This is a genomic window from Pseudomonas sp. R1-43-08, from assembly GCF_003852255.1.
In the GTDB taxonomy this organism is placed as follows: Bacteria; Pseudomonadota; Gammaproteobacteria; order Pseudomonadales; family Pseudomonadaceae; genus Aquipseudomonas.
Genome location: NZ_CP027734.1, coordinates 3720310 through 3777980, shown reverse-complemented (window position 1 = coordinate 3777980; position 57671 = coordinate 3720310). Strand labels below are relative to the sequence as shown.

General features: G+C 58.1%; 41 protein-coding genes, 1 tRNA gene and 3 pseudogenes (2 of these 45 only partly in view). 32 read left to right on the top strand and 13 right to left on the bottom strand.

Annotated features, from left to right (window positions below; translation table 11 throughout):
- Positions 1–176, top strand: the final stretch of a protein-coding gene (locus C4J87_RS17255) for a fimbrial protein (protein ID WP_124367770.1). 781 nt of this gene lie to the left of the window's left edge; the window shows 176 of its 957 coding nt (coding positions 782–957); its start codon lies off the left edge, out of view; it ends in the stop codon at positions 174–176.
- Between the two features lie 75 nt (positions 177–251).
- Positions 252–1208 carry a DMT family transporter gene (locus C4J87_RS17250; RefSeq protein WP_124367769.1) on the top strand — a complete coding sequence of 319 codons (957 nt, stop codon included), beginning with the start codon at positions 252–254 and terminating at the stop codon, positions 1206–1208.
- A gap of 722 nt (positions 1209–1930) precedes the next feature.
- Here C4J87_RS17250 and C4J87_RS17240 read toward each other — a convergent pair.
- On the bottom strand, positions 1931–3319 hold the full coding sequence (locus tag C4J87_RS17240; RefSeq protein WP_124367767.1) for a class II fumarate hydratase: 1389 nt from the start codon (positions 3317–3319) through the stop codon (positions 1931–1933).
- A gap of 192 nt (positions 3320–3511) precedes the next feature.
- Between C4J87_RS17240 and C4J87_RS17235 the strand changes: the two genes are divergently transcribed.
- The 3 genes from C4J87_RS17235 to C4J87_RS17225 all read left to right on the top strand — a co-directional run bounded on the left by C4J87_RS17235 (position 3512) and on the right by C4J87_RS17225 (position 7456).
- Positions 3512–4030 carry a DUF2059 domain-containing protein gene (locus C4J87_RS17235; protein WP_003236690.1) on the top strand — a complete coding sequence of 173 codons (519 nt, stop codon included), beginning with the start codon at positions 3512–3514 and terminating at the stop codon, positions 4028–4030.
- Positions 4031–4036: 6 nt separating this feature from the next.
- A complete protein-coding gene (locus C4J87_RS17230; protein WP_124367766.1) occupies positions 4037–4330 on the top strand; it encodes a BolA family transcriptional regulator in 294 nt (97 codons plus the stop codon).
- 138 nt (positions 4331–4468) lie between these two features.
- Entirely contained in the window at positions 4469–7456 is a 2988-nt protein-coding gene (locus C4J87_RS17225; RefSeq protein ID WP_124367765.1) for an RHS repeat-associated core domain-containing protein, read from the top strand.
- Between the two features lie 73 nt (positions 7457–7529).
- Here C4J87_RS17225 and C4J87_RS17220 read toward each other — a convergent pair whose 3' ends face one another.
- From C4J87_RS17220 to C4J87_RS17210, 4 genes are read right to left on the bottom strand one after another with little or no spacing between them, the layout of a single operon-like run.
- Complete coding sequence (locus C4J87_RS17220; RefSeq protein WP_124367764.1) at positions 7530–12113, bottom strand: SpvB/TcaC N-terminal domain-containing protein; 4584 nt, start codon at positions 12111–12113, stop codon at positions 7530–7532.
- The gene (locus C4J87_RS26465; protein ID WP_256680100.1) at positions 12110–12505 is read right to left on the bottom strand and encodes a hypothetical protein; all 396 of its coding nucleotides are present in this window, start codon (positions 12503–12505) and stop codon (positions 12110–12112) included. Before C4J87_RS26465 ends, C4J87_RS17220 begins: the two co-directional genes overlap by 4 nt.
- Entirely contained in the window at positions 12400–16923 is a 4524-nt protein-coding gene (locus C4J87_RS17215) for a neuraminidase-like domain-containing protein (RefSeq protein ID WP_256679897.1), read from the bottom strand. Before C4J87_RS17215 ends, C4J87_RS26465 begins: the two co-directional genes overlap by 106 nt.
- A gap of 2 nt (positions 16924–16925) precedes the next feature.
- Complete coding sequence (locus C4J87_RS17210; RefSeq protein WP_124367763.1) at positions 16926–19748, bottom strand: Tc toxin subunit A; 2823 nt, start codon at positions 19746–19748, stop codon at positions 16926–16928.
- 193 nt (positions 19749–19941) lie between these two features.
- Here C4J87_RS17210 and C4J87_RS17205 point away from each other — a divergent pair, with 193 nt between their 5' ends.
- From C4J87_RS17205 to C4J87_RS17180, 6 genes are all read left to right on the top strand, one after another.
- Positions 19942–22848: an RHS repeat-associated core domain-containing protein gene (locus tag C4J87_RS17205; RefSeq protein ID WP_124367762.1), complete on the top strand. Its 2907-nt coding sequence runs from the start codon at positions 19942–19944 to the stop codon at positions 22846–22848.
- A 155-nt stretch (positions 22849–23003) separates the two neighbouring features.
- The gene (locus tag C4J87_RS17200; protein ID WP_124367761.1) at positions 23004–23945 is read left to right on the top strand and encodes a rhodanese-related sulfurtransferase; all 942 of its coding nucleotides are present in this window, start codon (positions 23004–23006) and stop codon (positions 23943–23945) included.
- A 36-nt stretch (positions 23946–23981) separates the two neighbouring features.
- The gene (locus C4J87_RS17195; protein ID WP_177412780.1) at positions 23982–24584 is read left to right on the top strand and encodes a DsbA family protein; all 603 of its coding nucleotides are present in this window, start codon (positions 23982–23984) and stop codon (positions 24582–24584) included.
- Positions 24577–26394 carry an ABC transporter ATP-binding protein gene (locus C4J87_RS17190; RefSeq protein ID WP_124367759.1) on the top strand — a complete coding sequence of 606 codons (1818 nt, stop codon included), beginning with the start codon at positions 24577–24579 and terminating at the stop codon, positions 26392–26394. The genes C4J87_RS17195 and C4J87_RS17190 overlap by 8 nt, the downstream gene beginning before the upstream one ends.
- Positions 26395–26465: 71 nt before the next feature.
- Entirely contained in the window at positions 26466–28928 is a 2463-nt protein-coding gene (locus C4J87_RS17185) for an EAL domain-containing protein (RefSeq protein WP_124367758.1), read from the top strand.
- Positions 28929–29004: 76 nt separating this feature from the next.
- Positions 29005–29778 (top strand): TenA family transcriptional regulator, encoded by a 774-nt coding sequence (locus C4J87_RS17180; RefSeq protein WP_372238399.1) that lies wholly within the window; start codon positions 29005–29007, stop codon positions 29776–29778.
- Between the two features lie 207 nt (positions 29779–29985).
- Here the strand turns inward: C4J87_RS17180 and C4J87_RS17175 are convergent, their stop codons facing one another.
- Positions 29986–30912, bottom strand: a complete 927-nt coding sequence (locus C4J87_RS17175; RefSeq protein ID WP_124363669.1) for a GGDEF domain-containing protein — start codon at positions 30910–30912, stop codon at positions 29986–29988.
- 286 nt (positions 30913–31198) lie between these two features.
- Positions 31199–32353 (bottom strand): FMN-dependent L-lactate dehydrogenase LldD, encoded by a 1155-nt coding sequence (gene lldD, locus C4J87_RS17170; protein ID WP_124367756.1) that lies wholly within the window; start codon positions 32351–32353, stop codon positions 31199–31201.
- Positions 32354–32451: 98 nt separating this feature from the next.
- Between lldD and C4J87_RS17165 the strand changes: the two genes are divergently transcribed.
- From C4J87_RS17165 to C4J87_RS17090, 16 genes and pseudogenes are all read left to right on the top strand, one after another.
- A complete protein-coding gene (locus C4J87_RS17165; RefSeq protein WP_124367755.1) occupies positions 32452–33354 on the top strand; it encodes a LysR family transcriptional regulator in 903 nt (300 codons plus the stop codon).
- A gap of 54 nt (positions 33355–33408) precedes the next feature.
- Positions 33409–33484 (top strand) — tRNA-Asn (locus C4J87_RS17160).
- A 161-nt stretch (positions 33485–33645) separates the two neighbouring features.
- A pseudogene (locus tag C4J87_RS17155) lies at positions 33646–34970 on the top strand (tyrosine-type recombinase/integrase).
- A 909-nt stretch (positions 34971–35879) separates the two neighbouring features.
- Positions 35880–36056 (top strand): annotated as a pseudogene (locus tag C4J87_RS26460) (integrase); the annotation flags it as partial.
- 724 nt (positions 36057–36780) lie between these two features.
- A complete protein-coding gene (locus C4J87_RS26455; protein ID WP_256679896.1) occupies positions 36781–36909 on the top strand; it encodes a hypothetical protein in 129 nt (42 codons plus the stop codon).
- A gap of 69 nt (positions 36910–36978) precedes the next feature.
- On the top strand, positions 36979–38103 hold the full coding sequence (locus C4J87_RS17140) for a ThiF family adenylyltransferase (protein WP_124367753.1): 1125 nt from the start codon (positions 36979–36981) through the stop codon (positions 38101–38103).
- Complete coding sequence (locus C4J87_RS17135; protein ID WP_124367752.1) at positions 38096–38719, top strand: DUF6445 family protein; 624 nt, start codon at positions 38096–38098, stop codon at positions 38717–38719. The genes C4J87_RS17140 and C4J87_RS17135 overlap by 8 nt, the downstream gene beginning before the upstream one ends.
- A complete protein-coding gene (locus tag C4J87_RS17130; RefSeq protein ID WP_124367751.1) occupies positions 38719–38988 on the top strand; it encodes a MoaD/ThiS family protein in 270 nt (89 codons plus the stop codon). Before C4J87_RS17135 ends, C4J87_RS17130 begins: the two co-directional genes overlap by 1 nt.
- Position 38989: 1 nt before the next feature.
- Entirely contained in the window at positions 38990–39565 is a 576-nt protein-coding gene (locus tag C4J87_RS17125; RefSeq protein ID WP_124367750.1) for a hypothetical protein, read from the top strand.
- A 9-nt stretch (positions 39566–39574) separates the two neighbouring features.
- Positions 39575–40426 (top strand): DUF692 family multinuclear iron-containing protein, encoded by an 852-nt coding sequence (locus tag C4J87_RS17120; protein ID WP_124367749.1) that lies wholly within the window; start codon positions 39575–39577, stop codon positions 40424–40426.
- Positions 40427–43480 carry a carbamoyltransferase C-terminal domain-containing protein gene (locus C4J87_RS17115; protein WP_124367748.1) on the top strand — a complete coding sequence of 1018 codons (3054 nt, stop codon included), beginning with the start codon at positions 40427–40429 and terminating at the stop codon, positions 43478–43480.
- Entirely contained in the window at positions 43477–44634 is a 1158-nt protein-coding gene (locus C4J87_RS17110; RefSeq protein WP_164487668.1) for a YcaO-like family protein, read from the top strand. The genes C4J87_RS17115 and C4J87_RS17110 overlap by 4 nt, the downstream gene beginning before the upstream one ends.
- Positions 44612–45295, top strand: a complete 684-nt coding sequence (locus tag C4J87_RS17105) for a TfuA-like protein (RefSeq protein ID WP_124367746.1) — start codon at positions 44612–44614, stop codon at positions 45293–45295. Before C4J87_RS17110 ends, C4J87_RS17105 begins: the two co-directional genes overlap by 23 nt.
- A complete protein-coding gene (locus tag C4J87_RS17100; RefSeq protein WP_124367745.1) occupies positions 45295–45837 on the top strand; it encodes an MFS transporter in 543 nt (180 codons plus the stop codon). Before C4J87_RS17105 ends, C4J87_RS17100 begins: the two co-directional genes overlap by 1 nt.
- On the top strand, positions 45816–46628 hold the full coding sequence (locus C4J87_RS17095) for a hypothetical protein (protein WP_124367744.1): 813 nt from the start codon (positions 45816–45818) through the stop codon (positions 46626–46628). Before C4J87_RS17100 ends, C4J87_RS17095 begins: the two co-directional genes overlap by 22 nt.
- Positions 46629–46641: 13 nt before the next feature.
- Positions 46642–47180: pseudogene (locus C4J87_RS17090) on the top strand (GNAT family N-acetyltransferase).
- Positions 47181–47671: 491 nt separating this feature from the next.
- On the opposite strand, the gene dmeF reads toward C4J87_RS17090, so the two are convergent.
- Both dmeF and C4J87_RS17080 read right to left on the bottom strand, forming a co-directional pair.
- On the bottom strand, positions 47672–48598 hold the full coding sequence (gene dmeF / locus C4J87_RS17085) for a CDF family Co(II)/Ni(II) efflux transporter DmeF (protein ID WP_164487667.1): 927 nt from the start codon (positions 48596–48598) through the stop codon (positions 47672–47674).
- Between the two features lie 20 nt (positions 48599–48618).
- A complete protein-coding gene (locus C4J87_RS17080; RefSeq protein WP_124367742.1) occupies positions 48619–48894 on the bottom strand; it encodes a metal/formaldehyde-sensitive transcriptional repressor in 276 nt (91 codons plus the stop codon).
- Positions 48895–49071: 177 nt separating this feature from the next.
- Here C4J87_RS17080 and C4J87_RS17075 point away from each other — a divergent pair, with 177 nt between their 5' ends.
- From C4J87_RS17075 to C4J87_RS17065, 3 genes are all read left to right on the top strand, one after another.
- Positions 49072–50283 carry a YeeE/YedE family protein gene (locus C4J87_RS17075; RefSeq protein WP_124367741.1) on the top strand — a complete coding sequence of 404 codons (1212 nt, stop codon included), beginning with the start codon at positions 49072–49074 and terminating at the stop codon, positions 50281–50283.
- Between the two features lie 129 nt (positions 50284–50412).
- The gene (locus C4J87_RS17070) at positions 50413–50955 is read left to right on the top strand and encodes a cysteine hydrolase family protein (RefSeq protein ID WP_124367740.1); all 543 of its coding nucleotides are present in this window, start codon (positions 50413–50415) and stop codon (positions 50953–50955) included.
- Positions 50956–50959: 4 nt separating this feature from the next.
- Positions 50960–51955, top strand: a complete 996-nt coding sequence (locus C4J87_RS17065; RefSeq protein ID WP_124367739.1) for a GlxA family transcriptional regulator — start codon at positions 50960–50962, stop codon at positions 51953–51955.
- On the opposite strand, the gene C4J87_RS17060 is transcribed toward C4J87_RS17065, so the two are convergent.
- The 4 genes from C4J87_RS17060 to C4J87_RS17045 all read right to left on the bottom strand — a co-directional run bounded on the left by C4J87_RS17060 (position 51927) and on the right by C4J87_RS17045 (position 56233).
- Complete coding sequence (locus C4J87_RS17060) at positions 51927–52097, bottom strand: DUF2986 domain-containing protein (RefSeq protein ID WP_124363663.1); 171 nt, start codon at positions 52095–52097, stop codon at positions 51927–51929. The genes C4J87_RS17065 and C4J87_RS17060 overlap by 29 nt on opposite strands.
- A gap of 125 nt (positions 52098–52222) precedes the next feature.
- Positions 52223–53251 (bottom strand): alpha/beta fold hydrolase, encoded by a 1029-nt coding sequence (locus tag C4J87_RS17055; RefSeq protein WP_124367738.1) that lies wholly within the window; start codon positions 53249–53251, stop codon positions 52223–52225.
- 277 nt (positions 53252–53528) lie between these two features.
- Positions 53529–54854 carry a glucarate dehydratase gene (gudD, locus tag C4J87_RS17050; RefSeq protein ID WP_124367737.1) on the bottom strand — a complete coding sequence of 442 codons (1326 nt, stop codon included), beginning with the start codon at positions 54852–54854 and terminating at the stop codon, positions 53529–53531.
- A complete protein-coding gene (locus C4J87_RS17045; protein ID WP_124367736.1) occupies positions 54851–56233 on the bottom strand; it encodes an MFS transporter in 1383 nt (460 codons plus the stop codon). The genes gudD and C4J87_RS17045 overlap by 4 nt, the downstream gene beginning before the upstream one ends.
- Before the next feature lie 337 nt (positions 56234–56570).
- Here C4J87_RS17045 and C4J87_RS17040 point away from each other — a divergent pair, with 337 nt between their 5' ends.
- Together C4J87_RS17040 and C4J87_RS17035 are read left to right on the top strand one after the other, a co-directional pair.
- A complete protein-coding gene (locus C4J87_RS17040) occupies positions 56571–57281 on the top strand; it encodes a FadR/GntR family transcriptional regulator (RefSeq protein ID WP_124367735.1) in 711 nt (236 codons plus the stop codon).
- A 13-nt stretch (positions 57282–57294) separates the two neighbouring features.
- Positions 57295–57671, top strand: the 5' portion of a protein-coding gene (locus C4J87_RS17035; RefSeq protein ID WP_124367734.1) for a tRNA (adenine(22)-N(1))-methyltransferase TrmK. The gene runs 319 nt beyond the window's last position; only the first 377 of its 696 coding nucleotides appear in the window; its start codon is at positions 57295–57297; its stop codon lies beyond the right edge, outside the window.

Genomic DNA, 57671 nt, shown 5'->3' with positions numbered 1-57671 from the left:
GCACAGCGCTTGTTCGCGGCGGCGCAGCGGTGGCTGTGAACGCTTCGTTCCTGACCCGCATCACTAACAGCACGGGCGCCGACGACGTGACGTTTTCCCTGGTACGTCGAGCGGGTTCATTGCCGGCCGCCGGCCCCATCAGCGGCAGCGGGGTACTGGTGATGGGCGTGCCATGAACACAGCGTGATACCCAAAGCGCACCGCCTGCCCCTAGAATGCCGGTTCCAATTCCTCTGGCATCTGGGGCACTCATGCACATTTCTTCCGGCCGCTGGGTCTACGGTTTCTTCCTGACCCTGTTGACCGCGCTGCTCTGGGGCATTCTGCCGATCAAGCTCAAACAGGTCTTGCAGGTGATGGACCCGATCACCGTCACCTGGTTTCGCCTGATAGTGGCCGGCAGTTGCTTGTTTGTTTACCTCGCGGCGACCAGGCGTTTGCCCAGTCGCAAGGTGCTCGGCCCCAAGGGCGGCTGGCTGGTGGCGATGGCGGTGTGTGGGCTGGTCGGCAACTACGTGTTGTATCTGGTCGGCCTGAAATTGCTCAGCCCCGGCACCGCGCAATTGGTGGTGCAGATGGGGCCGATTTTTTTGATGGTTGCCAGTGTGTTTGTGTTCAAGGAGCGTTTCAGCCTGGGGCAGGGCGCGGGGCTGGTGATATTGATCGTTGGCTTCGGGCTGTTCTTCAACCAGCGCCTGCTGGAACTGCTCACCTCGATGGGCAGCTACACCGCCGGGGTACTGACCGTCCTGCTGGCGACCAGCATCTGGGTGTTTTACGCCCTGGGCCAGAAACAGTTGTTGACCGTGTGGAATTCGCTGCAGGTGATGATGGTGATCTACCTGTCGTGCGCCGTGTTGCTGACACCCTGGGCGCACCCGCTGGAGGCGCTGCAACTGAGCCCGCTGCAGGGTTGGCTGCTGCTGGCGTGCTGCATGAACACCCTGGTGGCGTACGGCGCGTTTGCCGAGGCGCTGGCCCACTGGGAGGCCTCACGGGTGAGTGCGACCCTGGCGCTGACGCCGCTGGTGACCTTTGTGGCGGTGGCGTTGGCGGCGTGGCTGTGGCCGGAGTTTGTGCAGGCCGAAGCGATCAATGCCTTGGGGTATTTTGGCGCGCTGGTGGTGGTGATCGGCTCGGCGATGGTGGCATTGGCGCCGTCATTGATGGCCGGGCTCAGGGCCCGGCGATTGCGCATGGCTTCATGATTTTGCTCCAAGTGTGGGAGGGGGCTTGCCCTAATGCCAGTCAGTTAAGGACGAACACTGTACCTGTGGCGAGGGAGCTTGCTCCCGCTGGGCCGCGAAGCGGCCCCAAAAATGGGACTGCTGCGCAGTCCAGCGGGAGCAAGCTCCCTCGCCACAGGTTACTTTTTACCCTTTCTACTTCTTAACTGACTGGCATTAAGGCGAGCCCCCGATAGCCATAGGTATCTACACAACTTTGTAGCAGCCAACAGTAACCACGATGCGAAGCGAGTCGCTCTTGATCTTGCTCTTGATCTTAAGCGCCCCGTTAAACCACGCTGGCCGTAATCCGATAGTGATTTGGGGGGTAAACCGGCAGGGATGCCAGTTTAGCCGCCCCGCGCCATGGATGGCGCGTGGCGGCGGCCCCCCAAATCACTATCGGATTCCGGGCACACCGAGCCTGGGCGAGGTGCCGAGTGGTGGGGCAAGAGCGTTTTGCTTACTTTTGCGCTTTTCAAAAGTGAGACGCCGTAAGGGCGGAACCCTAAGCCGCCGTTACCGCAGCAAAGGATATGTACTCGCTCTGATCCAACATAATGGCCGGCTGTCAGGCCGCCATCGGGGGCAAGTCGAATCGTCGCACCGCCCCTCCCACATTTTGGTTGCGGGGCGTCAGTTAGAGAGGCTTCGGCTGCCGAACCGCCATGGGAGCAAGCCCCTCCCACATTTGCCTTTGGCGCTTAGTGCCCGGCTTCCAGCATATTCTCCGGGCGTACCCACTGGTCGAACTGCTCATCGGTCAGATAGCCCAGCGCCAGCGCCGCTTCGCGCAGTGTCAGCCCTTCGGCATAGGCCTTCTTGGCGATCTGCGCGGATTTGTCATAGCCGATATGCGGGTTCAGCGCGGTCACCAGCATCAGCCCGCGTTCCAGGTGTTCGGCCATCTTTTCGGCGTCCGGTTCGAGGCCGGCGATGCAGTGTTCCTGGAAGTTGTTGCAGCCATCGGCCAGCAGGCGGATCGATTCCAGCAGGTTGTGGATGATCACCGGTTTGTACACGTTCAACTGCAGGTGCCCTTGGCTTGCGGCGATGCCAATGGTCACGTCGTTTCCCAGCACCTGGCAGGCCAGCATCGACAGCGCTTCGCACTGGGTGGGGTTGACCTTGCCGGGCATGATTGAGCTGCCCGGTTCGTTGGCTGGCAATTTGACTTCGGCCAGCCCGGCGCGAGGGCCGGAGCCCAGCAGGCGCAGGTCGTTGGCCAATTTCATCAGCGCCACGGCGAGGGTTTTCAGCGCGCCGTGCAAGGTCACCAGCGGCTCATGGCCGGAGAGGGCGGCGAATTTGTTCGGTGCTGTGACGAACGGCAAGCCCGACAACGCCGCCAGCTCGGCGGCAATCGCTTCGCCAAAGCCGTGGGGTGAATTGAGCCCGGTGCCGACGGCGGTGCCGCCCTGGGCCAGCTCGCACACGGCGGGCAGGGCGCTGCGGATGGCGCGTTCGGCGTAGTCCAACTGCGCGATAAACGCCGAGACTTCCTGGCCGAAAGTGATCGGCGTTGCGTCCATCATGTGGGTGCGACCGGTCTTGACCAGCTTCATATGCCGCGCCGCCAGTTCCGCCAGGCCGCCGGACAACACCGTGATGGCCGGCAGCAATTGCTCGTGAACCGCCTTGACGGTGGCGATGCTCATGGCCGTTGGGAAGCAGTCATTGGAGCTCTGCGAGCGGTTCACATGGTCGTTGGGGTGCACCGGGCTTTTGCCGCCGCGGTTGTTGCCGGCCAGTTCATTGGCGCGACCGGCGATCACTTCGTTGGCGTTCATGTTGCTCTGGGTGCCGCTGCCGGTCTGCCACACCACCAGTGGGAACTGGTCGTCGTGCTGGCCGTCCAGCACTTCGTCGGCGGCCTGTTCGATCAGGCGGGCGATGTCGGCGGGCAAGTCGCCGTTACGGTCGTTGACCCGTGCAGCCGCCTTCTTGATCAGGGCCAGGGCATGCAGCACCGCGAGCGGCATGCGCTGTTCGCCGATGGCGAAGTTCACCAGCGAACGTTGGGTCTGGGCGCCCCAGTAAGCGTCATCCGGGACGTGGACGTCTCCCAGGCTGTCAGTTTCGATACGGCTCATCGGGCACACTCCTTCAGGTTCGTTTGCGCAGTTTAGGCTGTGATCGGCCCAGGGGGTTCCAAAAAACACGCTTCATCGGATTTGCCCCCCGCAAAACCAGGCCCGACAAGGCCTGGGGTTGAGCCGCGAGGTTTTTTAGGCGCAGAATGGTCGCCCTTGGGGTTTTACCTCGCCTGCTAGAAAGGAAACTCGATGACTCGTCTTCGTGCCATCTGTACCGCGGTTGCTCTGGTTTGCGCCAGCGGCCAGGTTTTTGCCGATACCGCCAGCCACAACGCCAGTGCCGAAGCCTTCCTTACCCTGGCCCACGCTGACAAGCTGGGTACCCCGGTATACATGCAAGTGCAACAAATGTTCGCCCAGCGTTTCGAACAGACCAAGGCGCCTGCCGCCAAGCAGTCGGTCCTCGACAGCTACCAGGCCAAGGCCAATGCCGCCCTGGACCAGGCTATCGGCTGGCCGAAGCTGAAGCCGGACATGGTCAAGCTCTACACCACCAACTTCAGCGAATCCGAGCTCAAGGACCTGGTTGCTTTCTACCAGTCGCCACTGGGCAAGAAAGTCCTGGAAAAAATGCCGCAACTGACCCAGCAGTCGGCCCAGATGACCCAGGCCAAGCTGGAAAGCGCCGTGCCGGTGGTGAACAAGCTGTTGGAAGACATGACCAACGAGCTGACGCCAAAAGCCGCCGCACCGGCCAAGAAGAAGTAAGCAGGAATGACCATGCAACAGCGTATCGAAACGGCACTCGCCGCCCTGAGCCCGCAACACTTGAGTGTGCTGGATGAGAGCCACATGCACAGCCGTGGGTTGCAGACCCACTTCAAGGCCGTGCTGGTCAGCCAGCAATTCGAGGGGCTCAACCGCGTCAAGCGCCACCAGAAGGTCTACGCCAGCCTGGGTGACCTGATGACCGAGTTTCATGCGCTGGCGCTGCATACCTATACGCCTGAAGAATGGGCGAACATCGACGCAGCGCCGGCTTCGCCGACCTGCGCCGGCGGGCATTGAGCGCAGCCTCGACCCGCGCGAGCGGGTCGGGGCGATGCCAGTACCCGGATACACAAAACATCCTCCAGCACCACCTTGCTCCACCCCCGCATCCCTAGGCTTTCAGGACTACTTATTCAGCAATAAGGTCTTGAGGTCATGCCTGATTCCATCCATCGAAACACGCCGTCCCTGGCCGCAGTCGACCCGCGTGGGTTAATTGTTCGTAACATCAACTACCACCGCGCAAGTGCAGAGGTTGAACCGCAGGTGCGCGTTCATCGCCAGGTGTTTGGCAGTACGGGCTTGATGATTGAACAATGGGACCCGCGTTTGTTGCAGTTGGCCCGCTCACAGCCGGACACTGCGCCCAATCAACGCACGGTCTATAGCCTTGGCGGACAAGCGTTGCGCACCGACAGCGTGGATGCCGGCTGGCGGCTGACGCTGCTGGGGGAGGCCGGGCATTTACTGGAAGAATGGGATGGGCGCGGCGCGCACCAGGCTCATCGCTACGATCAGTATCTGCGTCCGGTCGCCGTGTTCGAGCAGGCGGCCATTGATGAGCAAGCGCGGTGTGTCGAGCGTCTTGCCTATGCTTTATCTTCGGCTGAAGAGGCCGCACGCAACCGCTGTGGCCGGGTGATTCGCCACGATGACGGCGGCGGCTCATTGTTCCACGAGGCGTATGGGCTGCACGCGCAGGTTGCGCAGCAAACCCGACGCTTCCGGCTGGCGGGTGCCGCGCTGGATTGGCCGCAGCCCGCTGCACAACGCGAGCGGCGCCTGGAGGCCGAGACGTTCCAGACATCCGTGGGGTTTAACGCCCTGGGTGAGCGGTTGCATCACACGGACGCCAAGGGCAATCGCTTCGACTACGCCTACGGCATTGACGGCCAACCGGCGAGTATCGCTGTGACGCCCAGAGGCGGCATGCGTACGCAGGTGCTGGGCAATCGCCGCTACAACGCCGCCGGCCAGGTGCTCGGCGAGCGCGCCGGCAATGGCGTCGTGCGGGCCATGCACTACCGTGAGTTCGATGGTCGCTTGCGGCAAATGACTGCCCATCTGCCCGCACAACCGGGTGCGGCGCTGCAAGACCTGCGCTACGCCTATGACGGCGTTGGCAACGTCGTACGGATCGACGACCTTGCCCAGCCGACGCAATGGTCCAGCAACACCCAAGTCGGTTCGGCCAGCCTTTATGAGTACGACACGTTGTCGCAACTGACCAAGGCCACCGGCCGCGAGACCGCCGGTAACCCGGGAGGCCCGGCGTTACCGGCCAGGTTAGCGTTTGGCTCGACTGACGACAGCGTATGGCGTCGCTACACCCAGCGGTTCAGCTATGACGCCGCCGGCAACGTGCTCACGTTGCAACATGTGCCCAGCAGCGGCACGGGCTTCACGCGGCAGATGAGCGTGGCCGCAGGCAGCAATCATTTTCTGCCCCAGGCCGATGGCACCACCGCGCCGGGGTTGGGCCAGGGCTTTGACCGCAACGGCAACCTGCAAGCGCTGGCAGGCGACCACCCGATGGGCTGGGATGTGCGCAATCAACTGGTGCGCCTCACGCAGGTACGACGCGCGGGCGGCAACGACGATGAAGAACGCTACGCCTACGATGCCACCGGCCAGCGCATCCTCAAACGCCGGGTCGCCCAGGCCCGGGGCGTGATGCACACCGCCGAGGTGCGCTACTTGCCGGGACTGGAAATTCGCCATGACAGCGCAACGGGGGAGCAACTGAATGTCCTCAACCTCGATGCCGGAACCACCACCGTCCGTGTCCTGCTTTGGGATCGCCACCCTTCGGGAGGGCGCCAGGACGCGCAGATCCGTTACGGCTTGTCGGACCACTTGGGCAGCAGCAGCCTGGAACTGGGCGAGCAGGCGCAACTGCTCAGCCAGGAAAGTTATTACCCCTATGGTGGGACCGCGTGGTGGGCGGCGAAAAACGCCAGCGAGGCGAGTTACCGGTTCATCCGTTATTCAGGCAAGGAGCGCGATGCCAGCGGGCTGTCTTACTACGGCTACAGGTACTACGCGCCGTGGTTATGCCGCTGGATCAGCCCGGACCCGACCGGCGATGCCGATGGCTTGAACCTGTACGCGATGGTTGGCGGTAACCCGGTCACCAGGGACGATGCGCAAGGGCTGGCCGCGACCCCGGCTTTGGAGGCGCCCCGGGACAAACAAATACGCCGGCTTTCCATCAGCCGCAGGCTGGCGAATATAGGGTGGATTATGCGCTCGAGGATACAAGCGGCCTCGTCGGCCGCGATTCGCGATGGTTTATCCACCTATATCGCCAATGCCGTCGCGACGGGTGTCGAGCTGGCGGTATTCAGCACTCTCCAGCCCACGCCGGAACGCAATCAGGCCTTGCGCTATAGCGTCGTCGCGCTGGATGCCCTGGCCACGTTCCATATGAGCACCGGTATCGCCGGTAACTGGACCCGCATGGCGCCACAGATCGGTGCTATATCGGCAAGCCTTGTGGGCGCTGCATATGCCGTCCAGGTTGACACGCTGAGCGTTCAAACCGAGGAACAGTGGGACCCCATAGCGGTGCAACGGTTGAGCGGGCATGTTCGCTCGCTCTCCAGGGAACTGGTGCAGCAGATCATGCGTGGTCACGGCAGCGGGTCATCCTGGGGCAGCACGCCCCTGCGGGCCAGGCTCGGCCGCACCGCCGGCGCGACGGCAGCGTACGCGGTCGCCACCGTCGCCAACGCGGTGTACGGCGGCGAAGTGCCTGCGCTGATGCAACCCAATGTGTCCCCCGCAGTTGAAGCCTACGATGGGGCGATGGGAGCGATGATTCGTAGCGGTCACTCCACGGCCGCCCACGATGCCCATGGCCTGACCGTGCAGACGCCGGACCCTGCGGCGCTGATGCACGGCGGGCTCAGCAGAATGTTCAATCAGGTGTGGACGTACTGGGCCGCGACCGGGATTGAGGCGTTGGCCGTTGCGCTCACGGGCCTGCCCCAGGCTGCGCAAAGCGGGAGCACTCGCACGATAGTGAGGGTGGCCCGCGGCCTGATTGCAGCACTGACCGAATGGCGCGGCTTTTTCGTAGTGTATGCCAGGCGCGGGTACACAACCCTTGCCTCGAACTGGAGCGCAGCCCGGCGATCCTGACAAGCACAAGGATGGGCCGTCGCGGCGGCCCATGTTTGCGTGTTACCAAAAGTTGTTTACATATCGACAGCCCTTAGGGGTTGTCAGTCAGTACCTGGGCGGGGTGCAGCTCGTCGTAGGTGTCGTTTTCGTCCTCATTGACGGTGTACCAGGCCCAATAGGTGGTGCGCCGCATGAATCCTCCTGCGGTGAGTGTCTGTGTCGGGCGCCCGAGAGGGTCATACAATTGCCGGTCGCTGTGGCCCAGCTCGCGCATGGAGTGATCGTTGACGTAGGCGTGGCTGTTGGCGAAGTAGGCGCGATAGAGGCGTATGACCAAGCCCTTGTTGTTGTATTCGACACGCTCGCTGACGCGCCAGCGGGGGTCGGCGTGCACTTGGCGCAGCTGCTGCTTCAAGATGCCGGATGCATCCGCCAGCTTGTCGACCAACAGGTCGCCCTTCTCGTCGACTGCATGGGCCGGGCCTGGTTCGGTCTTCTGCTTGGTCTGCAATGAACGGCCGAAGCCATCCCAGCAGGTCAAGGTCATGCGCACCTGTCGTTCGGCATCGCCGGGGTAGCGGTCGGCTTGCAGCACGAGCCCATGTACCGGCGTCCGGCTGGCCGCATCGATCAGCGCCTTGAGTTGTACTTCGCTGTCGCTGAGCGTTTGACGACCGTCACTCAGGCGCAATCGCGCGCTCATGCGGATATGCCCGCCGGGGAGCAGGTAGCCTTTGGTAATCCACTCGGGCTTGACCTGGGCCGGGTCGATGCTGCCCATCCAACTGAACGGGGCGTAGCAGTGCGCGCTGGCCATGTCTTGCAACACGCTTTGCGCCTGTTCGATGGCAGACCCAGGCGTTACATGCTCGAGCGGACGGTAGCTGTCCAGCGCGGCGAAGCCCACCCTGAGGCTTTGTTCATGGCCGTGAAAGCTGCTGGCAAGCAACTGTCCAAAACCGTCATAAAGCGCCTCTTGAACCGTGCCGTTTGGGTCGACGATTTTTGTCGGCAGCAGCAATCGATAGTCGTATTCGGCTACGGTCACGCAATCGTCGGGGGCTTTCACCCGCAGGGTTTGCAGCGTGTAGGCGTCGTATTGAAGGGTCGTTTCGCCGTGGGCCTTGGTGGCCTGCAGGGCCCTCAACCGACAAAACCGGCTGGGCTTGTCATAACGGGGAAAGTGGCGGCAAATCGACCACAGGCGGTTTTGCGCGGGCGGCGCCTCGCCGTCGAACAGAAAAAACATCGCCATGGTGCGATAGCCACTCTCGGTGAGCGTTTGCACCAGGTCCACCGTGGGTTGGTTGGGCATGGCCGGGATGTCGTTGTAAACCTTCAAGGCCTGGTCATCCAGCTCGGCGGTTTCCAGGTAATCGGTCAGTGCCTGGGCTGTGGCGACGCCGAGGTCCAGGGTTTTACCCAAGCCACCGGCCTGCCGGTAGCGCTGCACCGACAAGCCGCTCAGTGTGCGCAAAGCCCCTGCGGCCAATGGCCCGTCGCGAGTGTCGATGAACCGTTCATAGGTGACGCGCGCGGGGGCCAGCCCGCCAGGCGCCGGCGCTTTGCCGAGCACCAGGGCGTTGTCTCGTTGGCGGTAGGGCAAGGCCAGGCGCCACTGCTGTGCGCCGTCCAGGTGAATCGGCTGTGCCAGCGTTTCGCTCAGGTAATAGAACTGTTGCGCGCTGTCATGGGTATCGCGCCACCAGCGCTGTTGGTGCTCATTCACCAGCACGGCGGGTGGCGGGTCGCTGGCGGTGGTACGGCGGGCATAATGCAGGGTCACGCCATGCACCAGGCAACCATAGGCGTCCCAGCGCAGGTTGATCTGGTGCTGGCAGAGGGGATCGTCTGCCATGCCTTCATATTGATAGCTGATCGACTCCAGGGCTAATGGCAGCAACCGGGCGTAGGGCGTATGGGCACTGGCCGGCGCCAGTTCGCGGACCAGATACCGCTGGTGTTTGACCGAGTAGGGCACGGCGTCGTGCGCCGGGTCCGCCGCCATCACCTCGACCCGCAGCACACTGCCACTCAGTGCACGGGCCGCCTCGCGTGCCAGCGCCGGCGCAGGATCGCTGATCAAGTCGTCGTGATGATCCAGCGGCCCTGCCTGGGCCGTCGCTCTGTAGCGGCTTACCAGCGTGCGCCCGAGGGTCTTGGCTTGCGGGTCGTGAGGGCTTTGGTCGAGGGTGGGCATGTCAAGGGAGCGACCGGTATGAAACCAGGTTTTGCTGCGCAAGGCTGCGCTGGAACCTGGCGGGTTGCGTGCGTCCTTGCGGCGTTCGGTGTCGGTTTGCAGCACCAGCCCGAAGCCACGGAACTCGCGATCCAGGCGGTCGTAATACGCCTGTCGATAGCTCACGCGCTGGGTCAGTTGGTTGCCGGTGATCTCGTCCCGTTGGCTTTGTTGGCTGACCAGCAGCAGCGCAAAGGGTAACCGGCTGATCGCAGGCTGGCCCGTGGCATGCAGTTCGCGTTTTTCGTCCAGCCACTCCTGGGCACTGCTGCGATAGTTGATCAATGCCTGGGCGCCCATGTTGTTATCGGTGCGCCTGAGGAGCCAGGGCTTGTGGCTGAAAAAGTCATAGCGCCAGTGGATGGAGCTCTGGTGGGCAGCGGTCAGGATCAGGCTCGGACAGCCCTGGCCGAGCACGTCGATAACGCTGACCTGGCAGTGGTCGTCATACTGCACGCCCTCTGGCCACGGGACGTTGATCGCTTGGGTCTCGAAGCCGTTGCCGCCTTTGTTGAGGAAAATACTCAGGTGAGCGGCGCTCAAATACAGCAGGTCTGCCGCGCCACCGCCATTGAGGTCGACGAGCAGTACATGCGCCGCGTTGAACGTTTGATAACGCAACGGCAGCGTGGCCAATACGAACCCCTGGCCAAAACGGCCGCGACCCAGGTTCGGCCAACATTTCACTTCGTTATGCCGGATACGCACCAGATGCTGTTGGCCGGTGGCGAGCACATCGCTGAACGCCACCAGTTCGTTGGGCGAGGAGGAAATGACCGGCAAGCCATCGTCGGGCCCATGCGGCACCTCGGTGGCGGGTGCGAAGCCGGATGCCCGGCGATGTTCATACAGGCGCACGCTACGCGGGCCGATCATCGCAAAATCATGACGGCCTGCCCCCATCAAGTCAGCGAGCATGCCCTGCGGGTGGAAGAATTCCGACGGGAATGCATCGAACGGCGTATAGGCTGACCAGTTGCGCTGTTCGTCAAGGCTGAAAAAACCGTTCATCCCAGGCCCCGCCACCAGCCAGTCCAAACGCCCGTCGCCGGTCACATCGGCCAGCGCCTGGTGGATGGGCCGGGTGCTGTCGGCCACCGGCAGCCGCGTCAACTCCACGGCCGCGCCGTAGGTCACCTCGTTGCTGGTGCGCGGGTGTTGCGGCCTGAGCGGTTCATGGTAATACCAACATTTGTCTGCGCGGTACAACACACCGGGCATGCCTTCGCCATACAGATCCATCAGTTGATAACGAGCGCCGCCATGCGGCTTGGGCAGTGCAGCGAATGCCTGGTAGCGGCCAGGGTCAACCTTGAGCTGGCTCGACTCATAAAGGCACTCCAGCGGCGGGCGGCTCACGCTATTGCCCGCGCTGTCGAAGGCTTGCTCATGCACCGCGCTCAACAGGCTGACTTGCGAGGAGATGCGGTATTCCAGCAGCAGGCGCTGGACCAGCACCGGGTCGACGCCCATTTGCGTTTCTTTGGGGAAGTGGTGAAACATCAGGATCTGGCTGCAGCGGCGCAGGGTGCGTAACTCGAAGCCGAAGGCAAAATCCGAGCAAGGGTCGGGCCGTGTCGGCCAGTCCTGGATTTTCAGATACGTCGGGCGCTTATCCAGTTCGAGGGCGCGTTCGCCATAATCGAAGAGCAATTGAAAGTGCCAGCCCATGTCCGGTTTATCGTCGGTCTGCCAGAGGTAAAGCTGCTCCTGCTCCCTGGCGGTGAAGTTGCCGTAGCAGACGCTTTGCAGGTAATGCCGGGCGCGGCAGTCCCTGGGGTAGTGCGCGGTGTCGGTTTCTTTCGTGTAGTGATAATAAATGTGCTCGCCGTGGGCGTTCAGGCTTTCCTGCAACAACCACTGCGCCACATGGTGCGGCTGGTCTGGATCGGCAACCCTGGCCAGCGCGGTTTTTCCGTAAAGGTGCTGGCTGCCATCGGCACCCTGTATCAACCAGAAGCCGGCCGTGTCGGTTGCCGATTGCCAGTGTTCGATACGGTCGAAGCGGCCCTCGACCCTGGGGAAGTGGCGGGTGACCGTATACGCGATGGGCAGTGGCAAACCATTGAATGCCGCGTGGCTGCTGCTGATGATCGCGCCCTCGGCGTCGCGTTCCGGTAGCCAGATTTGCGCGTCGGGGCCCACCAGCACATCGTGCATCGTGTAGCCAGGCACGCCATGGGAGGTGCGCCGGCTGACGGCAGGCTGGGGCACCCCCCAGCCCAGGCCGAAGGGGCCGTTACCGGCGCCGCTGTGGTAGGTCAGCGACATGGCCGGCGCGTAGCCACGGCCGGGCGAAATCGGCAAGGCAATTTCAAAGCTTGCCGTACCGCTGGAGCCGATATCGCCCCAGCCCTTGCCGGTGCCCTGGATGGCCGCACCGCCTTTGGGCAGCGCCGGGGTATTGACCTGTAGCATGGAAGTGTCGTCGCTCATGCCTGACCCCCACTGGCAGCGGCTGCCCTGGCGGTGTAGCGCAGGTGAATGACAATATCGTTGATGGATTCCAGGACGGCTTTTTGCCCGCTCGGGTTGGGGAATTGCAGGGTCCAGTCGGAGATGGCCCCCGTGTATTCGAACGGCAAGTAACGCTCGTTGCTGTCGAACGTGAGGGTGAACAGGCCGTTGTCATCCAGCCCGGTGGACAGTGCGATTTGCTGATGGGCACGCCGGTCCGTGCGTTGTTCGCCGGTGGGCAGTTCGATTTGGTTGCGGGTCTGGGTCAGTATCGCCTTGATGTCTTCATAGGGGCCCAGGGTCGCGGGCAACGATACGCTGATGCCCTTGATCCGTCGCAGGATGTGCCCGGGGTAATCCTCTTCGAACAGTGCCGCGGGTAATTTGAAGCACAGCGTGCCTTTAGTGACCAGATGTCGTTTATGAGCAGCCCACTTCTCTTCAGTCGTGGGAGGCGGCCTCTGGGAGGTGTCGGTTGCGGGGGGGAGAGCTCGCACTCGTGCAGGCGGTGGCGCAGGGAAATGGTCTTGACGATCTCCAGATCCCGCACGTTATGGTTCAAATAGGCCGCGTTCATGTTCAACAGCGACAGCTTCAGGGCTTCACCCGCCAGATAGCCTCGGTAGTTGTTGTTCCAGGCGCCCGGCTGGATAAACGTGCGCGCATAGTCCGCTATCTCGTACTGCCAGCACGCCTGGGCGCTGCGGCACAGGGAAAGGCTAAGGTCATAGACTTGGTAATAGAACGTGCTCAACTGAGCGTTGAGCCAGTCATACAGCTGTGCCTTGGAAAAGCGCTTGGCCAACAATTGATAGTTCGACCAGGCTTGGGCCAGGGAGGTCTGGGCCAGGCGCAATTGCAGGCGCGTGGCTTTTTCCTGCTCGGCATAGGCCTGTAATTGGGCATCGACCTGGGCCAGTTCGAGTCGGGCCTGCTCCTGGGCATGGGCCCACTCTTGCGCCCGGCGGTTGAATTGCTCGGAACGATCCAAGTCTGCGGCGGTGCCGCGCAGCGCCGTGGCAACGCCTTGGGCGATGGCTTGGGCGGCATAGAACGGGCCTTCCCAACGCGAGCCGCCGACACTGGTACCGAAGATATTGGGTGCCACCATCGCGACGCCGGCCGCTGCGGCGGCGGCGCAAGCGGCGGTGTCGAACCCGGTGCTGATCAGGTAGAGCAAGCCTGCCTGGGATTCGCCGGCGCTGATGCCTTCGGTGAGCTGGTGTGCGTAGTAGTGCATCCGCGACTCGATCATGCGTCGGCTGGCGTCGAGTGCCTGGCGGTTCCTTGCGTCGATCTGCAACGCCTGGGTTTGCTGGCTCACGACGATATTGGCCAAGTCCCACGCCTGTTGTTGCTGTAACTCCAGATATTCCGCCTGTTCCTTGCGTTCAATCAGGGTCAGTACCGTACTGCCGAATTGAATCACCGCTTCGGCGGTCGTGAGCGCGTGGCCCGACATGACCTGGAAGCGATAATGGCCGACGTGCGCGTCGACGAACGGCGCGGCACCACTTTCGCCGAAAGCCCGTTGGCCTTGGGCGGCCAGCAGTTTGAGAGGCGACAGCGGCGCCCCGTAGAGCGGCAGGTGCAAGGGTTTACCGGTGATGTCCAGATTGTGCCGCAGATTATGCAGACGACTTTCGAGCTTGTCCCAGCGCGCCACCAGTTCGGCGTTGAAAGGCAGGCGCAGATTATCGGTGTCCGTGAGCCAAGGCAGTGCATCGCCTTCGGCCGACAGGTTGACGTCGATGGTCGGGTTGGTTTGCTCAAGTTTGGCCAGGGCCTCAGATCCCTGCGTGGCCAGCGCGCCAAGGGTGATTTGCGCCCACGGTTCAGTGATGCTGACCCTGGGGCGTGAGCCAAGGAAATGCTGGGCTCGGGTGTACCAGAGTTTGGCTTGGGTCAGGCTGTCCGGGGTGAGCTGGCGATAGTCTGCATCGCCGCGATTGAGCAGGATGTCCAGGTAAAACAGGTAGATCGCCTTGCGAAAATGCACGGGTGAGCGTATCGCCAGTTCGTGGGGATCGTGGCTGGTGTAGCCGGGCAGCCGTTCTTCACGGGCCAGTTCGCGCAAACCCCAAAAGGCAGGCCGTTTGCTGGACGCCTCGGCGGCACGCCCAGGGTCGAACAGATAGCCGAGCCAGGCTTGCGCTTCGGCATAGCGTTGCTCCTGATTCAGGCGATGGGCTATCAGCCAGGGCGCGTACAGGAACAGCTCCCAGAAGTACTTGCCGTTAGCACCCGTGAAGTCGATGCCTTCTGCTGTGCCGCCAGGTGTGAGTGGCGGCTCTTTCCAGGTTTCTGGCGTTAACGAGAACAAATAGTCAAGGCTGACATTGGCCGCCTGGACCAGCTTGGCGGCAATACAGGTATTCATGCGCAGGGTGGCGGGCATGCCGGCAGGCAGGCTTGCCGAATTGTTGGAAAAGTCGATGAATTCAGCGGTGCCGAGTTCGCCCGATTCGAGTCTTTTGATCGTCGGCGCCAGTTGCGGGTTGAGCGTGGGGTCAGAAACAGGTGTGGTCAGCGTCAGGGTTGCCGTATTCAACGCATAGCCGAGGATTTTCGCGCCGCCTTCGCCAGGCTCAAGCGTCACCACCCCATGTAGCAGGGTGAAACCGGACTTCATCTGCGCCTGCGTCACCGGAATGCGCGTCGTGACCCGATGCCCGTCAGGCAATTCGGGACTGGACCCGGTGAGGCTTTCGTGAGCGGTGTCCTGGAAACTGATGATGCGATGAGAGTTGGCAGTGATGTTTTCGGTGAATGGGTAGTCTTTGAAGTTCGCACTCATGATGACGTGTTTATAGGCGCGTAAGTTGGGCGTGGTCACGTTTGCCTTTCGGACTATCAGTGTGTTTTCCGAATGCAGCTTGTTTTTATTATCCTCTGGACTGGTATAGACGTGATAACGGTCGAGGTTGATATGGAACTGTTTGTGTGTGTATAAATTTACGAAGGCGTTTTTGTCGACATAGTTACCGTCCAGCAAAAGGTTGTTTTGCGCGTCTGTTCGATGGGTAAACAGTGCGCCGTCAGCATCACTTACAGCGTTAGGGAATTCCTCATGGGTGGTCGAATTTTTTAAATACAGTGCGCAGTACTCAGTTCTCTGCTTTGTGGAGGCACCGCTGATCATAGAGCCCTTGCTCAGTTTAAGTTGAGTGGCTTTGGGGTCATCCAGCGCATCATGGGTCATCAGCTTGATAGTGACATCCTGCTGTTTATCCAAGATGACGGCGTACTGGTGCTGGAAACGGCCACTGAGAGTAGAAGAGAACACAAGTTCCTGAGTGTTTGAATCGAAAGAAACGTCAGTGGTATCGGTGTTTTTTATGTTTGTCTGTTTTTTTTCGAAATTCCAATGGTCGTTTTCTTCGAAAATCATCTGCGACGCGATAGTAATTTCGTAGTCGGCTTTGGGCGCTATTTTAAACTGCAAGTTGCCCTGGTTCTTGTGAGCGAAGAGCGTGAGAAACTGCCGGGCGCTGTCAGGCAGCAATTCGCTGTAATACCCGTTAGTGCTCTGCAGCTCGCCCTTGAGTATGGCCTGTACTTCGGTCTTCTGGGACGGGTCGAAGGGTTCCATCAGCCGGTTTATTTCTTCGGCCAGCGCTGAGCCGGGCAGCACGCTATAGCGTCCGGGGCTGCCGCCATCGGCGACGGTGGTGATAGTGAAGGACTGGTCGATATGGACGGCCTGGAAAAACCTGCCAATGAAATTATCCTGCTGTTTGGGATCTTTACGGCTGGTAGCGAGCACACTTAAAAAAAGCACGGGCGTGCTCTTGCTGTCGACGATTGCCACCGTTTGCGTAATGCCTTTGAGCAGCTCCGAACTGGATGCGTTAACGTCTTCGGTGGCGCAATATTGCTCAATGCACGCCTGAGGCACGCTCCAACTGCCGTCATGCTTCTTATACGAAAAATTGAGCCGGAATTTGACGTAGTGGGTGTTGATCCAATCGGCCAGATCTTCCTTTTCCTCCGAATCCGATCGCGCCGGCTTGAACGAACTGGACGGGGTGGGTTTGATGCACTCGGCCCAGATGAAAAATAGCCGGCTATTGAAGTACACCGGCCGGATACTTTGCTCGGCGGTGGCGTCGGAGACCGACAGGTTGATTTTTTTCCAGTCTGACCAGGCGTCCTGCAAGAGCACCGCGCCGGAGCGCCTGGACAGGTCCAGCGAGCGCCAGTAATAGGTGTTCTCGGAGGTGGATTTACCGACGAAGTAATAGGTGCCGCTGTGCAGGTTGTTCAAGTCGGCGTCTATATAGCCGTTGAGTGTGCGTATGTTGGCGGTTTCCTCGAACCTGGCCAGATACTGCTGAACCGCCGTGGTGACGGTGTCCGCTTGAATTCGGTATTGGCTGAGGTCGTTTTGCAACTGGTGAAAATTGTCGGTCCTGTTCCGTCGTAACGTCGGGTCCAGATAGTTGGCCGGGTGGTAGTGCAATTGCTGACTGGCACTCCACAGCGGGTAGGTGTGCAACTGTTCGCGCCAGATCTTGTTTTGTTGCGCGGTCATGCCCTGATGGGCATAGCCCGGCTCCAGGCCCAGTTCAATACGGCTGATGTATTGCTGCAAGCTGGAAATGGCACAGGCTACCGGGCTGGTCGGCACGGCTTGGCTGACTTGTACGTCGAGTAGCCAATACGCATAAAGGTCATCGGCATTGCCGATGGTTGCCTTAAGCGCATCAGGCACTTTATGGGTGAGGTAGTAAGCGAGCATCGCGTCGCGCAGGCTTTCATTAAGCTGTTGGTCAAGCGAGTGAGACATGATCAGTCCTTGAGCAGGTCGGTAGGAAAAGGCGTGTTGACGGGAGAGGTATGGGCACTCGTGAGCGCCTCACCGACGGCCTTCCATTGAGCGAACGTCGAGTTGGTTTCAAGTTGGCTGGCTGCAATCAGCAGGTTGGCCGACAGGCCGGTTGCAGTGCTGGCTTGGCGGCAGCGCAGCAGCCAGTCCAGGCGATCCATGGAGGTAATGCGTGGAGGGTTCAGTTGGCTGCTGAAGACGGTTATTTCGCTGGCACTCCAGCCAAAAAGTCGGGCGAGATGCTCGCTGGTTTCTTCAGTGTTGTGTTGTGCCGCGCGATTGGGCTGCGCGTTGGCCTGTCCGAAGTAATCGAGAATTTGCCCTTCCGTCAGGCCAAAACGCTCAATGCAATGGTTGAACTGCTGAATGAGGTAAAGGGTGTGCGGGGTCAGTTCAAGGACCGAAGACGCTTGATAGCCACTGTCCAGCCAGTGTGGGTTTATCAGAAACTGATCAAGCGCCTGGCGGCTGAGCGGCAATTGCAGAACATCGACGGCGTGGGGGAGCAGCAATATCAGATAGCCGAGGGTTTGCAGGGGTGGGGCAGCGGGCGCGTGCAAGCGCAGGAAATGGTTGTCATATTTTTGATGACCGTTGGCATCGCCTGGCAGCTGGGGTACGGCGCGGATGATCTCTTTGAGGCGTAGATACAGCGCCCAGAACTCATTACGCACCGTCTCCATCAGGGTACGAAGCTTGGGTTTGGCTCTCTCGATATAGTAGGTTGTGCGATTAGCGTCCGTGCTGATGGCAATGGCGGACAGCGCTTGCTCGACCGCCACCTCAATGCTCGTGTTTGAGCGCATCCGTTGCAGTACTTGCTGGGCCAGGGCTTCCCAGTCCACGGCGGGCAAGCGAACTGCTTCATCAGCGGGTTGCTGGGGAAGTTCAAGCAGGTTCAGCTGTTTGGAGAGAGAAGCCTGATCATAGGCCGCGAACTCTTTCAACAGCAGGTTGATGGCCGGGTCCTGGACCTGCTGATCGAGCAATAGCTGGTGCCTCAACAGTGACAGGCTGTTGCCATTCTCCTTGAGCCAACGGCTGGCCCATTCCAGGTGCATGAGCATATCGAGAAAGTCAGCCGCGCCCTTCGGCTTGCGTCTCAGCGTTGGGTGACGCAGTTGCGTAAGAAAGGGCGTCGTGCCAGGCAACTGCAGCAGTTGCTGGCATTCCATGACCGACAAGCCGAACAGCCGAGCGATTCGCGCTTGCCGATAGAGTGCGCTGACGGTCTCGACCGTGCGGGTTTCGGGCTCATCGGCGATCAGCAGTTGCAGCGAGTCCTGGGTGTCTTGCAGGCCCAGCGCGGCGCAGAGTTGTTGCCGGGTGGTTGCGTCGAATGCCTGCTCGTCCAGACACAGCGCAGGCAGGGCTGAACCCGCGCGGTTGAACACCTGATCGAACAACGACACGCGCTCACCCGAACCGTGAACGGGCAACTGATGGAGCCAGGCGGCAAACTCTTCGGCTTGCAGGCTGTAGCGCTTGCTCAGATAGCAAAAGACCCCCAGCGCCCGAAGGGTGTTATGGGTGATCAGCAGCGCGCGGTTGCTGGCGCCTTCGCAGCGCATCGCGCTGACCAGCAACGTGTCCAGGTGCGCGAAAGGCAGGCCGAGCCAGCGCTGCAGGCGAATCATCCGTTGCAGCCTGTCGAAGCGTTCAAGGCTCACGTTGACCAGCTTGGCGGGGGCGTCTTTGTTGAGGCTGATCGCGAGTGCGGGGGCAGATGCAAGCGCGCCGTTGATGTAACAGGCACCGTAAGTGAGGCCGGTGGGCTGTTTGCAGTTTGGCGATTGGCGCGGTGCTTGTGTCTGTTGTGCCAGCAGCGCTTGAAGTTGTTCGGCATCCAGTTGCGTATGCTGCAGGAAATCAGTGACGTCTTCCGGCCCCTTTTCAGCCGTCCAGTTGAAGTACGTGCGATAGAAGGTTGGCGCGCCCTGCGCCGTTACCCAGTCTCTTTTCAGCAGGGCCTGTTGTTCTGGGCTCAGCCCGGATAACAGGCATTGCACCTCATTGTTGCGGGTAACGACTTGCCCGTAAGTGCTGGTTGCTCCCGCCAGGGGCAACTGGCGACTGATGCGATAGTTCAACTCACCCAACATCGGCTTGTCGCCCGACAAGCCCAGCCGGCATTGCTGGTGGTGGAAATGATACGGCAGCGAAAACGGGTACCAGGTGTTGCTCAGCAGCGAGTAGGCGTCGTCGGCGTCGGCGATATTGCTGAGCAAGGTCTGATTGATGATCGACAACATGGGCACCTGGCCCGTAACGCTGTGTTGGTCGATCAACAGGTCCTTGAGGTCTGCACGCCGGGCCGACAGCTTGAGCACGTCGGCCCCCTTGGCATTCTGTTCCAGTTGCAGGGCGAACAGATAAAGCGCGCGCAGGTAGGCAGCCGGCGAATCGACCGCGGCAATGGACGCGTTGGCGCAGAACTGTTCGCGATTTTCGTTGAACAAGGCCTGGTAGGTGGCATCGGTATCGGCGGCGACATCGCGTTTAGCGCGCAGGGTAGGGCGCTGCGACGAGACCTGCTGTTCGCGAAACAACCTTTCCAGTTGCGCTGCCGCGCTCTTGGCCTTGCGGTATACCGCGTGGGCATCGTCATCGTTGCAGGTGGCCAGTTGCTCTGCGAAGGCCTTTTCGCTGAGGCGCACGATGTCGAATACCGAATGAATGTCGAGGCGCTGCAGCGCGGTGTTGAAATCGTCCCGACCGGGGGCGGGAGGGTGTGCGTGATCAATCAGTTGAGCGAGCAAGGAGCTGCTGTCGGCTTGCATATTCATACGTTCCTTCACGCCCGCCGATGGGTCCGGCGGGCAATCAAAAACGCTATCACGCAGGTTAACGGGGCCAGGCATAGCTATTTACAGGCTGCGTCGGCCCCCGCCGGTTGAGGCATCCATACACCGATACCACCTCTGTGCAGGCATGAACCCTAGGCTTTGCTGACCATTGTGCAATTGAGGTCATGTGATCATGTCTGCTTCACTTCATCGAAACACGCCCTCGCTTGCGGCCTTCGACCCCCGTGGATTGACCGTGCGCAGCGTCGCTTATCTGTGCGCTACCTCCCAGGCTGCGCCGACGGCCCGTGTCAGGCGTCAAGTCTATGGGGCCAGCGGCCTTTTGCTTGAGCAGTGGGACCCGCGCCTTTCTACCCTTAAATCGCGCGAACCGTTGACCGAGGCGAATCAGGCCTCGGTGTACAGCCTGTCTGGTACCTTGATCCGCAGCAACGATGTGGACGCCGGCATGCGGCTGATGCTGGCGGCGCCTTCGGGACAGCTGTTGCATGCCTGGGACGGCCGCGGTGCCTATCAGCGCCACGACTACGACACCTTGCAGCGTCCGGTGGCGGTGTTCGAACAAACTGCCGACGAAGCGCGACTCCGGTGTGTCGAACGCCTGGTGTATGCCGCGCCAACGCCTGAGCACCGCGCACTTAACCGCAGTGGCCGCCTGGTACGCCATGCCGACCCGGCGGGCACGCAGGTGTTCGACGCCTATGGAATGACCGGGCAGGTGCTGCGCCAAACCCGGCGGTTTCGCGAGGCCCCGGGCACTGTTGACTGGCCGCTTGCCCCGGCCGATCAGGACCAGCAACTGCAACCTGAGCTTTACACCACACGCTGGGCGTTCGACGCCCTGGGCGCCACGGTGGAACAGCTCGACGCCAAGGGCAATGCCCGACAGTTCGCCTATGGGCTGGACGGGCAGGCGAAAAATATTCACCTCACCTTGAAGAGTGGTACGCGCAAGACCGTGATAGAGGGCTACGTCTACACTGCCGCCGGCCAGGTGGAGACGGCCCTGCTGGGCAATGGCGTGAGTAGCCTGGCCACCTATCGGGCCGAGGATGGCCGTATGCGCCGGCTGATGGCGTACCGCAAAAACGAGCGGGCGGCGCCGCTACAGGATTTGAGCTACGACTATGATCCCGTGGGAAATGTTTCAAGCCTGCAGGATCAGGCACAACCGACCAGGTGGAGCCACAACACGCAAGTAGATGCCTCCTGTCGCTATGAGTACAACTCGCTGTACCAACTGACCCAGGCCACAGGCCGGGAAAGTACTGCCGCCGCCATCGGCCCGGCACTGCCCGCGCGTATTTCGTTCGGTTCGACCGACGCCGGTTTGTGGCGCAACTATACCCAGCACTATGCCTATGACGAGGGGGGCAACCTGACCCGGCTGCGCCATGTGCCGTCCAGTGGTGTCGGCTATACCCGCGACATGCAGGTCGCAACTGGCAGTAATCGTGCGTTGTCGAGCGAGCATCCGGTTGACGAGTGGGCGCAGGGTTTTGATGCCAATGGCAATCAGCAACAGCTGGGGCGTGGCCTGCCGATGGCGTGGAACGTGCGTAATCAGTTGACCAGGGTCACGACGATTCTGCGAGAGGAGGGGGACCCGGATGAGGAGGCCTATGTGTACGCAGGCGACGGCCAGCGCGCGCTCAAGCTCACGCACCAGCAGGTCGCCGGCAGTCGGCAGACGGCGCGTGTGTATTACCTGCCAGGCCTGGAAATTCGCCATCGACCGTTGCGCCGGCTGAATGTTGTGCGTCTTGAAGTGGCGCGGTGCACGGTTGAGGTCTTGCAATGGGAGCTGGGGCTCGATGAGGGAGCAGCCGATGCAACCCTGCGCTTTTGCCTGACGGATCAGCAATCGAGTCATGGGCTGGAGTTGGGCGAACAGGCAGAGTTATTGAGCCAGGAGAGTTATTTTCCCTATGGAGGGACGGCGTGGTGGGCATCGCGCAGCGAGGTGGAGGGTCGCTACAAGACGCGCCGATATTCAGGCAAAGAGCGTGACAGCAACGGCTTGTATTACTACGGTTTCCGCTACTACGCCCCTTGGTTACAGCGCTGGATAAACCCCGACCCCCTGGGGGACGGGGCAGAGTTGAATCCCTATCTCATGGCGTTCAACAACCCGATCACATTCGTTGATTCAATGGGGCTGCTGCCGGCCGATGTGGAAAATACCCAAATACAGGGCGGTACTGTAATCCTCCTGCTTTTGGTCTTGCTGGGCCTGGGCGTGGGGGCGTTGCTTGGGAATGTGACGTTGGGGGCTTCCATCGGGGCTCTGGTGGGCGGTGTACTGTTTGGTACCAGTCGCCTGAATGCCTATCTGCAAATGCAACCGCAGGCCGTGGCAAGGGCCGCCGAACAAGTGGAAGAACAATTCGCCAGGGATATTTCGGAGCTGGCGATCAAGTTGGCGCAGCAGGCGCGGTTGAGTCACGAAGAAACGGAGCGGCTGGTGAATTTTGCCTATGCACGCCGCCCTGCCGAGGGAGGCATGTCCCTTTACCTCCATGCATCGGAAGGGGCCATCTATGGCTATGCGGGGCCTGTGGGTGAATCGGGGGGCGTCGAGGGCATACTGATGGACAGTCGTAACCCGATGCCTGAGTTGAAACGCATGGGCTATGGCGCGGTACTGCTGCGAAGACCTGGGCGTGAGTCCGCTGCCGCGAGCGGTCAGCAGGCGGGGGCGAGCACGTTCGAGGTGGGGGCGACGACACAGGTTGCCGGTTCCAGTCGCGCACGCGGTGGTCGGCAAGCGCAGGCCCAACTGCCGATGAGGGTGCCGAGGGTGATAAGAGGCGCTGCTCCACGGATGCAGATCAATACCGAGGTGCTTGGAGATATCAGTTCGTCGAGCCGCGAGGACCGCAGTATCGCCCTTACCCTCAGTCACTTGCAGGAAGGGCGTTTTGGCGCGGTTCATTGGCATCTCCACAGAGATCAACTGTGGTCTGCTGACTTGCACGGTTACGCCGCTTCTCGTGGTCGCAGTGCCTATCGTTTGATGTTCAAACACCTCGGCGGCCAGAAGTACCGAGTGGAGGGCGTACGCAACCCACACCGCTGAAGTCGATCGCCGCCAGGGCGTCGAAGCAATATCAGCGGCTGTGTGTCGATGCGGCGGCGGCGTGGTTTTGCTAGAATGCGCGCCGCGCCGCCTGGCCGGCGCGTTTTTTTATCCGGTTCACCCCTTACGAGGGTAGCCACCTGGAGAGAACACCCATGACCCAACCTATCGTCGTGGCGGCACTGTACAAGTTCGTCACCCTTGAAGATTACGTTGCCCTGCGCGAGCCACTGTTGCAGGCGATGGTCGACAACGGCATCAAGGGCACGTTGCTGATCGCCGAAGAAGGCATCAACGGCACCGTTTCCGGCAGCCGCGAAGGCATCGATGGCCTGATGGCCTGGCTGAAGAACGACCCACGCATGGACGACATCGACCACAAAGAGTCGTACTGCGACGAGCAGCCGTTCTACCGCACCAAGGTCAAGCTCAAGAAAGAAATCGTGACCTTGGGCGTCGACGGCGTCGACCCGAACAAACAGGTCGGCACCTACGTCGACCCAAAGGACTGGAACGCGCTGATCAGCGACCCCGAAGTGCTGTTGATCGACACCCGCAACGACTACGAAGTGTCGATTGGCACCTTTGAAGGCGCGATCGACCCGAAAACCACCAGTTTTCGCGAATTTCCCGACTACATCAAAGCCAACTTCGACCCGGCCAGGCACAAGAAAGTCGCCATGTTCTGCACCGGTGGCATTCGCTGCGAGAAAGCCTCGAGCTATATGCTCAGTGAGGGCTTTGACGAGGTCTATCATCTCAAGGGCGGCATCCTCAAATACCTCGAAGAAGTGCCGCAGGAAGAGACCAAGTGGCAGGGCGACTGCTTTGTTTTCGACAATCGCGTGACGGTGCGCCACGACTTGAGCGAAGGCGACTACGATCAATGTCATGCCTGCCGCACACCGGTCAGCGTCGAAGACCGCGCGTCCGAGCACTACGTGGCCGGCATCAGTTGCCCGCATTGCTGGGATAAGCTGCCGGAGAAAACCCGTCGCAGCGCCATCGACCGGCAAAAGCAGATCGAACTGGCCAAGGCCCGCAACATGCCGCACCCGATTGGCTTCAACTACAAGCAAACCCCTTCCGAGGCTTGAACCATGCCCGCGCGCCTGCTCTATGTGATGGACCCGATGTGTTCCTGGTGCTGGGGCTTTGCCCCGGTGGCGCAGGCGCTGGTTGAGCAGGCCCGGGCGGGCGGTGTGGAGTTGCACCTGGTGGTGGGCGGCTTGCGCACCGGCAGCGGCGCGGCGCTGGAGCCGAACACCCGGCGCTATATCCTCGAGCACTGGCAGGCGGTGACTGACGCCACCGGCCAGCCGTTCAAGCGCGAAGGCGCGCTGCCCGATGGGTTTGTCTATGACACCGAGCCTGCGTGCCGCGCCATCGTCACGGCGCGCAGCCTGGCGCCCGATTGCGCCTGGAAGCTGCTTGGGCTGATCCAGCACGCGTTCTATGTAGAAGGCCGTGACGTCACCTCTGCCCACGTGCTGGTGGAACTGGCCGAGCAGGCCGGTATTCCGCGTATCGAGTTTGCCGGCGAGTTCGACCGCGCCGAACAGCACGCCGCCACGGCCGCCGATTTCACCTGGGTACAGGACCTGGGCATCGCGGGCTTCCCGACCTTGCTGGCCGAGCGCAATGGCCAGTTGGCGCTGCTGACCAATGGCTACCAGCCCTTGTCCGAATTGTCGCCATTGCTGGGGCGCTGGCTGGAGCGCGCCACCTGTGCATGATCAGCCCGACACGCCTGAACCCAAGCGCACCGACCGCCTGACCTGGGCGGAAATTCGCCGCCTGGCCCTGCGCCACAGGAAATCCCTGTGGATCGCCAACAGCGTGGCCGTGCTCGCGACCTTGTGCAGCGTACCCATCCCGTTGCTGTTACCGCTGTTGGTCGACGAAGTGCTGTTGGGCCGTGGCGATGCCGCGCTCAAGGTGATGAACCACGCCTTGCCGCTGGGCTGGCAGCAGGCCGCCGGCTATATCGGCCTGATGCTGGGGGTGACCCTGGTACTGCGCTGCGGCGCACTGGTGTTCAACGTGGTACAGGCGCGGTTGTTTGCGCGACTGGCCAAAGACATCGTCTACCGCATCCGCGTGCGGCTGATCGAGCGGCTCAAGCGCATCTCCCTCGGCGAATACGAAAGCCTGGGCAGCGGCACGGTGACCACCCACTTGGTCACCGACCTGGACACACTGGACAAATTCGTCGGCGAAACCCTCAGCCGCTTTCTGGTGGCGATGCTGACCCTGGTTGGCACCTCGGCCATCCTGGTGTGGATGCACTGGCAACTGGCGCTGTTGATCCTGCTGTTCAACCCGCTGGTGATCTACGCCACGGTGCAGTTGGGCAAGCGCGTCAAACACTTGAAGAAACTGGAAAACGACAGCACCTCGCGCTTCACCCAGGCGCTGACCGAAACCCTGGACGCCATCCAGGAAGTGCGCGCCGGTAACCGCCAGGGCTTTTTCCTCGGGCGCCTGGGCCAGCGTGCCCAGGAAGTGCGCGACTACGCCATTCACTCGCAATGGAAGACCGACGCGTCCAGCCGTGCCAGTGGCTTGCTGTTCCAGTTCGGCATCGACATTTTTCGTGCAGCGGCGATGCTCACCGTGCTGTTTTCCGACCTGTCCATCGGCCAGATGCTGGCGGTGTTCAGCTACCTGTGGTTCATGATCGGCCCGGTGGAGCAATTGCTGAACCTGCAATATGCCTACTACGCGGCAGGCGGCGCGTTGACCCGCATCAACGAGCTGCTGGCCCGCGCCGACGAGCCGCAGTACGCCGGGGGGAGCGATCCGTTCACCGGGCGTGCAACCGTTGGCATCGACGTGCGCGGTCTGGACTTCGGCTACGGCGATGACCTGGTGCTCGACCAATTGAACCTGGCCATCGCACCGGGGGAGAAGGTGGCGATTGTCGGCGCCAGCGGCGGCGGCAAAAGTACCCTGGTGCAACTGTTGCTGGGCCTTTACACACCCCAGGCCGGCAGCATCCGTTTTGGCGGCGCGACCCAGCAGGACATCGGGCTGGCGACCATTCGCGAAAACGTCGCGGTGGTGCTGCAACACCCGGCACTGTTCAACGATACCGTGCGCGCCAACCTGACAATGGGCCGCGAGCGTACGGATCAGGCGTGCTGGCAGGCACTGGAAATCGCCCAGTTGGAGGCGACCGTCAAGGCATTGCCGTTGGGCCTGGACAGCATAGTGGGTCGCTCTGGCGTGCGCTTTTCCGGCGGCCAGCGGCAACGCCTGGCCATCGCGCGCATGGTGCTGGCCGAGCCCAAGGTGGTGATCCTGGATGAAGCCACCTCGGCGCTGGACGCGGCCACCGAGTACAACCTGCACCAGGCACTGGCGCGGTTTCTCAGCGGGCGTACTACACTGATCATCGCCCACCGCCTTTCAGCGGTGAAACAGGCGGATCGGGTGTTGGTGTTCGATGGCGGGCGTATCGCCGAGGATGGCGACCATCAGCAATTGATTGCCGACGGGGGGCTGTACGCCAAATTGTATGGACACTTGCAACAGGTGCGGTGATTTGGCTTAGGTTGTGCGATCGGGAGCGGATTTTCGCGTGCGTATTGAGCTGTGCATGTGCAAGGGACTTCATGAAGCAAAAGCGGACTCTCGGAACGCCACGGTTGCTGGGCATTGTCTGGCCCTTCATTGCCGTTGTGCTGTTCCAGGCATTGTTAGGCTGCGTCAGTCTCTACGTGCTCTCGGCGGTGCGTGGCTATGTGGCTGGCGAAAGTCTGTGGTCCAAGGGCCAGAAGGACGCCATCTACTACCTGACCCTTTACGCCGATAACCGCGAAGCCACCACTTACCTCAAATATCAGCAAGCGATTGCCGTGCCCCAGGGCGGGCATGAATTGCGCGTTGCGCTGGACCGTCCCACCCCGGATATCCCCGCCGCACGCCAGGGCATCATCAAGGGTGGCAACCACCCGGACGACGTCTCCAGCCTGATCTGGCTGTACCTCAACTTCCGCCATTTCAGTTACCTGGAAAAAGCCATCGAGCTCTGGACGGTGGGCGACGGCTACTTGTTGCAGCTGGACGACCTCGCCCAGGCAATGCATGGCGCCGTTACTGCCGATCGGGTCAATGCTGATGATGTGCGCCTGTGGAAGGCGCGCATCACGGCCATCAACGAAGGTGTGACACCGGCGGCCAAGGCATTCAGTGATGCCCTGGGTGAAGGGTCGCGGATGATCCTGCGCCTGTTGTTGATCACCAACCTGGCCACGGCCCTGGGGCTGATCGTGCTGGCGCTGCTGCGCACGCACAAGTTGCTGGCCCAGCGTCACGCGTTTGCCGATGCCCTGCAGGCGGAGAAGGAGCGGGCGCAGATTACCCTGGAGTCGATTGGCGACGGTGTCATCACCACCGACGTGGACGGTGCGATTGCCTACATGAACCCCGCCGCCGAAGCGCTGACCCACTGGCAGTCGGCCCAGGCCCAAGGCCTGCCGCTGGCGGCGTTGTTCAAGTTGCTGGATGAGAACGCGGAGCCGGACGGCTTCACCCTGATCGAGCACATCATCAAGGGCGAACTCAGTGGCGGCAGTGAACATTCCAAGTTGATCCAGCGCCTGGACGGCAGCACCGTTTCCGTGACCCTGGTGGGCGCGCCGATTCGCAGCGCCGGCAAGGTCAGTGGCGCGGTGCTGGTGCTGCATGACATGACCCAGGAGCGCCAGTACATCGCCAATCTTTCCTGGCAGGCTACCCACGATGCCTTGACTGGCCTGGCCAACCGGCGTGAATTCGAATACCGCCTGGAGCAGGTACTGCAGCAGGTGACACGCCAGCAAAACGGCCGCCATGCCTTGATGTTTCTCGACCTGGACCAGTTCAAGCTGGTCAATGACACCTGCGGCCACGCTGCGGGTGACGAGTTGCTGCGGCACATTTGCGCGCTGCTGCAATCGGACTTGCGCGAAGGCGATACCCTGGCGCGGCTGGGCGGCGATGAGTTTGGCATCCTCCTGGAGAACTGCCCGGCGCCGGTGGCCGAGAAGATCGCCGAGAGCCTGCGCCACACCGTGCAGAACCTGCATTTCGTGTGGAAGGGCCGGCCGTTCATGACCACCGTCAGCATCGGTCTGGTGCATATCTCACACACCCCGACCACCCTGGAAACGTCCCTGCGCGCCGCCGATATGGCGTGCTACATGGCCAAGGAAAAGGGGCGTAACCGGGTGCAGGTGTATCACGCCGATGACTCGGAGCTGTCCCTGCGCTTTGGTGAAATGGCCTGGGTACAGCGCTTGCACATGGCGTTGGAAGAGAATCGTTTTTGCCTGTACTCCCAGGAAATCTCGCCTCTGGGCCATACCGAAGCGGGCAATGGGCACATCGAAATTCTCCTGCGGCTGCACGACGAGGCGGGGCGAATCATTCTGCCCGACAGTTTTATTCCGGCGGCCGAGCGTTACGGCTTGATGACTTCACTGGACCGGTGGGTGGTGGAGAACGTCTTCAAGATCATCGCGCGTTGCATGCACGAGCGTCCGGGCCGACCTATGGCTATGTGTGCGATTAATCTGTCAGGAATAACCATTGGCGATGACGATTTTCTTGGTTTTTTACGTGAGAAATTCGGCACTTACAACATCCCTCCGGAAATGATTTGTTTTGAAATAACCGAGACAAGCGCTATCGCCAATTTAGGCAGTGCCATTCGTTTTATTAATGAACTCAAAGCGTTAGGTTGCCACTTTTCCCTGGATGACTTTTGTGCCGGAATGTCCTCGTTCGCCTATCTCAAACATTTACCTGTAGACTTCCTGAAGATCGATGGAAGTTTCGTAAAGGATATGCTGGACGACCCGATTAACCGCGCCATGGTCGAAGTGATCAATCACATAGGCCATGTGATGGGTAAGCGCACTATCGCCGAATTTGTTGAAACGTCGCAGATCGAACAGGCATTACTTGAGATAGGTGTGGACTACGCTCAGGGCTATCTGATTGAACGTCCGCAATTGTTTACCTTCGATAGCCTGCAGTGCCGACCTGCGCGGCCGCAGCCCCTGTTATTCAAGGCGCCCGGCACATTCCGCTGAAACTTTGCTGGTCTGTACATCACACTTAAAAAGGAGCCCTACAGTGATCGACACCTTCAACAGAACCGGCCCGCTTATGGAAGCCTCGAGTTACCCCGCCTGGGCGCAGCAATTGATCCAGGACTGTAGCGAGAGCAAGCGTCGGGTTGTCGAACACGAACTGTACCAACGCATGCGCGATAACACGCTCAGCGCCAAAACCATGCGCCACTACCTGATCGGTGGCTGGCCCGTGGTGGAGCAGTTCGCCTTGTACATGGCACAGAACCTCACCAAGACCAAGTTTGCCCGCCATCCGGGGGAGGACATGGCGCGACGCTGGCTGATGCGCAATATCCGCGTGGAATTGAACCACGCCGATTATTGGGTGCATTGGGCGCGTGCCCACGGCGTCAGTCTCGAAGAGCTGCAGGCACAGGACGTGCCACCGGAGTTGCACGCATTGAGTCATTGGTGCTGGCACACCAGTTCGGCGGATTCGTTGATCGTTGCGATTGCCGCCACCAACTACGCCATCGAGGGCGCCACTGGCGAGTGGTCTGCCGTGGTCTGTTCCACCGGCGTGTATGCCGCCGCCTTCCCGGAGGAAGAACGCAAGCGCGCGATGAAGTGGCTGAAGATGCACGCCCAGTATGATGACGCGCACCCTTGGGAAGCCCTGGAAATCATCTGCACCCTGGCCGGCACGAACCCGAGCTCGGCTCTGCAGGTGGAGTTGCGCCAGGCGGTGTGCAAGAGCTACGACTATATGTACCTGTTCCTGGAAAGCTGCATGCGCCTGGAACAAGAGAAAGAAAAGGCGCCCGTACTCGTTCGTGAGCGCCAGGCGCGCGTCGCCAGCGAGGCGTGATGCACCTGTGATGGCTGATGCCACTCACTTAAGAAGGATCGCGGTACTGTGGCGAGGGAGCTTGCTCCCGCTGGGGCGCGCAGCGGCCCTGTTGTTTGTTCAAAAAGAAGGGACTGCTACGCAGTCCAGCGGGAGCAAGCTCCCTCGCCACAAGTTACCGATAACCTGCGCCATCTGTTAACTGACTGGCACTGTGATGGCGGGGTTTTACCCCGCCATTGCCAAGCGGTTGCGGCCTTCGCGCTTGGCCACGTACAAGGCATTGTCGGCCCGGCGCAGCAGGCTTTCCGCCGACTCGGCCGCCAGTAACGTCGAACAGCCAAGGCTTACCGTCAAGTCGACCCGCGTACCCTCCACCCAGTAATCATGGGCTTGTGCCGCCTGGCGCAGGCGCTCGCCGACCATCCGCGCCGCATCGCGCCCGGTGTTGGAGAGCAGGATCAGAAATTCTTCCCCGCCGAACCGAAACACCATGTCCACGTTGCGCAACTGGCTTTTGATCGCTGCGGCCACGGCGCGCAATACGCTGTCGCCGGCGGCATGACCATGGGTGTCATTGATCTTCTTGAAATGATCGATGTCCAGCATCAACAGGGACAGCGGGTGCATATGGCGCCGAGCCATGTCAATTTCCCGTTGCAGGGTCTGGTCCATGGCCACACGGTTGCCGGTTTCGGTCAAAGGATCGCGCAGGGCACTGCGGGTGGCGGCGCGGTAGAGCAGGGCGTTGCGCATTGGGTAAAGCAACGTTGCGAGCAGGGACTCGAGCTGGCCCAGTTCCTCTTCGAGGAAGCGTTGGTTGCGACGGAACACCAGTTCGCCCAAGTGTTCGCCCTCATGGCTCAAGGTGTAGCTCACCGAATGATGGCCGCGATGGCCGAACTCCAGGCGCAGGTCGCTGATCGCGTAGCGGTATTGCAGGGCGTCCAGCGGCACCAGGCGTTGCACTTCACGGAAGAACAAGCCGAGGATGCGTTCCGGTTCCAGGCTGGTCTGCAATTGCTGGTTCAGTTGCTGGCGAAGCTGACCGAGGGTGGCGGGGCGATGGGGGCGAAGGGACGGCTGACCAAACCCCAGGCGTTGCAATTTGGCACTGTCAAAGTCAATTGCGTTGGTCTGGGTCGGTGTTTTCATACGTAGGCGGCCTCTAAGCACATGACTGTCTTACAGGCGGGATGAGAGTGGCAAGTGCCAAGCGTCTTACTGTTCCTTCAGTTCCGTAAAACATTGGAAACAGTTTAGACCGCTTTACGCCGGGTTATAAGCCCAGGGCACTGCCACACGTCTTGTCATCGCTTGACCTGCGTGAGTGGGTTAGAGCCAGATTCGTGCCAATCGTTTGAATTAATAAATACCTATATAAATCAATGAACTGGTTTTTCATGAAAACCGTCGACAAACAGTCGCGCCATTTCTCTGACTAATATTGAATGTTTGAAGAGGGGGTTACCAACGTAGAACGGTCAATCTGCGCGATGGAAGTGACCCCTGTCAGCGTCATGGCGACGCGCATTTCCTTGGCGAAAATATCCAGCAGGTTTTCCACGCCATGCTGACCATCGGCGGCCAGCGCATACACCGCGGAGCGCCCCAGCAGGCAGGCCTTGGCGCCGAGCGCGAGCATGCGCACCACGTCGAGCCCGGAACGAATGCCGGAATCTACCAGCACGGTGAGGTCATCGCCAACGGCCTCGGCAATCGGCGGCAACGCCTTGGCGGTCGACAGCACGCCATCGAGCTGACGGCCGCCATGGTTGGAGACCACGATGCCGTCGGCGCCGAAACTTACGGCATCCTTGGCATCCTGCGGGTCCAGGATGCCTTTGATGATCATCGGGCCCTTCCAGAAGTCGCGGATCCACTCCAGGTCTTTCCAACTGATCGACGGGTCGAAGTTGGTGGCCAGCCAGCCGATGTAGTCTTCCAGGTGCGTGGGTTTGCCCAGGTACCTGGAAATATTGCCGAGGTCGTGGGGGCGGCCCATCAAGCCCACATCGAACGCCCACTGCGGCTTGGTCACGGCCTGCAATATCCGCCGTTGCGCCGCATACGGCCCGGACATGCCCGAGTGCGCATCACGGTAACGCGCGCCAGGGGTTGGCATGTCAACGGTGAACACCAGTGTCGTCACGCCTGCCGCCTGCGCCCGCTCCAGGGCATTGCGCATGAAGCCGCGATCCTTGAGCACATACAGCTGGAACCAGATCGACTGCGGGCTTTGCGAGGCGACTTCCTCGATCGGGCACACCGACACCGTCGATAGGCAGAAGGGCACACCGGCGTTCGCCGCCGCCTTGGCCGCTTGCACTTCACCACGTCGCGCATACATGCCCGTCAAGCCGACCGGGCTGAGGATGACCGGCATGGCCAGCTCCTGGCCAAATAGCGAGGTCTTCAAACTCAGGTTGTCGACATTGCGCAAGATGCGCTGGCGCAGGCTGATCTCTGCCAGGTCCGAACTATTGGCGCGCAGGGTGTGTTCGGCGTAGGCGCCGCCGTCGATATAGTCGAACAGAAAACGCGGTAACTTGCGCTTGGCGGCAGCACGGTAATCGGAGGCGGACGAAATAATCATGGCATGGGCTCCACTCGGCAAAGTGCCCACGATAAGCAAAGTTCTGGCATGATAAAAACAACTTTTATCGCTGCAATCCAGTCGCAAAAGGAATACTGATGAACCTGCGAACCCTGCGAGCGTTTGTCGAAGTGGTGCGCCAGGGCGGTTTTTCCCAGGCGGCCGAGGTGGTATCCCTGACCCAGTCCACGGTCAGCAAGGCGGTCAAGACCCTCGAAGAGGAGTTGGGCACACCGCTGCTCAATCGTCTTGGCCACAAGAACGAACTCACCGCCGCCGGCGAAATTACCTACCGTCGCGCCCTGGTGCTGCTTGCCGAACACAATGATCTGGTGGTGGAGATCAACGACCTGCGCGGTCTCAAGCGCGGCGTGCTGCGCATCGGTCTGCCACCGGTAGGTTGCGGCGTACTGTTTGCGACAATGTTCGCCACCTACCGAACGCGCTACCCCGACATCGACATCGAACTCACCGAATACGGCAGCAAAAAACTGCGCGAATGCCTGGAAGCCGGGGAGGTTGACCTGGCGGCCCTGCTGCTGCCGGTGGATGAAGGCTTCGACTACCAGCCTGTACGCAACGAACCGTTGATCGCCGTATTACCTGTCAGCCACCCATTGGCGCGCCGCGAACGCATCGACTTCACCGACCTGGCAGACTCGCCGTTCATCCTGTTCGAAGCCGGTTTCGCCCTCAACGCGAAAATCCTCGCCGCCTGCGAACGCAAGGGCGTAGTGCCAAAGGTGACGGCTCGTAGTGGGCAGATCGACTTTATCGTCGACCTGGTCACCGCCGGCCTGGGCGTCGCCTTCCTGCCACGGATGCTGGCGCACACACACCAACACGCCGGCATCGCATTGATCCCCTTGGACGAGCCCCACACCGACTGGCATATCGCCCTGGCCTGGCGCGCCAGTGCCCACTTGCCACCCGCCGCGCGCGCCTGGCTGGAACTGGCCAGGGAGCAGGCGGTTTCGGCCGGTCATCCTGCCTCGTCGTGACACACGTCAGAGGAGGCTTGACTTCTTCTTTTTAATCAGTAACATACGGCGCATTCCGCGATAGCTCAGTTGGTAGAGCAAATGACTGTTAATCATTGGGTCCCTGGTTCGAGTCCAGGTCGTGGAGCCAGACAAGGTTCCAGAGAAGGCTTCAAAAATCTCTGAAACCCTAAAAAACCCGCCTTCTGGCGGGTTTTTTCGTTCTGGCGTTCCGTCGGATTCCGGTGGATACCAGCCGTTTTAAGGGTAGAGTTTGGGATAAAGGTCAGTTCGATAAAAGGGAGTACCCTTATGTCGCGCACTACTGCTCCACTCTCCGACGCCGCTTGCCGTTCGGCCAAGCCCACAGACCGCGCCTACAAGCTTTTCGACGGCGACGGCCTTTACCTTCTAGTCCAACCCAATGGCCGAAAAGGCTGGCGTCTCAGATACGTCAAACCTGATGGCCGGGAAGGACTGACCTCATTCGGCAACTACCCCGTCGTTGGCCTCGCGGATGCGCGCCGCAAGCGCTTGGAGATCAAGCGAATGCTGGCGGATGGCATTGACCCCATAGGAGCCAAGAACCAAGCCAAGACGGACGCTTTGATCAAAGGCCGCACCTTTGAAAGCGTTGCTCTCGGCTGGCACACGGAAATGTCAGCCAAGTGGGCACCGGGCTATTCCAAGACAGTGATGAGTCGCCTCAAAACTCACCTCTTCCCGCTGATCGGCGCCCGCGCCATTGTCGATCTAGATACCCACGACCTTATGCGGCCCCTGGAAGCGATCAAGAAGCGCGGAACGATAGACCTTGCGTTAAGGGTACAAAACTACCTGCAGAGCATCATGCGCGAGGCAAAGCGCCTCCGGCTTATCACCGTAAACCCTGCTTACGACCTCGTAGGCTCGATCAAAGCCTCGCGAGTGGTTCATCGCCCCGCTTTATCCTTATCGCACTTGCCTGAATTGCAGGAACGGATCGACACCTATAAAGGCCGCGCACTTACCCGGCTGACGGTCTTGCTGTCGCTGCACGTGTTTGTACGCTCCAGCGAACTGCGCTTCGCCCGCTGGAGCGAGTTCGACCTCAAGCGTGGCGTCTGGGAAATACCCGACACGCGACCAGCGTTGGAAGGCGTACCCTTTTCCCCACAAGGGGTACGAAGATGGCAGGCGATATCCATCTTGTACCCTTATCGCCGCAAGCGGTCGCCCTGCTCGAGCAGATCCACGCCCTCACCGGCAAATTTGATTTGGTGTTCGCAGGCGATACCAAGTCTTGGAAATCGATGTCCGAAAACACTGTGAACAGCGCACTTCGGAAGATGGGGTACGACACCAAAACCGAGATCTGCGGGCATGGGTTTCGGTCGATGGCCTGTAGCGCGCTGATTGAATCAGGACTGTGGTCAGAGACCGCCATTGAAAGGCAGATGAGCCACAAAGAGCGGAACAACGTCCGCGCCGCTTACATCCACAAGGCCGAGTTCATCGAGGAGCGCAGGCTGATCATGAACTGGTGGAGTCGCTACCTTGAGGCTAATCAGCAGAAGCATGTCAGCCCACGCGAATTCGCCAATCAGGCGGAGGCGAATGTCACTCGATTAAAAGCAAAACGTGGCGCAACTGAGTAAGCGCTCGGTTCTCATACCTCAGTGATCCGCTTGTCCACGCGGGTCCATCCAAACAGGGCTGCAAAGCCGCCCTGCTTGGATGGACCTCACTTAAAAAATCTAAAGCCCACGCATTGTCTGTGGAAAACCACGGTTTTCCATTAGTGGATAATTTCATCCACAGCCGCAGAACTCCCAAAAACTCGAGCCTTGACCCAAATCCTCCACAGGCGTAGAAAAGATCGGGCAAAGCGCTGTCGTTGACAGCAACCCAGGTAGCCAGAACCTTTAAGGCTACGCCACACCGTGGTGGTTCTCCCAAAGTGCGATTAGCATCCGGCGGCTCGCACGGTCACAGCGATGTGATGGATGCCTACTTTTACTAGTGTGCCCACTGCGGCAACTCATCCCCTTTCATAGCTGCCCTGCAGCAACCTATCCGCTTGGCCATTTCCTTGCGCCAACCTGCGCCCGTCTCTTTCTCCCGGAAAGAGACGGGCGCTCCTACCACTGCTGCAGCCCATGTCGTACAAGGCTTTGCCGCAACTCTCCTCGTGACAATCGGCGTGACAAACACCGAAGTCACCAGCAACAGCGATGCAGATGATGGCGCCGTAGCCCACGGAATGGACTACACCTGACTGACAGTCAGGCATGCCCCGGTCATCGCTTCACTGCCTTCACCCGACTCAGGATCTCCCGGCGCTGGTCTCGTCAGTCAGCGCAGCCTCCACCCGCCCACCTCTTCGGAGGTGTTCAGGAGGCCAGATCATGAGATGCCCAAGCTCCCGGTCGTAAGGAGCCGCAAGTCCCGCGTTAGTGGACAACCCTCACAGGTCGCAGGGGCCTTGATCCCTGATAACACTCAACATTCTTGGCGGGATGACGTGGGGAAGGTTTTAAAGGTTTGGCTTCGACAGCAGTTTGATCATGGCATTGATAGGAAGGCGAGAGGGGCGCAATTTTGGATATGGCCGGCAGCTGAGCTATGCGGGGTCACAAGAATTGCGTGATCTTTTTGGCGGCGGCCATTACGGCACCGTCAAGGCGCACAGTGATCGATGGCAAGCGTTTGACCCTGCGCTCTGCCAGTGTGCCGATGGCCCCTGACTGGGTATACGTCGGGAAATGATGAGTTTGCGGTATACGACCTGCCTCGATCATCTCTGGTCAGTTGGATTTGTAGGTGATGGCGGTCCGTCAACATCGGCTTGTAGAGGTCTACCAGCTTGGATGGATTCAGTATGACTGCCCGAAGTGAAGTTCACGGTCCGAAGGTGGTCTTGATGCTCTCATAGACACGCATCGCCGGGTACTTGACCCAATACGCCAAGGGGCAGGCGGGGCGAATTGCGAAGGGCGCACATCAGCGTCATAAGACGTGCGACGGTGCCGATTACGCTTTATGAAAAAAAATTCATAGTATTTTTTTGCAACAGGATATTTCGTCGTCTACGCTTTTTTCTCAACGAAGGTGCCATCTCATTTCAAGGAGCGCGATGGGCCAAAAGCCAAAATGAGGACGATGAATGGGAAGTATCATTATGAAATAGTTAGGGTTTAGATGAGCGCCTAAGTGTCGGCCTGATGGCTGTCTGATACAGGTTGTCACGCCAAGTCATTTGACTAATAAATATATTTCATGCTGTTTCCGCAGTTATGTGGATGCGTGTGCTCGTTTGTATATTCGTCCTGCTTTGAATTTAGTCATAGCTGAATGTATTGAAAAAAATATCAAAAAAAAGTTGACGCTGAGAAAGTATGTGAGTAACCATATTTGTGGGGGTTAAATAAGTCTCCCCTAAACTTAGACTTGAAAAAGGATATTTTTATGGAACTTCAAGAAAAAGACGTTGCTTTGGAAGAGCAAGAGCTTGCGATCGCTAAAAGCGAAGAGCTCAGCGAGGAGCTGGTACTTAGTCTCGCCCATCATGCCTCTGACAAAGAGTGGCAAGAGTAAGTAGACGGTAAGTCCTGGGCCAGCTCGCTGGCTCAGGATCTTTATTTAAAAACCCTGAGGGAATCGCTCATGTCTCAGGAATATGTTAGTAAAGAAATTGAGGCCTTGCGACGCGTTATTAGTGAGGTTAAATGCGATGAGGTCGAACCTCGGCTTGGACACATATTTGTTATCGATATCCGAGAGGCTCAGGAGCTTGCTGGAGGGGTGATTCCGGGAGCGAACTTTTTCGGAAAAAGTTTCCTCGAGCAGTATATGCTCGAAAACGTGCCTGATAGAAGCGCAGAGATTGTATTGTATTGTGAGTCTGGTAATAGATCGGTATTTTCATGTAAGACACTGACTGATCTTGGGTACTCCAATGTCTCCTCCCTGGTCGGCGGTTTCCGTGCTTGGAAAAATGGTGGATATGCAATTGATCGAATCGAAGCCGGTTTAACGGATCATGAGAAGGGTCGTTACGCGAAACAAATTATGTTGCCTCAAATCGGTTTAGTCGGGCAACAAACTTTGAAGCAAAGCCGTGTCGTGGTGATCGGCGCCGGAGGTTTAGGAGCGCCATGCCTATTGTATCTCGCTGCCGCAGGTGTAGGGACGGTCTGCATTATTGATGATGACCAAGTGGATAGCTCCAATCTGCAACGACAGATATTGTATAAGCCTGCGGATATTGGTCGTTTTAAAGTTGATGCGGCGGCTGACTTCCTGCTTGCATTCAATCCAGACATGAACGTGGAAAAAATCAGGGAGCGTTTTAGTCGGGAAATTGATCAATCCCTATTTTCAGACGCTAAAATCATCATTGACTGTACTGATAATTTTCAAAGCCGCTACGCGATCAATGATTTAGCAGTCAGCATTGGCGTCCCTCTTGTTCATGGTGCTGTATTTCAATACGAAGGGACCGTCGCAGTGTTGTGCAAAAGTGACGGTCCCTGCTACAGGTGCGTTTTTCCTGAGCCCCCTCCCACGGCGATTGCACCTTCATGTGCTGAGGCAGGAGTATTGGGAGCTGTGACTGGGATAGTTGGGGCTATGCAAGCGGCTGAAGCACTCAAATACCTACTTGATGTAGGGCGCGATATTCATTGGATGTATTTTTATGATGGTTTATCGATCAATTCGCAGGCGAAAAAGCTTACGGTTCGTGCTGACTGCGATTGCCAATCGTTGAGGGCATATCAGTATGCGTGAGATTGCGGCTCATATAGTTGATGGGTTCTACGAGGACCCCGAGCGCATAAGAAATATTGCGCTCTCTTTATCATTCGCACCTAAACACGGCGCCATGTATCCAGGTGGGGAGGCGTATTCATCGAGCATTGACTGGATGCTTTATCGAAGCGAGATCATCTCACTGATAGGGCGGCATAATGAAGTGTATCGAAATGAGAAAGATTTTGAGCAAGGAAAATTCAGGTTGGCATTGAAGCAGGATGAGAGCATTCGACCCGACGGAGTTCACCAAGACGTTCAGAAATACTCAGGTATTGTATACCTTTCCAAAAATGAAAATTGCTCGGGAGGGGTTGGACTTTATAGGTGTGCACACACGCAGGAAATTTCGATCACTCGCAAGTGGCTTGACTACATAACCGAAAAATATCATGTGGCGCATACTCACCCTGATTTCAAGTCAGTTCTGCAACGTCATATGAAAGACTGGTCGAATTGGGAGCAATTCGGCGAGCTGCCTATGCGATATAACCGATTAATAATTCTGATGGCGCACTGTTTTCACGCTTCGAAAGGTATTTTTGGATACACTCCTGAAACGGGACGTCTGACACAGCATTTCGAGATATATTGATGAAAAACAAGATAACCATTGCGCTGCCTGAAAGGATTTTTGGTTGTTCGACGATAGAAGTCACTGCCAGCAGTACTCAGTCTGCCTATCAAGAATTGATAGCGAATTTCCCGAAACAGTATGCTGATTTGTTCGTTAGGAAAAATGAACTTATTGTTCCAAAAGCTTATGTCACCATATTTGTGAATAATGAAATCTGTTACCTACTTGACGTGCCGCTAAAAGACGGTGATAGCTTGAGTTTGAGCCTCGCCATCGCCGGGGGATGACATGGATGCTACCAAACTGCAGCTGCTTTACCTAAAGCTACTCTATTCGGGACTTGATGAGGCTGAAGGTGAAACGCATGAAGCCAAGTTCCTATTACGCAATATGAAATTGGATCGCCTTGCAGTGGAGCGGGCGGCCAGGCTCAGAAACCTTAGAACAGTATTGTATTCGGATATGAAGGTGCTGAACAGAGTTCTGTCGCCAAAGGCACTTCTGCCGTATATCGAAGCATACGCAACCTCTCCTTGCTTTTGGAAGCATTTGGGCAGGAGCCAGGTTGAAGACTTTTGTCTCTACCTAGTGTCGCGCGATGATATCGGGCCGGTAATGCGTGCTGCCTGTGAAATTGAAGGAGTCTATTCTGGACTCAGCAGTCGACCAGATAAAGCAACGCCTTGGCCACCGCACCGTGTCGAAATCGTACTCGAACAGGTTTTGGAGTGTTTCAGCATACCGTTTTCGATCACTTGGAAGGACGCAAAGGGTAATGATGCCTTTATTGTAAAAGACTGTGACAGGTATTACACATGCACGGTGAAGGTGTCAAAAGAACGCGTAACTGTTTACTTCGTATAGGAAATAACCATGGCACGCATTGGTCTGGGAATAGATTATCAGCATCGACTCGGTTATGGGATCGGACTTGATGATTTGATCAAGGAGACGCACAACCGCCTTTCGCATCTGTCGATTGTCGGTTTGAGTTCCATGACGGAAGTAGATGCGTTCCTCCAAATATCAGACAGACTCCCGATAATCCATCACTTTACAGGTGTAGCGCCAGCTGGGCAGGGTGGATTGAACTTGGATGCACTACTGGATCAAAAGAAGATTTCTTCAGCGCTGAAGGCCGTGTGGTGCCTGGAGGATATAGGGATATGGAATATTGGACCTTACAGTATCCCTTATTTCTCACCTCCCGTGCTATGCCGAGAAGTTCTAGAGCAGACTGTTAACGGTATTCGTGAAATCAATAAGGTTGTAGATATTCCTTTTCTCGCCGAATTTCCTTCGTGCAGTTTCGTTTCTGGCGATCTACGTTTAGAGTGTTTTTTTAGTAAGTTAATTGATGAAACTGGTTGTGGGATGGTTCTCGATGTCAGCCATGTGCTTTCTTATGCCATTTATACGGAAACGCCAGCCGCTGAAGTGTTGGAGAAGTTACCACTTGATGCGGTTGTTGAAATTCATGTGGCGGGAGGTAGTATTCATCCTGAGTTTGAGTGGCGATATAGAGATACCCATTCGGAGGCTGTGCTCGAAGCTACATTAGACATCCTCATGTTAGCAATTGCTCAATGCAGGCATCTCCGCGCTATTACTTATGAAATCGGTACGGGTATTACTCCAGAATTGATCTTGGCTGATCTAGATCGACTGGAAAGCGTGGCCAAATCTGCTGGCTTTTTGGCGAATTTTTGCATGGAGTCCTGCTGAATGGATATTAGGACCATACTCCAGCGTATAGCCATTATTGGCAGGCGAACACGGATTGCCATTTACGACAGTGGTCATCAAGGCGAATTCAGATATGTGCGTGTCACGGCCGGGCCGTTTGACCACTCGGAGAGAATCACCCGGTTCCTTCTGGATGATGAGCGTCTTAGGACGAATATCGAACTTATTTCGGTAAGCTATTTAGATGTTCTAAAGCACGGCTACATAAGGGTAAAGCAAGACTTGGTGGAGCAGCATGGAGCTATCCGGATTGAGGCGCATGCCTACTCTTTATCATCTACCGTAAGTGTCGAGCATATCGGCATGCAGATATTGGAGTCGCAAGGGTCTAACACAACACGCAGCCTTGTGATCTGCTCTGCTGGGCACGATAGAGAAAGTGCTCGGCTTCCCGGCGCCTTGCGCAACGTAGTTAGTGTCGGACTGCTGCTGGAAGATGGTGGTGTTGTCGGTTATGGGCCGCTCGACAATCTCCCCCCCAGCTTCCTGCTTCAGGATTTTGAATACCCTTCCGTAGGGGCTGGATCGGTTATCAAAGGGTCGTCGCCCGCAGTGGTGTTACTTTCAGTGCTGGCCGCTTCCATTGCGGATCGTGTTAACGGCCCAGCTACTAATGCGGTCATTCAAGCGGGCTTGCTCTTACTCTCTCGAGCCTATCGAAATTCATATCTTGTTTCAGAGTTCGCGGTTATCGAGCAAAAGTTCAGTTCGATTGCATTAGAACGTAAAAGCCGGGGCTACACCGTTACCATGGCGTTTTCATGGCCTTGTGATCATTTGCAGCTGGCGCGGCTTGCCATTTGTTGTGAACCTTCGCAAATGGCCGTCGGTGATTTCCTGAAGTCAAGTAAGTTGCAGATCACGATTTATCTCAATAATAATACGGTCGGGCAATATGCTGGGTGTGCGCTACTGGAGATGGATCAGCTAGGCATTCCGGCCGGAGTGACTCAGTCTGTTCAAGAGATAAGGATTGCCATTGAGGGTCTCTGTGAGTCCATCGGTATTTGTTGGACCGGCTTAGAGTGTTCAGTCCTCGAGGAGACTGTTATTCCGCTGAAGCGGCCTGAGGATAAGGTGATCTTGGGGATTTCGGCCAGTCACGATGCATCTGCTGTTCTGGTCGTCAATGGTAAGTTGGTGCAAGGTATTCAACAAGAGCGGATTACTCGAATTAAGCATGATGGGCGTTCTGTTCTTGACTCGAATGTGGCCATTAATTACTGCTTAGCCGCCGCAGGGCTGTCCATCAATGATGTCGATATCATCACTTTTAATAGCCAGGCGTTGACACCTGAATACACGGGGCTGAGTCAGCCTTTGGCCGGATCAAGTTTCGATGCGTTCGACCCTTACTCGGCTAAATGCCTATATGTAAGCCACCACCTCTGTCATGCATTGGCGGGATTCTCAGGTGCACATACCTCTTCCGCGAAGGTTTTTGTAGCAGACGGTTCAGGGGGCGTGACGATCGGCTGTGATGATCTGCTTTTCACTGGACCTGATTTGAAAAAGTATCTGGAGCGGGGGCGTAATGGCGAAGATATGCTCCTGCACACATTTTCGGTGTACGACATAAATGCCAGCGGTTACAGGCTTATAAGTAGAGAGTATGCGAGGTCATTTAATGTTAGAGCTGGTAGCAGTTCCCTAGGGGAAACGTATGCAGCAGTCAGCCAGTATGTATTTGGCTCTTGGCAGGACTCCGGGAAGCTCATGGGTTTGTCACCCTATGGTGATCGCACTTCTCCTTCATTGCTAGTCAGAGACAGCGAAGGAAAGCTCAATTTTGCCTATACGTGGAAGCTGTCCGTTCAAAAGGACTTAAATGACAACGTCTTTCAACATGCTAACCTGGCCGCTAGGGTCCAGGCCGACTTAGAGTTGGCACTGCTGGACCGATTCAATAAGTATGCGGTAAGTCAAGACCATATCGTTTTCTCTGGAGGTATCGCATTAAATTCGGTCGCCAATCACAAGATCAGGACAAGCCTCTCGCCCAAGAGCTTTTTCCTGTTGCCGGCTCAACATGATGCGGGTGTAGCGATTGGTGCCGCCGCAGCCGCGCTGTATTGGTCGACGGGGCACGTTCCAACAGCACTGTTCGACACTGATTTCCTTGGCGTAATTTATGATCTTAATGATGTATTTCAAGCGATCAATAAATATTCGAACAGGGTAAAAATCAGTAAAGTTGATACGCAAGTGATAGCCACGCAATTGTCTAAAGGGAAGGTATTTGGTCATTTTTCTTTAACGCTGGGCAGCGAGTTCGGCCCACGAGCACTGGGCGCGAGATCAATCTTGGCGGATCCGAGAAAAAAGGAAACTTGGCTTCATATCAACCGTTGGATTAAGTACCGAGAAGACTTCCGGCCCTTCGCACCAATGGTGACGAGTGAGTCTGCCGAGATTTTCTTTGATTGCAATGTCGATTTGCCCTACATGCTGGAGGTCGTCGAGGTGCGTGATGGCTACCGGGAAGCACTGGGGGCTGTGACGCACGTCGACGGTACGGCGAGAGTGCAGACCGTCGACAAATCGCGAAACCCTGAAATCCATCGCTTGCTCAAGTCATTTGAAGTGATCACTGGTCTACCGGTGCTTTTAAACACGTCGTTCAACGTGCGTGGGCAGCCTATTGTCGAGACTCCAATCCAAGCTTTGGAGATGCTACTTAGCACGCAGCTGGATGGTGTCGTATTCGGCGACTACTTAGTTGAGGTCAACACCGACCTTGATGTGTTAGTGAGTGCTGAGACAATCCTACAGTTTGCCCCAGGAGTCTTGTTGGAGGTGAGCAATGACGGCCAAGACATTAAGTGCGATCTAAAAGTCAGTAGCCAGGGAAGGACGAGGCGAGTCCCTCAACATTTGGCGCGTCTACTGCTAAAAATTGATGGCGTTAAGTCGGTTGGTGAGCTCTGTACCCAAGGCGGTACGCAAGTTGAAGATGATTTACTGACAGAACTGAGTCGCTATGTGCGCCTTCGTGTCTTCAATGCATGCAAATCAGGGATGGGCGCGCGATGATCATCCGGCGATTTAGTCCAAGGGAAGTACTCAACAAGATTCTGCCCGAACGTCACAGACTGGATATATCGAGAATTTCTGATATCAGCGATTTCAACCCAGTAGGGTTAAGGCTGGTGCAGGCCGTCCGTACAAACGTTGTCAAAGGGCAAGTCAGTGCGACCACAGGAAAGGGCTTCACACTGCTCGAGGCGACTTGCGGGGCTCTCTGCGAAGCCTTGGAGCGGCATGCTGCGGCACACTTTCCGCAAAAGCTCGTCGTCGATAAGCGAGATATAGGCTCACAGCGAGATATTCAGGAAAGTTTCGGTTATTCAACCACCGCGCAAGTTCAAGATTTCATAGTTGCCGAGGATGTTGGCAGTGCTATGCAATTATGGGTGCCAGCTATCGAGGTTCTTTTTCCGTACCATGGCACCGATCTAGGGCAACTGCTGATCAGACCATATACATCCGGACTCGCCTGCGGTGCAACACAGGCCGAAGCTTCACTCTACGGGCTTTGTGAGGTCGTGGAGCGTTATTCGACCTCCTTGCTATACCAGCGCTTCCAGAATAATCAGACCGGTCAATTGATCAACCCTGTTTCGGTCACTGACGAGCGCTTCCAGCGATTGTATTCAAGTGTCCGTGATCATGGAGCTGAGATGATTATATTGCGTGTCAGCGCATTGATTCCCACTTATTACGTAGCAATCTTGGACTATGCGGGACTGGGGCCTCGTTTCATGTTTTCGAGCGCCGCTTCAAGTTTAAGCGAGCGAGATGCGATTGTATCTGCATCGATGGGAGCGATACAGGGGTTGATAGTTGGTACGCAGGGAGCCCGCGAGGACCTATCTCGATATGGGACATACTACGCCAGTTCTGCACAGGATATGGAAAGGCAGTTCTTTTTGATTAGAGATATCCTGAATAGGCTCAACCCCACATCAGAGTTTCCAGTGTCGGACTTTGCTGGAGGGTATTGCGCGAAATCTGCGTTCGAGTTGATTAGATGCATAATAGCTAGCCATGGCTTCAAACAGATCATTAGATGTGAACTGCCTTCCGCTGTTGCTGATTTTTCCGTCGTTAAGATTCTAGTCCCCGGAATGTTCGACCAACACGTGAACCCTCAAAGGAAAGCATATGTTACTCGTTCCGCGGCGTAAGCCGGTTCTGTTCGGAGGTCCATCCGTTGCTTCATCAATCCAACAGTACCGTAAGCTCTTCGATGTTCGACCACCGGTACAGCGTGACGACCTCTATGAGCTAAGTGAACAACAGCGGCCAGGATGTGCCCTAATTATTGATGGATTATTCGGTAGTGCGATGGCGATATCACCAATTGAGTGTATCGACCTCATGAAGCGAGGATGGCTGCTGTATGGCGCTTCAAGCATGGGGGCATTACGAGCAGCTGACTGCTGTACTATGGGGATGATGGGTGTAGGTGACATTTTCAACGGTTTCCATCTTGGATATTTTCACTCTGATTCGGATGTGGCCGTTAAGTATGACGCCAAAAATTACTCTGAGATCACTGTTCCGTATGTACAGGTTGATCATGTTGTATCGATCCTGAAGCTTCAGGAGAGGATACCTTATGCCAAGGCTCGGCTAGTGTTGAACGCACTCAAAAAAATGCCATGGCATGATCGGTACCCAACACTTATAGCCGATCATTTGCTCGAGCTTTTCAAAGGCGTCAAGCGAGAGGCTCTACTGGAATATTTAACATCTGATCAATATAGCCTCAAAAGAAAAGATGCGCGTATGGCTACCAACTTAATTGCTCGTTATTACTCAAAAAAAGATATGGATTTGATATAATGGACAAAGCATGGATAAGAAAGCTCGGATACTTGAATAACTTTGCGAAAGGTAGCGAATCCATCGCCAACCAGATCGCTTATCTGACGATCGGTGTCCTTAGTCCTCTGCCTGCTTATGCGGTTTCATTGCGGGTGAGCATCGGGTTCTACCTCGGGGCGTTCTTGGAGATCCCCATGGGGGTTTTAGCGGATGTCGCTGGCCATCGTAAGGCATTAGCCTATGGCTTTGCGGTTATTGCCATTAGCTGCGCCGGGCTTCTGTGGGCCTGTTTGATGGGGCATCTTTCTTATAGTTTATGGGTCCTATCCGTGGCCGCGATCTTGGAAGCGATCGGAACAGCCTTGGTCTCCGGATGTTTTCAAGCATATATACAATGTATTATTGATGATGAAGTGAGTAAGATGTCACTGGAAAGCAGCTCCAGTGACATAAAATTTAAAGCGTTGTCTATGTCTCATGCTTACGGAAACTTTTTTTCGGCTATGGCGCCAACACTAATTATTGGCGGTGTATTTGTATGCCATATTATTTGGGGGTAAGCTCTCTTGCTTTAGCGATTCCTATTGTTACTTATACTGCGCTATCATTATACTTTTTTTCTTCTCGAGTCGACGGACTTGGGGCACGTCGAGATAAAGTGTTTCCTAATAGAAGTGAGAAGTGGCTCTCATACAAGAAAAATCTATTGATTTTCTATAGAGGCATTGTTAAAAGTCAGCCTGCATACAGGTATAAACTGATAATTCTGTTTGTGCTAATGGTGTTATCAGTTTTGATGGTCGTTCATGTGCATACGTACCTAATGATTTCCCAGTTGCGCGAATTTGATCTGACTCCGGGCAACTATATTCAAGGAATACTAGCGTTTATGATATTGGTTTCATTTAATCTTGCACACTATATAAAAGGGTGGGCTGCTTCTCTAATTTCGGAGCAGTCGAAGCCCGGCAATGTTCTCTTCTTCTCGTTGGGCGCCCAAGCGGTCCTTGCGTTGTCCATGTTGTTGGCCTACTATTTGGGTTATTCAATTTTATCCGTACTGATTTTCGTTCTGCTGTTTCGAGCATGCTTTACGCCTGGGCAGAGTGTCATACAGTCGATGCTTTTGGAAATGGTTCCAGGGAACCTTCGAGCAACTGTGTATAGTTTAGTTCAGGTTTTCGTTTTGCTGATCTATGCATCGTACTCTGCCTATTTAACATTTAACGGGCAAGGCGTTGAACCACCAGATGCTATATTTTTCCAAATTTTCATCCTGACTTTTCTTAGTGCGTCGCTTGCGGGCATATTATTTCTTCGCGGCCATGCAGTAAAACTTGGTTATGAATAAACTGGGAGTGTGTATGGAATACTCAGGTGAGGGATTTTTTCTTCGTACATTAACGAGTGACGATTTTGAGTTGATCAACCGCTACGAAAAAGTAAATCGCCGCCACCTACAACGCTGGGAGCCTCTAAGAGATGAGCAATATTTCACCTCTGAGAGTGCTAGGGAAAGAGTCCAGCAGCAGTTTGAAAGTATGCAAGCTGGAGGATCCATTTTTTTCTCTTGCTGGAACCTGAGAGTGGAGAGCTTCTAGGGCGGTGTAACTACACGAACATCGTGAAGGGCGTTTTTCAAGCATGCAACCTCGGCTTCTCATTGGCAGAGTCTGCCCAAGGCAGGGGGGTGATGAAAAAATCACTTCAGATCACCAATAGTTACTGCTTTGAGCAAGTCGGGCTTCATCGGATTATGGCCAATCATTTGCCGAGCAATGTGCGAAGTGAGCGTCTTTTGCAGTCCCTAGGGTTTGAAAAGGAGGGATATGCGCGGGCCTATCTGAAAATCGCTGGCGCTTGGGAAGACCATATATTGAGATCGCTGATTAATCCTCGATAAACTTCTCATTGATCGGAGATGGCGCCATCTGTTATCTATCCGCTTCTGGCCGATTGTTACCTGCCACGACTCACCATTTCGGGTCGCCCAGCCGCTCAATATTTCTACGAGTATCCACGAAGTCGGACACAAATATTGGTCAGCATCAATGCCACTGATTAGTTATTCGGAATGCACACCGCGAATCAAAAGCTGTCGAGCCTCAGGACGGGCACCGTCATAACGAGAGACGAACTACCGCACTTGTCAGCAGGTGGGAGAAAGCAGTTGCCGTGCTCATGGGGATCTAATGGGTTCGCGTAAAATCCAGACTTAATTAGGATAATCATAGGGATAAAGTGTCCCGAAGCCGGCACAGTTTCCTTTGAAAAACAAATACTTATTTTTATATTCGAGTCCAGGTCGTGGAGCCAGATAGAGAAAAGCCTGCAGCGATGCAGGCTTTTTTTTGCCCGGGATTTGACCCGGCAACAGCGCGGTATTAACGAGCACTACGCTGCAGGAAGCGCTGCTCGAAACTCAACCGTCAGGTGACTGACTTCATGAACAGGCTTCAGCCGTTCCCGAATGTTATCTGCATTGGTTGTAGCGTCACCGAGAACACTGACAATTGCAGCGTGGGCTTGCGGACCGACACGCCACACGTGCAGGTCGGTAATTTTGGCGTCGCCAGGTTGTTCAACCAGCTCGCGAATTTCCTCTGCAACATGCTCGTCGGTTTGATCAAGTAGAACACCCGCAGATGCGCCCATCAGGCTCCAGGCCCACCGTGCGATGACTATCGCGCCAACGATACCCATGGCCGGATCAAGCCAGACCCATCCGAGGTAGCGGCCAGCGAGCAGGGCAGCGATGGCAAGAACAGACGTCAGGGCATCCGCGATCACATGGACGTACGCTGACCTGAGGTTGTTATCACCTGCGTGATGACTATGGTCGTGATGGTCATGGGCATGGTCATGGCTGTGACCGTGGCCGAGCAAGAGCGCGCTCACTATGTTGACCATCAGGCCAACGACGGCAATCAGCGTCGCCGTTCCGAACTGGACGTCGGTAGGCTGGAGCAGGCGGATGACCGATTCAACGCCAATTCCCAGGGCGACCAAGCCCAGAATAAGCGCTGACGCAAAGCCACCCAGATCACCAACTTTGCCGGTGCCAAAACTGAATCGAGTGCTGGAGGCATTACGCTTGGCATATGCATAGGCCACCGCTGCGATCCCCAGCGCTCCCGCATGGGTCGCCATATGAAACCCGTCGGCCAGCAGCGCCATGGACCCCGTGATGTACCCAGCAGCAATCTCACCGACCATCATCACAACCGTCAGTAGCACCACCCAGAGGGTGCGCTTTGCATTCTCATCATGTGCCGCGCCGAGATATACGTGCTCGTGCGTGAAGCCAGTGTTGCCGTTCATGAAATTTGCGCCTGCGTTCGTCATTTGGAATAACGTCGAATGGCTGCCAGAAGCTCTTCGACGCCTTTGGCGCGCTCTTCGTCGCTCAGCGCCGGATCAGCAACATGCTCCCTGGCGTGATTTTCGATGATTTCGTCCATCAGGCCGTTGATGGCCCCGCGCGTGGCGGCTACAAGGTGGAGCGTTTTGGCACAGTCATGATCTGACTCCAGCGCCCGTTCTACCGCTTGGATCTGGCCTGCAATGCGCTTCACGCGCTTGAGCAGATCGTCTTTGTTCGATGCCAGATGGCCCATAGTATACCCCCCTTACCTATGCCAAGAATTGCATACCCGCCCCCCCTATGCAAGACAGCGGTGCTTAAGCAGGGTTGCGAAAGCGTTGGGTCGCGCAGTAGGCATGCCAGCAATGCGCCGCCTACCTGCAATCACTCTGGGTTTATACTGGCCAGCTTCAAACACATTGAGGTCCCCATGAGCACTTCCCTTTCCCTGACCCCGGCGCGCAAGCCGTTCGCGCCATTGGTGGCCTTTATCGTCCTGATGGCGGGCGCCGTATTCCTGCAAAACACAGTGGGTGTGCGCCAGGTATTGTTGCTGGTCGTCGGCGCCGCATTGGGCTTGACGCTGTACCACGCCGCCTTTGGTTTTACCTCGGCCTGGCGCGTGTTTATCAATGATCGACGCGGCGCCGGCTTGCGCGCGCAGATGGTGATGCTGGCGGTGGCGGTGTTGTTGTTCTTCCCGGCGCTGGGCGCGGGCAGCTTGTTCGGTCAGCCGGTGGTCGGGTTGGTGGCGCCGGCCGGGGTGTCGGTGGTATTCGGCGCGTTTATCTTCGGCATCGGCATGCAACTGGGCGGTGGTTGCGCGTCGGGCACCCTGTTCACCGTGGGTGGCGGTAATGCGCGCATGCTGGTGACTCTGCTGTTTTTTATCTGCGGATCGTTGATCGCCACGCACCACGTCGACTGGTGGTTTGCCTTGCCGTCGTTCCCGCCTGTTTCAATCGTCAAAAGTTTCGGCGTATTGCCGGCGTTGCTCCTGAGCCTGGCTGTGTTCGCGCTCATTGCGTGGGTGACCGTGCGCCTGGAGAAGCGCCGCCACGGCCAACTTGAAGCCGGCGTGACCAGCGAATATCAGGGGCTGCGCCGTTTCCTGCGCGGGCCGTGGCCGTTGGTGTGGGGGGCGATTGGCTTGGCCTTGCTCAACTACGCCACGCTGGCTTTGGCCGGGCGGCCATGGGGCATTACTTCAGCGTTCGCGCTGTGGGGCGCCAAGGTGGCGAGCGGGCTGGGGGTGGACGTGGCCAGTTGGGCGTTCTGGCAGGTGCCGGGCAATGCCAAGGCCTTGGCCGCACCGGTTTGGGAAGACATCACCAGCGTCATGGACATCGGCATTATTCTTGGCGCGCTGCTGGCCGCAGGCCTGGCCGGGCGTTTCGCGCCGAGCTTGAAGATCCCGGCGCGCTCGTTGATCGCTGCGGTCATCGGCGGCTTGCTGCTCGGGTATGGTTCGCGTCTGGCGTATGGCTGCAACATTGGCGCCTACTTCAGCGGCATTGCCTCGGGCAGCCTGCATGGTTGGCTGTGGCTGGTGGCCGCGTTTATCGGCAATAGCGTGGGCGTACGCCTGCGACCGTTTTTCTTCGCCGGCGAACGGCCTCAGGTCGCCTTGAGTGGTTGCTGAATGGCAGGGTATCCACTGGCATGTCCGAATCCGTCCTGAACCGGTCCGCCTTGCGCCTGTTGTGCATCCGGCAGGGTCTTTACCATGGCTTGCAGCACTGCCTCCATACATAAGCCAAAAGGACCCGCCATGAACCGCAAAGCCCTGATCGTGATTGATGCCCAGCATTCTTTCCGTCATTCACCCTACTGGTCCGAAAACGACCTGCCGAATTACCTGGCAAACCAGCAGGCCCTCATCGACGGCTGTGTTCAGCAGGGCATCCCGGTGGTACAAGTCTTTCATGTGGAAGACCAAGGGCACTTTTCGATGGCATCGGGTAACGTCAAGACATTGAGCGAGTTATCGATCGATCCGCAGCTGGTCATTCATAAGCACTACCACAGCGCCTTTGCCGGTACATCGCTGGCCGCGCGCCTCACGCAGATGGGCGTCACTACCTTGATCATCAGCGGCATTCGTACCGAACAGTGCTGTGAAACCACCACGCGGCAGGCCTCGGACAGCGGGTTTAACGTTGACTTCGTCAGTGAGGCTACGCTGACCTTCCCGATGACCCACGCACGCAGCGGCCGGGTGTACACCTCGGCGCAGATTCGCGAGCGTACGGAACTGGTGCTGGAGGATCGGTTTGCGCGCATCGTCACCGTCGCCCAGGCCTTGGCGGGGTGAATCCATGAACGTGCCGGTGCTGTTCGTGCTGTTGCCCAATGTGCTGATGCTCGACCTGGCGGGGCCTGCCGAAGTGCTGCGCCTGGCTGCGCAGGCCGACGACCCGGCGGCGGTGGATTTCGAGCTGCAGTACGTCAGCCCGGTGGAATCCCTGCACAGCTCCATCGGTTTGCCGTTGACCGGCCTGGCGCCCTTGCCGACCCGCTTGGCGCCGGGCAGCCTGGTGGTGTTGGTCGGCTCCAGCATGAAGGTGGACAAAGCACGCCAGCAGGCCTTCGAATCCGCCAGCGACAGCCTGGTGCAGTGGTTGCAGACGGTGTTTGCACCCTCAGCCGAGCGCTTGATATGCGTGTGCGCCGGTGCGCTGACTGCCGCCCGTGCCGGGCTGCTCGACGGGCGCCAATGCACCACGCACCACACGCTGTGCGCCACCCTCCAGGCCCTCGCGCCCAAGGCCCGGGTCCTGGAAAACCGGCTGTACGTCACCGATGGTCGGGTCAGTTGCAGCGCCGGGATCACCGCTGGTATCGATATGATGCTGCACTTGGTCGCCGAGCGTGCCGGGCCAAGGCTGGCGTGCGCTGTCGCACGGGACATGGTGGTGTACCTGCGCCGCAGCGGCGCTGACCCGCAGTTATCGCCGTGGATAGCCGGACGTAATCACCTGCACCCGGCAGTCCATCGTGTACAAGACGCCATTGCCGCCGCCCCCTGCGACGCCTGGACCGTCACCCGCATGGCGGACCTGGCCTGCACCGGCAGCCGCCATCTGGCGCGCCTGTTCCACGAGCATGTCGGCATCAGCCCGCTGGATTACCTGCACCGTCTGCGCCTGGCCGTGGCTCGCGAGCTGCTGGTGGAGTCGAGCCTGGACATCGAAACCGTCGCCGAGCGCGCAGGCTTTGGTTCGGCGCGCCACCTGCGGCGTATCTGGGGCAAATATGAAACGGGCACGCCTTCAGCGATGCGCCTTATTCAGCCAGCGTCTCAGGGGGCGTAACCGACTCCTGGCCGGTCTCGGCCGCCAGCTTTAAACGGTCCGCCTTGCTGACGTATGTATCTTTGCTCTTCGGCGCCAGTTTGGCACTGGCCTTTTTGGCCTTGGCCTTGAAGAGCTGCTTGAGTTTTTTCTGGCGGTTCATGTGTGTTGGCCTGATGGGGGAGGGCGCGGATGATACCAGTTTGAAAACTGTGGCCGTGGTCCTGGAGCATACCCGTCAAGCATGCGCTGTACCTGCGGCGATGGAGCAAGCGCCTTCGCCACAGATTAATGTGCGAGGAACTTGCTGATCAGCGCGACCACCTGCTGCTGGATCGCCGCCCGAGGCCGCCCGCCCGCGCCATCCTGACAAATGATGCCGTCGCCGGGCGCATCCTCGTCGAGCATTGCCGCTGCGCCGAGTTTGCACTGCGCCATAAAGCTGAAGTGGCTCGCATCGCTGATTTCCACGTATTGCGTTGACGCCTTGGGGAGCCGCTTGGCCAGGTCGGCGGACTCCAGTTGCGACGGCAATTCCATGGACGGCACGCCAGCGGCGATTACCAGTACCGGCACGGGCAGCGCGGCCAGGCTTGCGTCGGTAAAACCGCGCGACAGGCCAATGTCCAGGGACACCACCGCAGTGACGCGCTTGTCGCTCAAGTCAGCAGCCAATTGAGCCTCGCCAGCCGGTGTACCGGCGGGGTTCATTTGCTGGTAAACGCTGCAACTGCTCAGTTGTGGATGGACGCCGCAATCCTTGGCAAAGCGCGCGTGATCAAAACGCGCACCGGCGCTTTCCAGCACGGTCCAGGCGCCGAGGGAGTGACCTACCAGTGCAATGCGGCTTTGCGCCACGGCGCCGAACTGCTTGGGCTGTGCAAGCACCGAGTCAATGGCACGACTCAGGTCTTCGGGCCGCTGCCACAATCGTGCGGCGGCGGCGGGGCTGCGATCTTTGGTAGTGCTGCCCGGATGGTTGACCGCCGCCACGATATAACCCTGACGGGCCAACGCACTGCCCAACCACGCCTGATTGCCCCAATTGCCACGATAGCCGTGAGAAAGCACCACCAGCGGATGTTCGCCGTTGGCCGGCGGTGCGTCGGGTACGGCAAGGGTGCCGTAGAAAACCATGTCGTCTCGGATCAGCCGTGGCGTGGCTTCGGTTATCGCGGGATACCAGACCACTAATTCCAGCGGGCGCAGGTTGTGTGCATCGGACAGCGTGGCGGTTTTGAAGCCGACAGGGTAGTCGTTGGCGAATGCGTGGCCGGTCAGGCAAATCAGGAACAGGGCGGCGAGGGCGGTTTTCACTGTTTTTATCGTCCTTGAAGTGAGGGCGCAGCATGAACTGGAACAGGCAGTTTTGGTAGGCGCGCAGACCTTTTACCGCCGAACGCTTTACGGATCATCCTGTTGGGTAGCAATAGCGCGCCGGGAGCGACGCTGCGCTGATCCAAATGTGGGAGGGGGCTTGCCCCCGATTGCGATGTGCCAGTCAGCCATTTTTTAACTGATAGACCGCTATCGGGGCAAGCCCCCTCCCACATTGGATTTGTGCTGTATCAGCTAAAGATCAGGGCTCCACGCCTCACCGCATCAGGCAAGGTCGCTTGTTGTTGAAGCTCCAACCTGGAATCAGGTACTGCATCGCCACGCTGTCGTCCCGCGCGCCCAACCCCATGCCTTTGTATAACTCATGGGCCTTGGCCACGGCATCCATGTCGATATCCACCCCGAGGCCCGCCTTGGCCGGCACTTTTACGTAGCCGCCTTCAATCTGCAGGGGCGCCTTGGTCAGGCGCTGGCCGTCCTGCCAGATCCAGTGGGTGTCGATGGCAGTGATCTCGCCGGGTGCGGCAGCCGCCACCTGGGTGAACATGGCCAGGGAAATATCGAAATGGTTGTTGGAATGCGAACCCCAGGTCAGGCCCCACTCGTTGCACAGTTGCGCCACCCGCACCGAGCCCTGCATCGTCCAGAAGTGCGGGTCGGCGAGGGGAATGTCCACCGATTGCAGCTGGATCGCATGGCCCATTTCACGCCAGTCGGTGGCGATCATGTTGGTCGCGGTTTTCAGGCCCGTGGCACGGCGGAATTCGGCCATGACTTCGCGGCCCGAGTAACCGTTTTCCGCACCGCAGGGGTCTTCGGCATAGGCGAGTACGTGATGCTGGTCACGGCACAGGCGGATCGCCTCCTTGAGTGACCAGGCGCCGTTCGGGTCGAGGGTGATGCGCGCATCGGGGAAGCGTTCGGCCAGGGCCGTAACGGCTTCGATTTCTGCATCGCCACTCAGCACGCCGCCCTTGAGCTTGAAGTCGTTGAAGCCGTATTTGGCTTTGGCGGCTTCGGCCAGGCGTACCACGGCGTCGGCGGTCAAGGCTTTCTCGTGGCGCAGGCGGAACCAGTCGTCGTCGGCGTCGGCCTCGTTGCGATAGGCCAGGTCCGTTGCGCTGCGGTCACCGACGTAGAACAGATAACCGAGCATTTTCACCGCATCGCGTTGCTGGCCCTCTCCGAGCAGGGCCGCCACTGGTACTTCGAGGAATTGCCCGAGCAAGTCGAGCAGGGCAGCCTCCATCGCGGTAACGGCGTGAATGGTGATACGCAGATCAAAGGTTTGCAGCCCACGACCGGCCGCGTCTCTTGAGGCAAAGGTGGTGCGCATTTGATTGAGGATGCGCTGGTACTGCCCGATGGGCTGGCCGATCACCAGGCCGCGCGCGTCTTCCAGGGTTTCGCGGATGCGCTCGCCACCGGGCACTTCGCCTACGCCGGTGTTGCCGCCACTGTCCTTGAGAATGACGATATTGCGGGTGAAATAAGGGCCGTGGGCGCCGCTGAGGTTCAGCAGCATGCTGTCGTGGCCGGCGACCGGGATGACTTGGAAATGGGTGACAACAGGCGTGTTCATGGCAAAGTCCTTATACGCTCAAATAATTTGCTGACGGCGGCACCGGTGGGCGCAACGCTGGGCGACATCAAGCCGGCAGACGGTGACGTCTTGGCGAAAAACACCAGGATGGCCGCGAGCACAGAGGTGCCAGCCAGGCCGTAAAGCCCGCCCTGGATCGAGCCGGTGGTTTGTTCCAGGAAGCCGAAGGTGGTCGGTGCGACAAAGCCACCCAGGTTGCCGATGGAGTTGATCAGCGCGATCACCGCGGCGGCGATGCGCACGTCGAGGTAGCCCTGTGGGATCGGCCAGAACAGCGAAGAAGCGGATTTGAAACCGATGGCCGCAAAGCAGATGGCCACGAAGGCGAAGATCGGCCCGCCCGTGGTGGACATGAACATCCCGGCTGCCGCGATCAACAAGGCTGCCGCGACCCAGGCCTGCTGGAATTTGAATTTGCCCGACAGCGATGCGAAGGCGTACATGGCGATGATCGAGATCAGCCAGGGAATCGAGTTGAAGAACCCGACCTGCACATCGCTCAGGTCACCCATTTTCTTGATGATGCTCGGCAGCCAGAACGTCGCCGCATAGATCGTCAGTTGGATGCAGAAATACAAGGCGCAGAACAGCATGATCTGGCGGTCCTTGAGCAGTTTGCCGATGGTCGGTTTGACCGTGGTCAGGGCTTCGCGATCGCGCTGTTCCTGATCGATGGCGCCCACCAGTGCGTCCTGTTCTTCGCGGCTCAGCCACTTGGCGTCATGGGGCTTGGAGTCCAGCCAGAACCAGACGAAGAAGCCCAGTGCCACCGAGGCCAGGCCTTCGATGGCGAACATCCATTGCCAGCCGTGAAAGCCCAAGCCTTCGATCTGCAACAGCGCACCCGACAGCGGACCGGAGATCAGTGAAGCAACCGCCGAACCACTGAGGAAAATCGCAATGGCTTTGCCGCGCTCCACGCCTGGCAACCAGCGGGTGAAGTAGTAGATCACGCCGGGGAAGAAGCCCGCTTCAGCCACGCCCAGCAAAAAGCGCAGGATGTAGAAGTGGGTTTCGTTCTGGATGAACGCCATCATCGTGGCGACGATGCCCCAGGTGAACATGATGCGGGTCAGCCAGATGCGCGCGCCGACTTTTTGCAGCAGCATGTTCGACGGCACTTCGAAGATCGCGTAGCCGATGAAGAACAGCCCGGCACCGAAGCCATAGGCCGCCGCGCCGATGCCCAGGTCGTGCTCCATATGCGTGCGCACGAAGCCGATATTGACCCGGTCGATGTAGTTGAGGATGAACATGATCACGAACAGTGGGAGCACATGGCCCTTCACTTTGCTCACGGCGCGAGCGAGCACCGAATCAGTTTCTGGTGTGGCAGATGCATGGCTTGAATTGTTCACAATTCAAAACTCCCCCTGATTTGTTTTTATGCGGGTTTGCGTGTCTTGTTACCAGACATCATACAAGTTGTTTTTTGAAAACCGCAATGCATCGGGATCTGTATTTATTCTTATAAAAGCGGAGAGCGAGCTTTCTTTTGGTTATTTATCAGGTTTTTAATGGGTTTTAGAAGCCTTGTAGCCGCCGGTACCCCCGGCAAAAAATCCCCGATACAGAAATGGTACTGAAGTGTTTCAGGTTGGTTGTCATACAAGTTAATCGTTTCACGAATCAACCCAACGCCGCGCCTGAACCCAGTGTTAAGCTCCTACCAGCCCAACCCCGTGGACCCTCGCAATGCCCATTGAAAACGCCCCCGCTGTGCGCAAACGCTCCACCAACCTGGCCCAGGGCGTAGTCGACGCACTGACCCAGCGCATCCTGCTCGGGCAGCTCAAACCCGGTGAAAAACTGCCGTCCGAATCCACCATCGTGCTTGAGCACGGGGTCAGCCGTACGGTGGTGCGCGAAGCCATCTCCAAGCTGCAAGCCTCTGGCCTGGTGGAGACGCGCCATGGCATCGGCACCTTCGTGTTGGCGCAACACCCCCAGCAAGGCTTGCGCCTGCATGTGGACACGGTCGCCAGCGTGCGCAACATGCTGGAGCTGCGCCTGGGCCTGGAAGTGCAAGCCGTGGCGCTGGCCGCGCTGCGCCGTACCGACGAGCAACTGGCGCACATGCGTCAGGCGCTGGACGACTACCAGGCTTCGCTCGCCAACAACGACAGCTGCGTGGAAGAAGACAAGCGCTTTCACCAACTGATCGCCGAGGCCACCGGCAACACGTTTTTCAGCGAAATCATGCAGCACCTGGGCACTGCGATGATCCCCCGCGCCCTGGTGCTGGGCGCCGAGCGCGGCGGCGCGGATTTTGCCAAGCTGGGGCAATTGGCGAACCTGGAGCATGAAGCGATCTTCAATGCGCTCAAGCGCCAGGACCCGGATGCCGCGCGGGCGGCGATGGTGCTGCATTTGACCAATAGCCGGGATCGATTTTCCGGCGAATGACAAGGAATCCCTGTTGAACGAACACACATTGTCCATGCGCCTGGAGCGCGTGGCGGCATGGGTGCCGGTCGGCGCGCGCCTGGCTGATATCGGCTCGGACCATGCTTACCTGCCGGTGGCGCTGATGCGTCGTGGCGTGATTGCCCACGCTGTGGCGGGAGAGGTCGCGGCCACGCCCTTTCACGCGGCCCAGCGCACCGTGCGCGCCAACGACCTGGAGCAGTGCATCCGCGTACGCCGGGCCGATGGTCTGGCAGCCATCGAGCCGGACGACGCCATCACCGCTGTCAGCCTGTGCGGCATGGGCGGCGAGACGATCCGCGACATCCTCGACAGCGGTAAAGCGCGGTTGAGCGGCCAGGAACGCCTGATCCTGCAACCCAACGGCGG

What these genes read in the sequence shown, in the direction of transcription:
- dmeF (WP_164487667.1), bottom strand. Translation starts at nt 48,598, where the DNA reads ATGAACGGCAACACTGGCTTCACGCACGAGCACGTATATCTCGGCGCG.
- C4J87_RS17065 (WP_124367739.1), top strand. Translation starts at nt 50,960, where the DNA reads ATGAACGTGCCGGTGCTGTTCGTGCTGTTGCCCAATGTGCTGATGCTC.
- lldD (WP_124367756.1), bottom strand. Translation starts at nt 32,353, where the DNA reads ATGATTATTTCGTCCGCCTCCGATTACCGTGCTGCCGCCAAGCGCAAG.
- C4J87_RS17095 (WP_124367744.1), top strand. Translation starts at nt 45,816, where the DNA reads ATGCCATATTATTTGGGGGTAAGCTCTCTTGCTTTAGCGATTCCTATT.
- C4J87_RS17125 (WP_124367750.1), top strand. Translation starts at nt 38,990, where the DNA reads ATGGATGCTACCAAACTGCAGCTGCTTTACCTAAAGCTACTCTATTCG.
- C4J87_RS17215 (WP_256679897.1), bottom strand. Translation starts at nt 16,923, where the DNA reads ATGTCTCACTCGCTTGACCAACAGCTTAATGAAAGCCTGCGCGACGCG.
- C4J87_RS17175 (WP_124363669.1), bottom strand. Translation starts at nt 30,912, where the DNA reads ATGAAAACACCGACCCAGACCAACGCAATTGACTTTGACAGTGCCAAA.
- C4J87_RS17185 (WP_124367758.1), top strand. Translation starts at nt 26,466, where the DNA reads ATGAAGCAAAAGCGGACTCTCGGAACGCCACGGTTGCTGGGCATTGTC.
- C4J87_RS17130 (WP_124367751.1), top strand. Translation starts at nt 38,719, where the DNA reads ATGAAAAACAAGATAACCATTGCGCTGCCTGAAAGGATTTTTGGTTGT.
- C4J87_RS26455 (WP_256679896.1), top strand. Translation starts at nt 36,781, where the DNA reads ATGGAACTTCAAGAAAAAGACGTTGCTTTGGAAGAGCAAGAGCTTGCG.
- C4J87_RS17250 (WP_124367769.1), top strand. Translation starts at nt 252, where the DNA reads ATGCACATTTCTTCCGGCCGCTGGGTCTACGGTTTCTTCCTGACCCTG.
- C4J87_RS17040 (WP_124367735.1), top strand. Translation starts at nt 56,571, where the DNA reads ATGCCCATTGAAAACGCCCCCGCTGTGCGCAAACGCTCCACCAACCTG.
- C4J87_RS17220 (WP_124367764.1), bottom strand. Translation starts at nt 12,113, where the DNA reads ATGAGCGACGACACTTCCATGCTACAGGTCAATACCCCGGCGCTGCCC.
- C4J87_RS17105 (WP_124367746.1), top strand. Translation starts at nt 44,612, where the DNA reads ATGTTACTCGTTCCGCGGCGTAAGCCGGTTCTGTTCGGAGGTCCATCC.
- C4J87_RS17210 (WP_124367763.1), bottom strand. Translation starts at nt 19,748, where the DNA reads ATGAATATGCAAGCCGACAGCAGCTCCTTGCTCGCTCAACTGATTGAT.
- C4J87_RS17100 (WP_124367745.1), top strand. Translation starts at nt 45,295, where the DNA reads ATGGACAAAGCATGGATAAGAAAGCTCGGATACTTGAATAACTTTGCG.
- C4J87_RS17240 (WP_124367767.1), bottom strand. Translation starts at nt 3,319, where the DNA reads ATGAGCCGTATCGAAACTGACAGCCTGGGAGACGTCCACGTCCCGGAT.
- C4J87_RS17060 (WP_124363663.1), bottom strand. Translation starts at nt 52,097, where the DNA reads ATGAACCGCCAGAAAAAACTCAAGCAGCTCTTCAAGGCCAAGGCCAAA.
- C4J87_RS17120 (WP_124367749.1), top strand. Translation starts at nt 39,575, where the DNA reads ATGGCACGCATTGGTCTGGGAATAGATTATCAGCATCGACTCGGTTAT.
- C4J87_RS17140 (WP_124367753.1), top strand. Translation starts at nt 36,979, where the DNA reads ATGTCTCAGGAATATGTTAGTAAAGAAATTGAGGCCTTGCGACGCGTT.
- C4J87_RS17230 (WP_124367766.1), top strand. Translation starts at nt 4,037, where the DNA reads ATGACCATGCAACAGCGTATCGAAACGGCACTCGCCGCCCTGAGCCCG.
- gudD (WP_124367737.1), bottom strand. Translation starts at nt 54,854, where the DNA reads ATGAACACGCCTGTTGTCACCCATTTCCAAGTCATCCCGGTCGCCGGC.
- C4J87_RS17110 (WP_164487668.1), top strand. Translation starts at nt 43,477, where the DNA reads ATGATCATCCGGCGATTTAGTCCAAGGGAAGTACTCAACAAGATTCTG.
- C4J87_RS17070 (WP_124367740.1), top strand. Translation starts at nt 50,413, where the DNA reads ATGAACCGCAAAGCCCTGATCGTGATTGATGCCCAGCATTCTTTCCGT.
- C4J87_RS17115 (WP_124367748.1), top strand. Translation starts at nt 40,427, where the DNA reads ATGGATATTAGGACCATACTCCAGCGTATAGCCATTATTGGCAGGCGA.
- C4J87_RS17165 (WP_124367755.1), top strand. Translation starts at nt 32,452, where the DNA reads ATGAACCTGCGAACCCTGCGAGCGTTTGTCGAAGTGGTGCGCCAGGGC.
- C4J87_RS17080 (WP_124367742.1), bottom strand. Translation starts at nt 48,894, where the DNA reads ATGGGCCATCTGGCATCGAACAAAGACGATCTGCTCAAGCGCGTGAAG.
- C4J87_RS17135 (WP_124367752.1), top strand. Translation starts at nt 38,096, where the DNA reads ATGCGTGAGATTGCGGCTCATATAGTTGATGGGTTCTACGAGGACCCC.
- C4J87_RS17195 (WP_177412780.1), top strand. Translation starts at nt 23,982, where the DNA reads ATGTGTTCCTGGTGCTGGGGCTTTGCCCCGGTGGCGCAGGCGCTGGTT.
- C4J87_RS17180 (WP_372238399.1), top strand. Translation starts at nt 29,005, where the DNA reads ATGGAAGCCTCGAGTTACCCCGCCTGGGCGCAGCAATTGATCCAGGAC.
- C4J87_RS17200 (WP_124367761.1), top strand. Translation starts at nt 23,004, where the DNA reads ATGACCCAACCTATCGTCGTGGCGGCACTGTACAAGTTCGTCACCCTT.
- C4J87_RS17075 (WP_124367741.1), top strand. Translation starts at nt 49,072, where the DNA reads ATGAGCACTTCCCTTTCCCTGACCCCGGCGCGCAAGCCGTTCGCGCCA.
- C4J87_RS17225 (WP_124367765.1), top strand. Translation starts at nt 4,469, where the DNA reads ATGCCTGATTCCATCCATCGAAACACGCCGTCCCTGGCCGCAGTCGAC.
- C4J87_RS17235 (WP_003236690.1), top strand. Translation starts at nt 3,512, where the DNA reads ATGACTCGTCTTCGTGCCATCTGTACCGCGGTTGCTCTGGTTTGCGCC.
- C4J87_RS17205 (WP_124367762.1), top strand. Translation starts at nt 19,942, where the DNA reads ATGTCTGCTTCACTTCATCGAAACACGCCCTCGCTTGCGGCCTTCGAC.